The organism is Ruminococcoides sp. (assembly GCF_057037865.1).
Genome location: NZ_DBLZMS010000006.1, coordinates 56,397 through 113,791 on the forward strand (window position 1 = coordinate 56,397; position 57,395 = coordinate 113,791).

General features: G+C 42.4%; 59 protein-coding genes and 1 other annotated feature (2 of these 60 cut by a window edge). Of the genes, 11 read left to right on the forward strand and 48 right to left on the reverse strand.

The window, feature by feature from the left end; genetic code table 11:
• The 5 genes from AC2HW8_RS06615 to AC2HW8_RS06635 form a co-directional block, all read right to left on the reverse strand.
• Positions 1-558 carry the beginning of a sensor histidine kinase gene (locus tag AC2HW8_RS06615; RefSeq protein ID WP_484327323.1) on the reverse strand. The gene continues 1,155 nt to the left of window position 1, outside the view, so the window shows 558 of its 1,713 coding nt (coding positions 1-558); the start codon lies at positions 556-558; its stop codon lies off the left edge, out of view.
• Entirely contained in the window at positions 555-1,235 is a 681-nt protein-coding gene (locus AC2HW8_RS06620; RefSeq protein ID WP_015522697.1) for a response regulator transcription factor, read from the reverse strand. Before AC2HW8_RS06620 ends, AC2HW8_RS06615 begins: the two co-directional genes overlap by 4 nt.
• 132 nt (positions 1,236-1,367) lie before the next feature.
• A complete protein-coding gene (locus tag AC2HW8_RS06625) occupies positions 1,368-1,766 on the reverse strand; it encodes a CBS domain-containing protein (protein ID WP_015522696.1) in 399 nt (132 codons plus the stop codon).
• A gap of 99 nt (positions 1,767-1,865) precedes the next feature.
• Positions 1,866-2,324, reverse strand: coding sequence for a hypothetical protein (locus AC2HW8_RS06630; RefSeq protein ID WP_015522695.1), 459 nt, complete (start codon positions 2,322-2,324; stop codon positions 1,866-1,868).
• Between the two features lie 87 nt (positions 2,325-2,411).
• Positions 2,412-2,870 carry a hypothetical protein gene (locus tag AC2HW8_RS06635; protein WP_484327324.1) on the reverse strand — a complete coding sequence of 153 codons (459 nt, stop codon included), beginning with the start codon at positions 2,868-2,870 and terminating at the stop codon, positions 2,412-2,414.
• Between the two features lie 296 nt (positions 2,871-3,166).
• Between AC2HW8_RS06635 and AC2HW8_RS06640 the strand changes: the two genes are divergently transcribed.
• On the forward strand, positions 3,167-4,315 hold the full coding sequence (locus AC2HW8_RS06640) for a lysylphosphatidylglycerol synthase transmembrane domain-containing protein (protein ID WP_484327325.1): 1,149 nt from the start codon (positions 3,167-3,169) through the stop codon (positions 4,313-4,315).
• Positions 4,316-4,465: 150 nt separating this feature from the next.
• On the opposite strand, the gene hcp is transcribed toward AC2HW8_RS06640, so the two are convergent.
• From hcp to AC2HW8_RS06660, 4 genes are all read right to left on the reverse strand, one after another.
• Positions 4,466-6,139, reverse strand: a complete 1,674-nt coding sequence (gene hcp, locus AC2HW8_RS06645; RefSeq protein ID WP_484327326.1) for a hydroxylamine reductase — start codon at positions 6,137-6,139, stop codon at positions 4,466-4,468.
• 71 nt (positions 6,140-6,210) lie between these two features.
• The gene (locus AC2HW8_RS06650; protein WP_118101856.1) at positions 6,211-6,783 is read right to left on the reverse strand and encodes a hypothetical protein; all 573 of its coding nucleotides are present in this window, start codon (positions 6,781-6,783) and stop codon (positions 6,211-6,213) included.
• A gap of 164 nt (positions 6,784-6,947) precedes the next feature.
• Positions 6,948-8,552 carry a hypothetical protein gene (locus tag AC2HW8_RS06655; RefSeq protein ID WP_303667229.1) on the reverse strand — a complete coding sequence of 535 codons (1,605 nt, stop codon included), beginning with the start codon at positions 8,550-8,552 and terminating at the stop codon, positions 6,948-6,950.
• Positions 8,545-9,258, reverse strand: coding sequence for an ABC transporter ATP-binding protein (locus AC2HW8_RS06660; RefSeq protein ID WP_021883573.1), 714 nt, complete (start codon positions 9,256-9,258; stop codon positions 8,545-8,547). Before AC2HW8_RS06660 ends, AC2HW8_RS06655 begins: the two co-directional genes overlap by 8 nt.
• A 243-nt stretch (positions 9,259-9,501) precedes the next feature.
• On the opposite strand from AC2HW8_RS06660, the gene trhA reads away from it, so the two are divergent.
• The gene (gene trhA / locus AC2HW8_RS06665) at positions 9,502-10,149 is read left to right on the forward strand and encodes a PAQR family membrane homeostasis protein TrhA (RefSeq protein WP_101070735.1); all 648 of its coding nucleotides are present in this window, start codon (positions 9,502-9,504) and stop codon (positions 10,147-10,149) included.
• A gap of 115 nt (positions 10,150-10,264) precedes the next feature.
• Here trhA and AC2HW8_RS06670 read toward each other — a convergent pair whose 3' ends face one another.
• From AC2HW8_RS06670 to AC2HW8_RS06705, 8 genes are all read right to left on the reverse strand, one after another.
• Positions 10,265-12,061 carry a Na/Pi cotransporter family protein gene (locus AC2HW8_RS06670; protein WP_484327327.1) on the reverse strand — a complete coding sequence of 599 codons (1,797 nt, stop codon included), beginning with the start codon at positions 12,059-12,061 and terminating at the stop codon, positions 10,265-10,267.
• A 249-nt stretch (positions 12,062-12,310) separates the two neighbouring features.
• Complete coding sequence (locus tag AC2HW8_RS06675) at positions 12,311-13,966, reverse strand: ATP-binding protein (RefSeq protein ID WP_337806493.1); 1,656 nt, start codon at positions 13,964-13,966, stop codon at positions 12,311-12,313.
• A gap of 1 nt (position 13,967) precedes the next feature.
• The gene (locus AC2HW8_RS06680; protein ID WP_015522689.1) at positions 13,968-14,639 is read right to left on the reverse strand and encodes a response regulator transcription factor; all 672 of its coding nucleotides are present in this window, start codon (positions 14,637-14,639) and stop codon (positions 13,968-13,970) included.
• Positions 14,640-14,813: 174 nt separating this feature from the next.
• Entirely contained in the window at positions 14,814-15,461 is a 648-nt protein-coding gene (gene phoU / locus AC2HW8_RS06685) for a phosphate signaling complex protein PhoU (RefSeq protein WP_101070738.1), read from the reverse strand.
• Positions 15,461-16,210 carry a phosphate ABC transporter ATP-binding protein PstB gene (pstB, locus tag AC2HW8_RS06690; protein ID WP_015522687.1) on the reverse strand — a complete coding sequence of 250 codons (750 nt, stop codon included), beginning with the start codon at positions 16,208-16,210 and terminating at the stop codon, positions 15,461-15,463. The genes phoU and pstB overlap by 1 nt, the downstream gene beginning before the upstream one ends.
• Positions 16,211-16,233: 23 nt before the next feature.
• A complete protein-coding gene (pstA, locus tag AC2HW8_RS06695) occupies positions 16,234-17,070 on the reverse strand; it encodes a phosphate ABC transporter permease PstA (protein ID WP_101028832.1) in 837 nt (278 codons plus the stop codon).
• An 82-nt stretch (positions 17,071-17,152) separates the two neighbouring features.
• Positions 17,153-18,022 (reverse strand): phosphate ABC transporter permease subunit PstC, encoded by an 870-nt coding sequence (pstC, locus tag AC2HW8_RS06700; RefSeq protein ID WP_296167571.1) that lies wholly within the window; start codon positions 18,020-18,022, stop codon positions 17,153-17,155.
• Entirely contained in the window at positions 18,019-18,936 is a 918-nt protein-coding gene (locus AC2HW8_RS06705; RefSeq protein ID WP_484320754.1) for a substrate-binding domain-containing protein, read from the reverse strand. Before AC2HW8_RS06705 ends, pstC begins: the two co-directional genes overlap by 4 nt.
• A 282-nt stretch (positions 18,937-19,218) precedes the next feature.
• Between AC2HW8_RS06705 and AC2HW8_RS06710 the strand changes: the two genes are divergently transcribed.
• Entirely contained in the window at positions 19,219-20,592 is a 1,374-nt protein-coding gene (locus AC2HW8_RS06710) for a TrpB-like pyridoxal phosphate-dependent enzyme (RefSeq protein WP_484327328.1), read from the forward strand.
• 536 nt (positions 20,593-21,128) lie between these two features.
• Here AC2HW8_RS06710 and AC2HW8_RS06715 read toward each other — a convergent pair.
• The 8 genes from AC2HW8_RS06715 to AC2HW8_RS06750 all read right to left on the reverse strand — a co-directional run bounded on the left by AC2HW8_RS06715 (position 21,129) and on the right by AC2HW8_RS06750 (position 31,610).
• Positions 21,129-21,551 (reverse strand): hypothetical protein, encoded by a 423-nt coding sequence (locus tag AC2HW8_RS06715; RefSeq protein WP_021883562.1) that lies wholly within the window; start codon positions 21,549-21,551, stop codon positions 21,129-21,131.
• A 29-nt stretch (positions 21,552-21,580) separates the two neighbouring features.
• Complete coding sequence (gene gatB / locus AC2HW8_RS06720) at positions 21,581-22,993, reverse strand: Asp-tRNA(Asn)/Glu-tRNA(Gln) amidotransferase subunit GatB (protein ID WP_046431881.1); 1,413 nt, start codon at positions 22,991-22,993, stop codon at positions 21,581-21,583.
• Positions 22,990-24,444: an Asp-tRNA(Asn)/Glu-tRNA(Gln) amidotransferase subunit GatA gene (gatA, locus tag AC2HW8_RS06725; protein WP_015522683.1), complete on the reverse strand. Its 1,455-nt coding sequence runs from the start codon at positions 24,442-24,444 to the stop codon at positions 22,990-22,992. Before gatA ends, gatB begins: the two co-directional genes overlap by 4 nt.
• Before the next feature lie 12 nt (positions 24,445-24,456).
• Complete coding sequence (gatC, locus tag AC2HW8_RS06730) at positions 24,457-24,735, reverse strand: Asp-tRNA(Asn)/Glu-tRNA(Gln) amidotransferase subunit GatC (protein ID WP_015522682.1); 279 nt, start codon at positions 24,733-24,735, stop codon at positions 24,457-24,459.
• Between the two features lie 89 nt (positions 24,736-24,824).
• On the reverse strand, positions 24,825-26,573 hold the full coding sequence (aspS, locus tag AC2HW8_RS06735) for an aspartate--tRNA ligase (protein ID WP_021883559.1): 1,749 nt from the start codon (positions 26,571-26,573) through the stop codon (positions 24,825-24,827).
• A 135-nt stretch (positions 26,574-26,708) separates the two neighbouring features.
• Positions 26,709-30,128, reverse strand: coding sequence for an FtsX-like permease family protein (locus tag AC2HW8_RS06740; RefSeq protein WP_484327329.1), 3,420 nt, complete (start codon positions 30,126-30,128; stop codon positions 26,709-26,711).
• A 22-nt stretch (positions 30,129-30,150) separates the two neighbouring features.
• Positions 30,151-30,852, reverse strand: a complete 702-nt coding sequence (locus tag AC2HW8_RS06745) for an ABC transporter ATP-binding protein (protein ID WP_015522679.1) — start codon at positions 30,850-30,852, stop codon at positions 30,151-30,153.
• Between the two features lie 182 nt (positions 30,853-31,034).
• Entirely contained in the window at positions 31,035-31,610 is a 576-nt protein-coding gene (locus AC2HW8_RS06750; protein WP_296642134.1) for a uracil-DNA glycosylase, read from the reverse strand.
• Positions 31,611-31,728: 118 nt separating this feature from the next.
• Here AC2HW8_RS06750 and AC2HW8_RS06755 point away from each other — a divergent pair, with 118 nt between their 5' ends.
• Positions 31,729-32,298, forward strand: coding sequence for a PduL/EutD family phosphate acyltransferase (locus AC2HW8_RS06755; protein ID WP_484327330.1), 570 nt, complete (start codon positions 31,729-31,731; stop codon positions 32,296-32,298).
• A gap of 66 nt (positions 32,299-32,364) precedes the next feature.
• Here the strand turns inward: AC2HW8_RS06755 and AC2HW8_RS06760 are convergent, their stop codons facing one another.
• Both AC2HW8_RS06760 and AC2HW8_RS06765 read right to left on the reverse strand, forming a co-directional pair.
• Positions 32,365-32,889: a GNAT family N-acetyltransferase gene (locus AC2HW8_RS06760; RefSeq protein ID WP_484327331.1), complete on the reverse strand. Its 525-nt coding sequence runs from the start codon at positions 32,887-32,889 to the stop codon at positions 32,365-32,367.
• Positions 32,890-32,893: 4 nt separating this feature from the next.
• Entirely contained in the window at positions 32,894-33,676 is a 783-nt protein-coding gene (locus AC2HW8_RS06765; protein WP_303667221.1) for an alpha/beta hydrolase, read from the reverse strand.
• A gap of 126 nt (positions 33,677-33,802) precedes the next feature.
• On the opposite strand from AC2HW8_RS06765, the gene AC2HW8_RS06770 reads away from it, so the two are divergent.
• Positions 33,803-34,231, forward strand: coding sequence for a DUF305 domain-containing protein (locus tag AC2HW8_RS06770; protein WP_046431894.1), 429 nt, complete (start codon positions 33,803-33,805; stop codon positions 34,229-34,231).
• Between the two features lie 112 nt (positions 34,232-34,343).
• Here the strand turns inward: AC2HW8_RS06770 and pckA are convergent, their stop codons facing one another.
• The 9 genes from pckA to AC2HW8_RS06815 all read right to left on the reverse strand — a co-directional run bounded on the left by pckA (position 34,344) and on the right by AC2HW8_RS06815 (position 40,725).
• Complete coding sequence (gene pckA / locus AC2HW8_RS06775) at positions 34,344-35,948, reverse strand: phosphoenolpyruvate carboxykinase (ATP) (RefSeq protein WP_298763757.1); 1,605 nt, start codon at positions 35,946-35,948, stop codon at positions 34,344-34,346.
• A gap of 306 nt (positions 35,949-36,254) precedes the next feature.
• A complete protein-coding gene (gene rplL / locus AC2HW8_RS06780) occupies positions 36,255-36,632 on the reverse strand; it encodes a 50S ribosomal protein L7/L12 (RefSeq protein ID WP_015522672.1) in 378 nt (125 codons plus the stop codon).
• Between the two features lie 53 nt (positions 36,633-36,685).
• Entirely contained in the window at positions 36,686-37,246 is a 561-nt protein-coding gene (gene rplJ, locus AC2HW8_RS06785; protein WP_021883551.1) for a 50S ribosomal protein L10, read from the reverse strand.
• Between the two features lie 29 nt (positions 37,247-37,275).
• Positions 37,276-37,416 (reverse strand) — a sequence feature (ribosomal protein L10 leader region).
• 27 nt (positions 37,417-37,443) lie between these two features.
• Entirely contained in the window at positions 37,444-38,139 is a 696-nt protein-coding gene (rplA, locus tag AC2HW8_RS06790) for a 50S ribosomal protein L1 (RefSeq protein ID WP_015522671.1), read from the reverse strand.
• Between the two features lie 56 nt (positions 38,140-38,195).
• Positions 38,196-38,621 carry a 50S ribosomal protein L11 gene (gene rplK, locus AC2HW8_RS06795; RefSeq protein ID WP_015522670.1) on the reverse strand — a complete coding sequence of 142 codons (426 nt, stop codon included), beginning with the start codon at positions 38,619-38,621 and terminating at the stop codon, positions 38,196-38,198.
• A gap of 113 nt (positions 38,622-38,734) precedes the next feature.
• Entirely contained in the window at positions 38,735-39,262 is a 528-nt protein-coding gene (nusG, locus tag AC2HW8_RS06800; RefSeq protein WP_015522669.1) for a transcription termination/antitermination protein NusG, read from the reverse strand.
• Positions 39,263-39,306: 44 nt separating this feature from the next.
• Positions 39,307-39,564, reverse strand: a complete 258-nt coding sequence (gene secE / locus AC2HW8_RS06805; RefSeq protein WP_015522668.1) for a preprotein translocase subunit SecE — start codon at positions 39,562-39,564, stop codon at positions 39,307-39,309.
• Between the two features lie 12 nt (positions 39,565-39,576).
• The gene (rpmG, locus tag AC2HW8_RS06810; RefSeq protein ID WP_015522667.1) at positions 39,577-39,726 is read right to left on the reverse strand and encodes a 50S ribosomal protein L33; all 150 of its coding nucleotides are present in this window, start codon (positions 39,724-39,726) and stop codon (positions 39,577-39,579) included.
• A gap of 210 nt (positions 39,727-39,936) precedes the next feature.
• Positions 39,937-40,725 carry a DUF7674 family protein gene (locus tag AC2HW8_RS06815; RefSeq protein ID WP_046431899.1) on the reverse strand — a complete coding sequence of 263 codons (789 nt, stop codon included), beginning with the start codon at positions 40,723-40,725 and terminating at the stop codon, positions 39,937-39,939.
• 138 nt (positions 40,726-40,863) lie between these two features.
• Between AC2HW8_RS06815 and murI the strand changes: the two genes are divergently transcribed.
• Genes murI through argS form a run of 3 tightly spaced genes read left to right on the forward strand, consistent with a single transcriptional unit; the run spans position 40,864 to position 43,896 of the window.
• Positions 40,864-41,682: a glutamate racemase gene (gene murI, locus AC2HW8_RS06820; RefSeq protein ID WP_046431900.1), complete on the forward strand. Its 819-nt coding sequence runs from the start codon at positions 40,864-40,866 to the stop codon at positions 41,680-41,682.
• A gap of 11 nt (positions 41,683-41,693) precedes the next feature.
• Positions 41,694-42,158 carry a YwiB family protein gene (locus tag AC2HW8_RS06825; protein WP_021883548.1) on the forward strand — a complete coding sequence of 155 codons (465 nt, stop codon included), beginning with the start codon at positions 41,694-41,696 and terminating at the stop codon, positions 42,156-42,158.
• 1 nt (position 42,159) lies between these two features.
• Positions 42,160-43,896 (forward strand): arginine--tRNA ligase, encoded by a 1,737-nt coding sequence (gene argS / locus AC2HW8_RS06830; protein WP_484327332.1) that lies wholly within the window; start codon positions 42,160-42,162, stop codon positions 43,894-43,896.
• A gap of 487 nt (positions 43,897-44,383) precedes the next feature.
• On the opposite strand, the gene AC2HW8_RS06835 is transcribed toward argS, so the two are convergent.
• Positions 44,384-44,704 (reverse strand): dockerin type I repeat-containing protein, encoded by a 321-nt coding sequence (locus AC2HW8_RS06835; RefSeq protein WP_303786857.1) that lies wholly within the window; start codon positions 44,702-44,704, stop codon positions 44,384-44,386.
• A gap of 465 nt (positions 44,705-45,169) precedes the next feature.
• Between AC2HW8_RS06835 and AC2HW8_RS06840 the strand changes: the two genes are divergently transcribed.
• Positions 45,170-45,379 (forward strand): helix-turn-helix domain-containing protein, encoded by a 210-nt coding sequence (locus tag AC2HW8_RS06840; protein WP_021883545.1) that lies wholly within the window; start codon positions 45,170-45,172, stop codon positions 45,377-45,379.
• A 76-nt stretch (positions 45,380-45,455) separates the two neighbouring features.
• On the opposite strand, the gene AC2HW8_RS06845 is transcribed toward AC2HW8_RS06840, so the two are convergent.
• Positions 45,456-47,207: a dockerin type I repeat-containing protein gene (locus AC2HW8_RS06845; RefSeq protein ID WP_303786887.1), complete on the reverse strand. Its 1,752-nt coding sequence runs from the start codon at positions 47,205-47,207 to the stop codon at positions 45,456-45,458.
• A 248-nt stretch (positions 47,208-47,455) separates the two neighbouring features.
• Here AC2HW8_RS06845 and AC2HW8_RS06850 point away from each other — a divergent pair, with 248 nt between their 5' ends.
• Positions 47,456-47,707 carry a hypothetical protein gene (locus AC2HW8_RS06850; RefSeq protein WP_046431906.1) on the forward strand — a complete coding sequence of 84 codons (252 nt, stop codon included), beginning with the start codon at positions 47,456-47,458 and terminating at the stop codon, positions 47,705-47,707.
• On the opposite strand, the gene AC2HW8_RS06855 is transcribed toward AC2HW8_RS06850, so the two are convergent.
• Entirely contained in the window at positions 47,652-48,422 is a 771-nt protein-coding gene (locus AC2HW8_RS06855; protein ID WP_303786889.1) for a YdcF family protein, read from the reverse strand. The genes AC2HW8_RS06850 and AC2HW8_RS06855 overlap by 56 nt on opposite strands.
• 22 nt (positions 48,423-48,444) lie before the next feature.
• Entirely contained in the window at positions 48,445-49,986 is a 1,542-nt protein-coding gene (locus AC2HW8_RS06860) for a 4Fe-4S dicluster domain-containing protein (RefSeq protein WP_484327333.1), read from the reverse strand.
• Positions 49,987-50,338: 352 nt separating this feature from the next.
• On the opposite strand from AC2HW8_RS06860, the gene AC2HW8_RS06865 reads away from it, so the two are divergent.
• Positions 50,339-50,776, forward strand: coding sequence for a hypothetical protein (locus tag AC2HW8_RS06865; RefSeq protein ID WP_303786893.1), 438 nt, complete (start codon positions 50,339-50,341; stop codon positions 50,774-50,776).
• An 86-nt stretch (positions 50,777-50,862) separates the two neighbouring features.
• Here AC2HW8_RS06865 and AC2HW8_RS06870 read toward each other — a convergent pair whose 3' ends face one another.
• The 8 genes from AC2HW8_RS06870 to fabD all read right to left on the reverse strand — a co-directional run.
• Positions 50,863-51,645, reverse strand: coding sequence for an acetyl-CoA carboxylase carboxyltransferase subunit alpha (locus tag AC2HW8_RS06870; protein WP_117847491.1), 783 nt, complete (start codon positions 51,643-51,645; stop codon positions 50,863-50,865).
• A gap of 2 nt (positions 51,646-51,647) precedes the next feature.
• The gene (gene accD / locus AC2HW8_RS06875) at positions 51,648-52,511 is read right to left on the reverse strand and encodes an acetyl-CoA carboxylase, carboxyltransferase subunit beta (protein WP_021883540.1); all 864 of its coding nucleotides are present in this window, start codon (positions 52,509-52,511) and stop codon (positions 51,648-51,650) included.
• A gap of 5 nt (positions 52,512-52,516) precedes the next feature.
• Positions 52,517-53,875: an acetyl-CoA carboxylase biotin carboxylase subunit gene (gene accC, locus AC2HW8_RS06880; RefSeq protein ID WP_046431914.1), complete on the reverse strand. Its 1,359-nt coding sequence runs from the start codon at positions 53,873-53,875 to the stop codon at positions 52,517-52,519.
• A 69-nt stretch (positions 53,876-53,944) separates the two neighbouring features.
• Positions 53,945-54,364, reverse strand: a complete 420-nt coding sequence (locus AC2HW8_RS06885) for a 3-hydroxyacyl-ACP dehydratase FabZ family protein (protein WP_015522656.1) — start codon at positions 54,362-54,364, stop codon at positions 53,945-53,947.
• 12 nt (positions 54,365-54,376) lie between these two features.
• Complete coding sequence (gene accB / locus AC2HW8_RS06890; protein WP_021883538.1) at positions 54,377-54,850, reverse strand: acetyl-CoA carboxylase biotin carboxyl carrier protein; 474 nt, start codon at positions 54,848-54,850, stop codon at positions 54,377-54,379.
• Between the two features lie 14 nt (positions 54,851-54,864).
• Complete coding sequence (gene fabF / locus AC2HW8_RS06895) at positions 54,865-56,094, reverse strand: beta-ketoacyl-ACP synthase II (protein WP_021883537.1); 1,230 nt, start codon at positions 56,092-56,094, stop codon at positions 54,865-54,867.
• Positions 56,095-56,111: 17 nt separating this feature from the next.
• Positions 56,112-56,855 carry a 3-oxoacyl-[acyl-carrier-protein] reductase gene (gene fabG, locus AC2HW8_RS06900; RefSeq protein ID WP_015522653.1) on the reverse strand — a complete coding sequence of 248 codons (744 nt, stop codon included), beginning with the start codon at positions 56,853-56,855 and terminating at the stop codon, positions 56,112-56,114.
• Between the two features lie 22 nt (positions 56,856-56,877).
• A protein-coding gene (gene fabD / locus AC2HW8_RS06905) for an ACP S-malonyltransferase (RefSeq protein ID WP_484327334.1) crosses the window boundary here: on the reverse strand, positions 56,878-57,395 show its 3' portion. 385 nt of this gene lie beyond the right edge of the window; the window shows 518 of its 903 coding nt (coding positions 386-903); its start codon lies off the right edge, out of view; its stop codon occupies positions 56,878-56,880.

The window sequence follows — 57,395 nt, forward strand, 5'->3', positions numbered from 1 at the left end:
ATCATTCACTTTGTTGGTCTTTAGAACCTCAAGCTGACAAGGGACATAGCCGTATTTTTCGCTTTCATAAAACTTTTTGCAAATCAAGATATAGTAATTTCCGTCATTATCAGTCGGAGTGTTGAGATATCCGCAAATTTCTTTATACTCATTATCACTGAGCAAATTTTTAAGTACATCAAACCTAATATAATTTTCTGTACCCATATCCAATATTCCGCCGTTGATATCATTATAATGGACAGTCAGTACATTGTCTGTCGTAATCGTCATATCGTTATCATAGGTTAATTGAAAGTATGTATTGCCCTTGTCAACATTTTCATTAATCAGCGCCACATACTCATTGTAGGAATTATTCGGACTTGTTACGATGCCGTTTTTAATATAGTCCATCTTTGTATTCAGTTCATTTACTGCGTTGGCTATGAGTAAATCCCTTGAACTGTCGAGTATTGCAAAAGAGGTAAAAACCGTTCCCAGCAGACACACAATTATTGTTACGGAAATTATAATGTAATGAAACTTTTTTCGCCGTTTGATATATCTTGATTTCATTTTTTATCCTCCGCCTTATACCCTCGCCGTATTACCGTTTTCAAAACAGACGCATTTTCGCCCAATGCTTTTCGGATATTTTTGATATGCGTGTCAAGCACTCTTTCATCAATCATTGTGTCATAGTGCCAAACGGCTGTGATGATTTTTTCACGGGACACAACGCTGTTTTTATTCTCTAACAGAATTTTAAGAATAGCATATTCCTTTGCGGTAAGGGTTACTTCTTCACCGTCGGACACAACAACACCGTTGTTCGGATTGAGCGAAACATTCCCCACCGTAAGCAAATTGTGCCGTACAAGTCCTTTTGAACGCTTGATAAGGGCTTTCACCTTTTCATAAAATACGGGCAGAGCAATCGGCTTTACAATGTAATCGTCACAGCCGAGAGCGTAGCCGTTGAGCATATCCGCCTCGCTTGTTCTTGCCGTGATGAACATAATCGGCACATCGCTGTATCTGCGGATTTCTTTGCAAAGCGTAAAACCGTCCATTTCGGGGAGCATTACATCAAGGAGCAAAAGGTCATAGCTGTTCTCATATGCCTTATCAAGTCCCTTTAAGCCGTTTTCCGCAAGGGTGATATTAAATTTTTCTTTATCTCTTTTTGAAAAATATTCGACAAGCATTTCACGAATATTTTTATCGTCCTCAACCAAAAGAATGTTGTACATTTTCCTCACCGTACTTTGATTGTAATACATTAATCTGAAGTTGATATGTAGATTTCTGTATATTTAAAATTCAGTTTCTGTCATAACTAAAACGGCGGATGCAATTTTCAGCATCCACCGTTTTTATGTATCTTATTTATTGACAAAATATCTGATGATATCCTGACGGGTTACGATACCGATAAAAGTACCGAGGTCATCGGTTACGGGGATAAAGTTCTGATTCATTGCCCGTGCAAGAAGCTCGTCCATACCTACCGAAATTTTAACCGCCGGATTAAAGTCGGGACGGAGTATGTCACGGATACGAAATTCTTCCTGTTCTTCAATATCGCCCGAAGTCTTTTTGTCAATTATATGCCACAAAAAGTCACCCTCGCTCACCGTGCCGACATATTTTCCGTCACGGGTTATAACAGGGATAGCGGTGTAGCTGTGAGCACGCATTTTTTCAAGTCCCTGTCTTAGGGTATTGTCCTCATAAATATATTTTAAAGAATCTTTATGCTTTAAAAGCATAATAACATTCATCTTTTCACCTCCAGTCAAAAAACAAATATTTGTCAGCCAAAGGTCATTATAGTACCAAACAAACAATATTGCAATATCTTTTTACAATATTTTACACAATTATTGCATTTTTGATTTTACATACTTATTTGTAACATAAAGCTGCCCGATAAGGTACACCACGCCTGCCGTGAGCAAAAGCGTTTTAACCTGCAAAAGTCCGCTCATCATAAAAATTACTGCGGTTACGGCTGTAAGAAGATATGCCCATAATTTTGAAAATCTGTTAAAGCATAAAAGCCACAAAATAAGTGCAACGACCGTCAGAACACAGGTTGAGATTATCCAAAAGGTTTCCATAATCGGCTTTGTAAAACCGCCCTCAAGCACGCCGATGTTAATTCCCATAAGGAAAATACTGCAATATTTTCCGATTCTTTCTATGTAAAGCATAGCCCTGTTATCAAAAATTGTTCTGTCTATTCTGTTGCTTTTTATATAGACGATGTCGGGTACAAGCAAAGCAATTGCAAAAGCAAGTCCGTACCAGTTAAAAAGATTTGTACTGAAAAAGTCCATAAGTTCACTCCGTTATTTATTGTTTTCGTGGTATTCACAAAATTCCTTCGTTTTGCTCCAATACTTTATTCCCCAGTTTTCTAAATTCTACTCTTCCATATAATCGTTACATTCGTAGTCGATATACCACAAAAGTCCGTTGTTTAAAATGAAATTTGTCGGAAAATAATCTATGTTAATTCCTTTTGAATTCAACAGTCTGCACATTTCACGAATCTGCTCAATATATTCGGGTTTCATCTCATTCTGCAAAACAAGCTCATATGCGGTTTTGCCGTCAATGTAATCTTTAAGAATCCTCTCGTTTTCCACATCGCAGTCAATAAGCTTCGGCAGTCTGAGCCCGGCATTTTTCAGCCGTTTGTAATCGTTAAGCTCACTTTGAATTTTGTTACCGAAGGTATAGTATGAACACGGCTCGTGGTGAATCTGCTTTAAAATGTAATTGTGTTCTCCATCTGAAACAAGGTAGGAATAACCGCCCTTACCTTTTCCGAGAAGCTTAATGACGGTAAAATCTTTTCCGTTCACACACATAGTATCCATGAGAACACCTCCGCACATATTACCGTATTATTTTATCACAGCTAAAGTTTGGGTGCAAGTTTTAAATTCTTTATGTGTAATGAACAAATGCTAAAATAAGTACATTCGATAAAATAAAAAAGCGTGAATTTATAAATTTATTTTCTCAGGCGGCAATTTATTACAAATTTGTTGTTGATTTTCTTATTAAAAAAAAGTATGATTAGGATATATAATTCTGCGCAAATGCCACAGATGTGACATTTGCTGCCCACTACAATTGAATAATAACTTTTAACACACAGGAGAAGATTTATTTGGAAAAGAAAAAATTCAGAATCAGCGGAAAGCTGATATTTAATCTCGCTGTTGTGGCAATCTCGATTTATCTGATCATCTACTTCTTTGTTTCGGAGGACGGTCTGATCGACTTGCTCAAAAAGCCTGACGGCTGCAATATGCTGATTATCCTTGCGGCTTTGCTGATTTATGATTTGAACATCCTTGTTGACGCTGTTGTCACGCTGATATATGTGCGGTCAAAGTATGAGAATTTCAGCTTTATTGAGGCTTTGAAGGTCGCATTTGTCGGAGTATTCTTCAGTGCGATTACACCGTCAAGCACAGGCGGACAGCCTATGCAGCTTTACCTTATGTCAAAAAAGAACATAAGCGTAGGCTTCGGTTCGGCTTGTATGACGCAAAAGTTCATTGTGTATCAGATAGTAATGACCGCTGTCAGCGTTATTGCCGTTATCACAAGGTTCAACTATTTCAGCGATGCTTTTACAAACATCTGGTCAACACTTTTCATTATTTTCGGATTTACCGTTCAGCTTGCAATGACGGCTTTGTTCCTGCTTGTTTCATTCAGCCACAAGGTTACAAACAAGCTCATCAATCTTATTTATAAGATTATGAAAAAGTTCAAGTTCATTAAAAATCCCGAAAAAAAGGTTGAAAGACTTCACAAAGAAGTTGATATGTTTCACGACACAAACAAACAGCTTTTTTCAAGCGCAAAACGGCTTGTTGTAATTTATGCACTTGTATTCATTCAGGTAATTTTAATTCTTTCAATCCCCTACCTCATCTATGTTTCATTTGGTATGGCTCCGATTGCAAGAGCGGCAGGTCAGCCGACACTTTCATTCTATGATTCAATCTGCATTCAGTCATTCGTGCTGTTCACGGCAAACCTTATCCCGCTCCCCGGTGCGTCGGGCGGTGCGGAACTTGCATTCACAATGTACTTCGGTTCGTTCTTCAAAATCGGTGCAATAAGCAAAATCAAACCGGCAATCCTTATGTGGAGATTCATTACATACTACGGAGCAATGCTGATCTCTGCCCCGTTCTCCTACTTTACAAAGGGTAAAAGGCGTGACGATGAAATAAAACAAATTGAAGAAGAACTTGAATCGGAAATGGAAAATAAAAAATCAGAAGAAAAAGTAACTCAGTAGTATTTTCATAAATATCTCTTTCAAAAACGGAGCAGACACAATTCAGTCTGCTCCGTTTTTTGTTGTATGACAAACCGTTAGCCATTTTTTACGGTCAATTGTTGGAAACAATTTGTAGTGGCGAACCTTGTTCGCCGCTACAGTATATCATCAAACATTCTGTTTAAGGCAGGTTTTCAGGTCATCTTCTGCGTTGCTGATTGGACGCAAGCCGAATGTTTCTGACAAATACTGCAACACATTCGGGCTTAAAAATGCAGGGAGTGTCGGGCCGAGGTAGATATTCTTTATTCCGAGGCTTAAAAGTGCCAGCAAATCGGCAACCGCCTTTTGCTCATACCACGAAACAATCAGCGACAACGGCAATCCGTTTACATCTGTATCAAACGCATCGGCAAGTGCTACGGCAATACAGATTGCGGAGTAAACATCGTTGCACTGACCGATGTCGAGTAATCTCGGCAAGCCGTCGATGTCACCGAATTCGAGCTTGTTAAAGCGGTATTTTCCGCAAGCGAGCGTCATAATTATGCAGTCTTTCGGCACATTTTCAGCAAACTCCGTGTAGTAATTTCTGCCCGGTCTTGCACCGTCACAACCACCAATAAGGAAAAAGTGTCTGACTTTTCCGCTTTTGACGGCCTCGACAATTTTATCGGCATATGAAAGCGTAGCGTGATGACCGAATCCAACAAGAATTTCGTGCGGTTCAACATCTTCTTTAAAACCGCCGAGTTCAATTGCTTGCTGAATAATTTCGCTGAAATCTTTGTCGCCGTTTTCCTTTTTGACGATATGCTTAACACCCTCCCAGCCGACAACATTTGTACTGTAAATTCTGTCTTTGTATGAATCTCTCGGCCGCATAAGGCAGTTTGTCGTCATAAGAATACAACCGGGGATATTGTCAAACTGCTTTTGCTGATCTTGCCATGCACCGCCGAAATTGCCGATAAGATGCGGATATTTTTTTAAACCGTCATAGCCGTGACACGGTAGCATTTCGCCGTGAGTATAAACATTTATGCCCTTGCCCTTTGACTGTTCAAGGAGCATTTCAAGGTCTTTCAAATCGTGACCCGACACAATAATAAACGGACCTTTTTTGATGTGAACATCAACCTTGTGCGGTGACGGATTGCCGTAGGTTTCAGTGTTTGCTTCATCAAGTTTTTTCATAACTTCAAGAGCATTTTCACCCGTTCTCATCGTCATTCTGATAAGCTCCTCAACCGTGAGCAAATCATCCGTTGTCGCCTCAAGTGCAGTGATGTAAAAATCGTCAACCTGATCGCTGAAATAGCCGAGTTCACGAGCCTGATGACCGTAGGCGCTTATGCCTTTGAGGCCGTAAACAATTGTCTGTCTTAAAGAGCGGATGTCGGGGTCAAGCGACTTTTCGTACATAATTCCCGCAAGAGGTGCGTCTTTGAGCATTTCCGACTTTGTTTCGGGAAGATTGTAGGTTGCGTGCAGAGTATGATTTTTGATTTCGCCCACAACTTCACGAAGTTTTTCCTTGATTTGCTGAGATTCACGCAAAAGCGACACATGCACATTGGCATCAAAGTTTACATTCGTCAGCGTTGTAAAAAGGCAGTTTTCCACAAAGCGAACAATGTCCTTGTCAATGTGCTGACCTTTTTCAATAAGCACCTTGCCGTAACAGCTTATACCCTTCAGCTGAAAGATAAGTAAATCCTGAAGATTTGCAATTTCGGGAGTTTTTCCGCAAACACCGAGCCGTGTGCAACCCTTTCCGTTCGCAGTCTGCTCACACTGATAGCAAAACATCTCATAACCCAAGTCCATATTATTACTCATAAAAATTACCTCCGAAACATTCTGCAAATATTATCTGCAAATTTTCGGAGGTTTATTCTTAATTTGGATTTTTAATAAACACTGAATGAAGTGCTCTCACTCTGACCGCCGCCTGAAACGGTTATCGGATAAGTTCCCGATTTTGTTCTTGTGCCGACTTTCCAAGACCACGATGCGTTGCCATTGCTGTCGGAAGTAACATCTTCAAGTCCGCTTGCCGTTGATATTCCGCTGTTATACACAACTGTGATTGAATATGTTGTGTTTGGAGCGCCGTGAATACTAACGCTCGCAAACGAACCTGCACTTACGCTTGATGTAACATTTGTAAATTCGAGCGTTGTTTCAGCCTGTGACGACTTATCCTCATGCTTTTCTACAACCTTTTTTACAGGTTTTTTAGTGGGTTTCTGAGTAGGTTTTTCTGTAGGCTTTTCAGTCGGTTTCTCGGTGGTCAGCTCTTCCGTTGTAGGTTCTTCGGTTGTCGGCTCTTCCGTAGTCACTTCGGCAGTTGTTTCGTCTTCAAAAACAGACGAAACAATGTCATCAACAGTATTGCTTGACTCTGATGCTTGGGAACATCCCGAAAATGTAAGGAACAATCCCAGTGTTACCGCAACAGCTAATGTTCTAAATTTTCTCATCTATTGTCACCTCATACAATTATTTTATTTAATAATAGTACAATTTGTTTTATTTGTAAAGAGCTTTTTGTGCAAATAATCAATAATTGTTATTTTTTAGAACATAACTGTGTAAAAAAAGAACAGCCAAAAGGCTGTTCTAAAAAATGTATTAGATTTTTATTTTAAAGATTTGCGAAAACCTTTGTGCCTTTATTCTTAATCCAAAACCAAACCGGAAGGCTGATGAGGATAAAATAAAATGCTGTGCAGGTGAGGAAAATTTCAGTCGAAATTTCAATTTCAAAGCTGAGAAGAACCGGATACGCAATAGCAGGTACGCATACGGCAAGGACTGAAATCAACAATGAAAGCATAACGCTTGCACTCTGTTTTACTGCCTCAGCGGTTGTATTCCAATCAAGCTTTGGCTTTTTCAGGTCAAACATAAGTCCGAGAAGACCCGAGAACAACGAGAAAATTATCGGAATAAGAATTGTGATAATAATATTAACCGGTTTCATTCCGAGCATTATTGAGAGAACAATTGACGGGACAAGTGAAACAACGCCGTTTACAATAAAGTGAAGTTTCAGCTTTTGCGTAAGCACCTGCAACGGTGATACAGGAAGCGACTGCATAAGCCAAAGGTTTTTAGCTTCCATTGAAATTGATGCCGCAGAAATCGGTCCAATTGAAATCACAAAGGCAATCACAAGTGGAAGATATACTGAAATCATTTCAATCAATGTACTTGGAAATTGCTTCGGCGTATTAAGCTGGAACGCCGCATAAATTGTTCCGCCTACCATAATTAACGCACTGAGTCCGCTGTTAAGCATATAGGTTGCGTTGCCTGTGAACATCATTCTTTCTTTGCGTAAAAGCGCCTTTGATGCAGAACTTACTTTCAGGGTTTTCTCCTTATACACGGCTTTCTTCGCACCCTTTTTCGCTGTTGCAAGCTTTATGAAACTGTGAGAAAGCACCGCATAAACAATTGCAAAGAATGCAATAATTACTACAGCAACACCAAAAAGCGGCAACAAGTCGCCCGATGCGCCAAGTCCTGTGAGATAAAGCGGATATGCACTGTCCATTATATTTGCACCGATGCCAATTGAATTTGCAGCGAGTGTTTTTACAAGGTCCTCTGCCTGATAATAAAGGTAAAAATACAGTGCAAAGAAAACAAGTGAAAATACGATTGTCACAACATTTTTATGTCTTGTCCTTGATGTTACAAATGCAATCAGCCAGCCGAGAACACACGAAACGCTCAGGCTTAAAAGCGGAACTAAAAGCAGAATCACAATCTGACTTACTACAAGCGAAATCGAAACAGACGCATTTGTTGCATAGGCCGCAAAAGCAGGGACCTGTACAAGTGCACAAAAGAGAAGATTTTGTGCATACAGTGGCAACATTCTACAAAAGAGAATACTGCGAGGCGGTATAGGCATTGAAAGCAAAAGTTCATTATCCTTTGCCTCATAAAGCTGTGAGAGCGAAAGGAAAATACAGCCTATTGTGCTGATTACAAACGACGCACCCATAACATAGAGAAAATACAACCAACTGAATCCCGATGTTGCAAGCATAGGTGCCATCATGCTGAACATATTGTAGAACATAAATGCAAATACAACACCGACAAAAGCGAGAAGAGCAAGATAAACAGCCGGTGAGTTAAACGAACTTTTTTTGCCGTTCTTTTTCTTGTTTGACGAATTTGCGGTGTATCGTGCAAGTGCCTTTTGAAATTGGAGTTTAATTAAGGTTTTAAGCATCTTTCTCCTCCAGTTCAAGGAATACATCTTCAAGCGAATCATCGCCCTTGACCTCATCCATTGTACCCGACTTGACAAGTTTGCCGCTTTTGATGATAGCAACCTTGTCGCAAAGCTTTTCGGCAACTTCAAGCACATGGGTTGAGAAGAAAATCGCACCGCCGTTATCGCACATCTCTCTCATCAAAGCTTTGAGAAGGTGGGATGATTTTGGATCAAGACCTACAAACGGTTCATCCATAATGATAAGCTTGGGGTTATGTATGAGTGCGGAAACAATTGCAAGTTTCTGTTTCATACCGTGAGAATAGCCGTCAATTGTCTGAGCAAGTGCATTTTTAATTTCAAACATTTCAGCATATTTACTGATTCTTGCCTGACGGTCAGACTGGCTGATTCCGAAAATATCGGCAATAAAATTGAGGTACTTAATACCTGTCATAAACTCATACAAATCGGGATTGTCGGGAATGTAAGCAATTTTGCGCTTACATTCGAGAGGTTTTTCTTTTACCGACACACCGTCAACATAGATTTCGCCCTCGTCAAAGTTGAGAATTCCACAGCAGGATTTGATTGTTGTTGTCTTACCTGCACCGTTGTGTCCGATAAAGCCATAAATCTCGCCTTTTTGAATATGAAGTGACAAATCGTCAACAGCCTTTTTGTCACCGTATTTTTTAGTTAAATGTTCTATTCTGAGCATAAGCGCTCCTCCTATAGCCAAATAAATTACGCAAATTATACTACACAAAATATTCTTGTGTCAATATGTTATAAAAATTCAACAAGTTTGAATTACAAACCAATAAATCTGCGAAATTTGGATAACAGAAACCATTTTTGATGAAATGTAAAATCTATTGAAATATTTTGCATTACGAATCATCTTGAATATGCGTAGGAATGATTTATAATATTAGTACAGATTATTTTTTGGAGGTTCATCTTGGCAAAGTTCAAAAGAAAATATACACTCGGGGAAGAAATTTTCAACTCTGTATCACACGGAATCGGTGCAGGTCTGTCGATTGCGGGAACGGTTGTGCTTATCGTTACGGCGGCAATCCACACAAATGCGTGGGGTGTTGTCAGCTCATGCATTTACGGTGCATCGCTCATCATACTCTACACAATGTCAACTCTGTATCATTCTTTCACAAACGAAAAGGTAAAAGCATTTTTCCGAATAATGGATCACAACACAATTTTTCTGCTGATTGCAGGAACATACACACCGATTACTCTTTACTACCTCAACGGTGTGACGGGCTGGATTTTGTTCGGAATTGTGTGGGCATCGGCAATTTTCGGAATAGTTATGAACTCAATCAACCTTGAAAAAGCAAGGATTCCGTCAATATTCTGCTACATAGGAATGGGTTGGGTAATAATCTTTGCAATAAAACCGCTTATGGAACACATGCCGTCAATTTCGGGAATCTTCCTCATCATAGGAGGAGTATTCTACACGGTTGGGATTATATTTTACGCAATTAAAAAGGTAAAATATTTTCACTCGATATGGCACTTATTCACGGTTGCGGGAAGTGTGTTTCACTACTTTGCAATTCTTCTCGGATTTTTCCGTATTTAACGAAAGCGAAAGCTGACCGCATAAAAATCCGCAGGTAAATCTTTCACACACAAAAAATGGGCTACAGAATAACCTTTCGTTTTTCTGTAGCCCTAAATTTTATAAAAAGATTTGTTTAGTTAGCGGGAACGCCTACGGAAACCTCTCTTACAGACAAAGCTTCCTTTGGAAGTGTGTACTTCTGCTTGTAAGCCTTGTAATCTGCGTTGTACTGAATATCGTCTGAATTTTTGAGTTCGTGAAGATATTCGTGTGCGTCGTAGCCGTTGCGATTGATTTCAATAACACCGATTGCAATGTTTGAGCAATGGTCGGAAACTCTCTCAATATTTGTGATAAGGTCAGAGAATACAAAACCGAGTTCGATTGTACAGATACCGTTAGTAAGACGCTTAACATGGGCGTCTTTAAGCTTGTCACGCAAACGGTCGATAACCTGTTCAAGCGGTTCAACCTTTGAGGCAAGTGCAAGGTCATTATCAACAAAAGCAACAGTAGCGTTGTTGATAATTTCACGAAGTGCGTCAACCATAACGGCAAGACCTGCTTTCGCCTCTTTTGAGAACGAAATGTTCTTTTCGTGAATTTCCTGAGCAACCTTTACAATGCTTACCGCATGATCGCTGATACGCTCAAAATCACCGATTGTGTGAAGAATGAGCTGAATAGTTTTACTGTCGTCAGCCGAAAGCTGTTTGGAACTGAGCTTTACAAGATATGTTGAAATAACATCCTCGTAGGAATCAATCATATCTTCGTTTTCATGAATTGTTTCCGCAACCTTTTCGTCATAATGGTCAACAAGCTCAAGTGCGCCGAGGAGCGTACCCTCAGAAAGACGAGCCATTTTTTCAGCAAGTGACTTTGCACGCTCTGTTGCAACAGAGGGAGTGTTGAGAAAACGCTCATCGAGGAACGGAACATCCGAATCCTCTTCCTTGTCCTTGATTGTAAGGCAGGCAAGCTTTTCAAGATACTTGTTGAACGGAAGAAGAATTGCAGTTGCAAGCAGATTGAATGCTGTGTGGATAACCGCAATGTTCTCCGGACCTACGATATCATTAAGGAAACCGTAGTTGATAAAGAGGTTAGAACCGTAGAATAATGCACAAATTACGAGTGTACCGATAATATTGAAGTAAAGATGTACAAATGCGGCACGCTTTGCGTTTTTCTTTGCACCGATACAGGAAATAAGTGCGGTTACGCAAGTGCCTATATTCTGTCCCATAACAATCGGGATTGCCATTGAATAGCTGATTGCGCCTGTTTTGGACAATGCCTGCAAAATACCGACAGAGGCGCTTGAGCTTTGTATAACTGCGGTCAGCAATGCGCCGGCAAGAATACCGAATACAGGGTTGTTAAAGAGTGTGAGGAAACCTGTGAATGTCGGATCATCCGAAAGCGGTTCAACAGCCGCACTCATCTGATCCATACCAACCATAAGAATACCAAATCCGAGGAAAATTGTGCCGAGATGCTTCTTCTTTTCCGAATTGCAGAACATAAGAAGAATAATTCCTACAAAGGCAAACACGGCAGAGAAAGACGACGGCTTTAAAAGCTGCATAACCAAGCTGTCGCCCTCAATACCCGAAAGGCTGAGAATCCAAGAAGTGATTGTTGTGCCGACATTGGCACCCATAATAATACCGATTGCCTGGCGGAGTTTCATAATTCCCGAGTTTACAAAGCCGACAACCATAACGGTTGTTGCCGAAGAGGACTGAATCACCGCAGTAACAGCCGCACCGAGAATGAATCCTTTCATGGTGCTGTTAGTCATTTTTTCCAAAGTTTTTTCAAGCTTACCACCGGAAAGGCTCTCAAGACCGTCGCCCATTGAATTCATACCGAACAAAAATAGCGCCAGACCGCAGAGCAGTTGTAAAACCATAAACAAATCCATAAATACATACTCTCCTTTATCATCAATAATATTAAACTAAAGTCATAGGATTGTCAATGAATTGTAAAGAATTTGTAAAGTCTGAAAGCTTGGTGAATATCTTTGAAATTTGTCAAAACGGAGTATTTTTTATGTGAGATTCGTGAAATGGTATTGTTTAAGCAATAAAAAAGCGGTACTGCACAATATAGTATGCACAGCACTGCTTGAAATTTATTTTCTCTGCAAAGGATTGTAAAAATATTCACATCAGAACATTGCGGTAAATGTTGTTCCCTGTTCACTGCTTTCAAGAGAAATCTCTCCGCCGTGTCTTTCGGTAATGTGCTTGACAATTGCAAGTCCAAGACCCGTGCCGCCTGTTTCCTTTGAACGGCTCTTGTCAACACGGTAAAAGCGTTCAAACACACGCTTGTGGTGCTTTTCGGGGATACCGATTCCCGTGTCGGCAACTTTAACAAACGGATGTTCATTGTCATCACCTGTTATTATTTTTACCGAACCGTTTTCACGATTATAACGGATTGCATTGTCACAAAGATTGTAGATAAGTTCGTAAATCTGATTACGGTTTCCGCTTATGACGGCAGTTTTTGTATCAACAGTGATTGTAATTCCATGCTTTTCGGCATTTGAACGGAGATCCTCGGCAACCTCGGATGCCACCCCTGCAAGGTCAACAGGGGCAAATTCTTCATCGCTGAATTTTTCGTCAAGCTGTGAAAGCTCCATAATATCGCTTATAAGAGAGAGAAGTCTGCCCGATTCCTTGTGAATTTTATTTGCGAAATTCGGAATATCATCGGGCTTTACAAGACCGCTTGCAATGATTTCTGCATAGCCCGAAATTGAAGTCAACGGAGTTTTCAGCTCGTGAGTTACATTTGCCGTGAATTCACGACGCATTTTTTCAGCCTTTTTCTTAGCCGAAACATCAATAATAAGACAGATTGCACCGTTTTTTTCGCCGTTTGAATAAACAGGATTGGTGATAATCTGCAATGCTCTTCCTTTTACGGTTGTGTCGCCGTTTTTACTCTCGCCCGAAAGAGCCTTGTCAACGCAATCGTTAAGAACCTCGTTGCGTGAAAACGCAATCAAAGTTTTGTCGGTAACACCGTCATCATCGGCACCGAGAAGCTTTGACGCCGAATAATTGCTCATAAGCACCTTTTTGTCAACATCAATAAGAATAAATCCCTCCGCCATATTTTCGATAAGCGTTGAAATTTTATCCTTTTCAAACTGCAGTCTGCGCATCTGACGCTTGATTTGTCTTTGCTGGCTTGCAATTTTCTGTGAGAGCGGTAAAAGCTCATCATACGGCGAGCCGTTGCCGTTGTCCGCCATTTCCTTAATCGGTTCAATGATTTTCTTCGTGGAGCGCTTTGCCAGAATTGTGCAGACAACAAATACACCTATCATAATTATAAGAATTGACGGAATAACAAAAAGAAAGATTCCGTAAATGCTGTCAATTGTCTTTGCAACACGGATTACAGAACCGTCTGCGGTTTTTTCTGCATAGTAGTATGTTATTTTATTCAAAGTTTCCGACATTCTGTGGCTTGAACCGTTGCCGTCCTTGATTGCCTGTTCAAATTCGGGGCGGTCGCTGTGATTCGGCATAGAATTAACATCTGTGTCAACGCTGTCGGATACAACCGAACCGTCACTTTTTATGAGAGTAACACGAAAATCGCCTATTCCGTAATATTTTGAAAGGTCGATTTCGCTGTCAGAATTATAAACGCTGATGATTTTATCGGTATATTGCCGAACCTCTGCCTCCTGTTCATCGGAAAACACAAACCAGAAAGTGGCTGTTGAAAAAACAGCCGTCAGAAGAATGGACACCACAGCGATAACCGAAAAGTTTTTTAAAAGCTTTTTACTCAGTTTCACTTTATTCCCCCGCCTTATATCCGACATTTCTCACGGTTTTGATAAGGTTTCCGCAGCTGCCGAGTTTTTGCCTGAGGGTTGTAATGTGCATATCAACCGTTCTGCTCTCGCCCTCAAAATCATATCCCCACACATTGAGAATGATATTTTCACGGGTAAGCGCCATACCTTTATTTTTGAGAAGATACTTTAAAAGTTCGTATTCTTTGAAGGTGAGGTTACATTCCTCACCGCAGCTTGTTACAATGTGCTTGGAATCGTCAAAAACAATCTGACCGAGCTTTATTACATCCTGTCTGTCATCAACAGAACATCTGCGGAGGATTGCACGGACTCTTGAAATAAGCTCAAGGACTGAAAAAGGTTTTGTAATATAGTCATCGGCACCCATGTCAAGGCCTTTGACCTTATCCATTTCACTTCCCTTTGCAGTAACAAGGATAACGGGAACATTTTTTGTCACGGCGTCCCTGCGCATTTTTTCAAGCACGGAAAGTCCGTCAAAATCGGGTAACATAACATCAAGAATTACAAGCTGAGGAATTTCGGCTGTACAAGCCTTAAAAAAGCTCTTGCTTTCGCCAAAGCTCTGAACCTCATATCCGCTGCTTTTCATGGCATAAGATTCAAGCTCTCTGATATCGGTATCATCTTCAACAATGTAAATTAACATCTAATACTCTCCCTCAACAAATGTGTATTTAAATGCACCGCAAAGGGGCGTTTGCACTTAAATTAAAATCGGAACATCCGCCATAATTATAGACTTTTTTTGCAAAAATGTAAAGTTTAATAAAACAAAAATCAGGAGCATACAGCTATGCTCCCGTTTGTTAAGCAAAATATATCAGTCGGACAAATCGCAGCTGCCTGTAATTGAAAAAGCAACCCACTCTGCAACATTAACCGCATGGTCTGCAATTCTTTCAAGATACTTTGCAATCATAACGATATCGAGAGCCTCTGAGCCGAGTTCCTTATTCTTATGAATGAGTTCAACCGTTTCATTCTTTGAACGGTTGAAAAGTTCGTCAACGATATCATCCTGACGGGCTACCTTTTTGGCAACCTCAATATCGCTCTTAACAAAAGCGTCAATAGCCTCCGTTACCATTTTTGAGGCATTGTCTGCCATTTCCAAAATGTGAGTAAGATTGAACACCTGCTTTTTGTCCTTGATGTAAACAGACATTTCAGCAATATCAACTGCCTGATCGCCGATTCTCTCAAGGTCGGTAATCATTTTGAGTGCGGCGGAAACATATCTGAGGTCGTGTGCAACCGGTGCCTGATGAAGAAGAAGGTGCAAACATCTGCTTTGAATGGATTTTTCCGCCTCGTTAATACGATTTTCATGTTCTCTTGCGATATCAAGCAAATCTTCGCCGTCAACAATCATCTTCATTGTATTTTTGATTGCCTGTTCAACAAGACCGCCCATTTCAATAAGGCTGTCGTTAAGCTGTGTAAGCTCTTTATCAAAATATTCTCTCATTAGCCAAACCTTCCCGTAATGTATTCTTCGGTACGCTTATCCTGCGGATTTGAGAAAATTGCGTCGGTTGAATTACATTCAACCATTTCACCGAGTAAAAAGAACGCTGTTTCATCTGAAATACGCAAAGCCTGCTGCATATTATGTGTTACCATAACGATTGTATAATCGTTTTTCAGTTTAAGGCAAAGCTCCTCAATTTTACCCGTTGAAATAGGATCAAGTGCAGAGGTTGCCTCGTCCATAAGCAGAACTTCGGGTTTTACGGCAAGTGCTCTTGCAATACAAAGTCTTTGTTGCTGACCGCCCGAAAGACCGAGAGCGCTCTTTTTGAGTCTGTCTTTAAGCTCATCCCAGATTGCGGCGTCACGCAAAGATTCTTCAACAATCCTGTCAAGTTCTTTCTTGCTTTTGATTCCGTGTGTGCGAGGACCGAAAGCGATGTTATCGTAAATGCTCATCGGGAACGGATTGGCTTTCTGAAACACCATACCAACCCTTTTGCGGAGAATGTTTACATCCATATCTCCGTAAATATCCTCGTTGTCAAGGCGAATGTCGCCTGTTATCTTACAACCCTCAACAAGGTCGTTCATTCGGTTGAGCGACTTTAAAAGAGTTGACTTACCGCAGCCTGACGGACCGATGAAGGCTGTGATTCTGTTTTTCTTCATACGGATATTCACATCCTTTAACGCATGAAATTTTCCGTAGTAAAGATTCATGTTTTCTATGGTAAATTTATCCATTGTAAAATAATTATCCTTTCCTGTTACTTCTTGTTGTTTCCGAGTTTCTTTGCAACAAATGCCGAGAGTGTATTGATTGCAAAAACAAGTACAAGAAGTACAACTGCGGTACCCCATGCCTGATCTGTATGAAGTCCTTCGTTGGTAAGTACATACATATGAACGGCAAGTGACCGTCCCGAATTGAGAGGGCCTGCCGCATAGCCTGTTGCCGAACCGTAAGTATAAATAAGTGCGGCTGTTTCGCCAACTATTCTGCCGACAGCAAGAATGATTCCGGCAAGAATACCGGGCATCGCACTCGGAAGAATAATTCTCATAATTGTTCTGAGCTTGCCCGAACCGAGTCCGTAACTGCCCTCACGGTATGAATCGGGAACTGTGAGAAGTGCCTCCTCGGTTGTACGCATAATTGTGGGAAGTACCATAATTGCAAGCGTAAATGCACCGGCAAGAAGTGAATAACCCCAGTTAAGGGCATACACAAAGAAAAGCATACCGAAAAGGCCGTAAACAATTGACGGAATACCGGCAAGGGTTTCTGCCATTGTTCTGATTACCTTAACAAGCTTGTTGCCACGCTTTGCATACTCGGCAAGATAGATTGCCGCTCCCACACCGAACGGTACGGAAATTATAAGGGTTACAAGCGTAAGAACAATTGTGTTGATAATTGACGGCATACACGATACATTGTCGCTGTTGTACTCAAGCGAGAACAGCTCGGGGGTAAGGTTCGGAACACCCCGCACAAGAACATAGGCAATGATAAATATGAGAGCCGCCGCTGAAAGTGCCGCCGCAAGACCTACAAGAATGAGCAGTACAAGTGAAAGGGGCTTTCTTTTGTAGGCTTTCATTCTCTGTTTAAACGATACTTTGTTGATTGCCTTAATCTGTGACACATCAACCGCAACGGCATCGCTTTTTATGTTATCGCTGTTAGCCACGCTTTTCACTCCTACTCTTTATAGCCTGCATTGAAAGTGTGATGAGCAGAACAAATACGAACAGAACAACACCCGTTGCAATAAGTGCCTGACGGTGCAAGCCTGTTGAATAACCCATTTCAAGAACAATGTTTGCGGTCAGGGTACGAAGTCCGTCCGTAACGCTGTGCGGAATCTGAACCTGATTGCCTGCAATGAGTACAACTGCCATTGTTTCGCCCAACGCTCTGCCTATGCCGAGAACAACTCCTGCAAGAACGCCTGATTTTGATGCCGGAAGAATTGTCTTGAACACACTTCTTTCCTTTGTAGCACCAAGTGCCAGAGCACCTTCATAGTAGCTTTCGGGAACTGCTCTGATTGCCGACTCTGACACACCGATGATTGTCGGAAGAATCATAACTCCGAGTACGATTGACGCCGCAAGCCAGCTTGAACCGTCACCGCCGAAGTTATCACGGATGAACGGCACAACTACCATAAGTCCGAAGAAGCCGTAAACAATTGACGGGATGCCTGCCAAAAGCTCTGTTGCCGGTTTAAGCACCTTGTAAAGCGGTGCAGGACAAAATCTTGCAAGAAATACTGCTGTGAGAATCCCTATCGGAACACCGATTATGATTGCTCCCGCAGTAACATATATGCTTGCGATAATCATATCAAAAATTCCATATGATGCAGGCACATTCGTAGGCGCCCATTTCTGTCCGCCTACGAAATCAAAGAAGCCTATTTCTGCCATTGCAGGAACACCGTTACAGAATAAGAATATACAGATTATGACAACCGCCGCTATACTTGTTACAGCTGTGAGGAAGAAAACTCCCTGCATTGCCTTTTCACGAAATCTGTTTAATCTCATTTAATTATGTCACTCCAAACAGTTGTTTCACCTGTGTAAATTGATTTTACCTGATCAAGTGTGAGGTCATCACATGTGTTTGCATTGTTTACGATTACTGCGATACCGTCTTTTGCGATTGTTTCAACCTTGAGTGCGCTCTTTTCCTCATCTTTAAGGTCACGGGACGCCATACCGATATCACATGTGCCGCCCATAGCTGACTGCATACCTGCCGATGAGTCGGATGTCTGGATTTCAACCTTAGCGTTTGTGTTTACCTTCTGATAAGCCTCGGCAAGCTTTTCCATTACAGGTGATACCGAAGAAGAACCTGCTACGCTGATTTTGCCTGACGGCTTCTTACCGCTGTATGCGGCATTTTCCGAAACTGTTACATAACCGTTGTCCGAAACAATCTTCTGACCGTCTGAGCTCATTATGTAATCAACAAAATCCTGAGCAACATCACTGAGTTCGCCCTTGTAAGCAATGTTGAACGGACGGCTTACTGCATAGTCGCCTGATTTTACATTATCGGCTGTTGCCTCAACACCGCCGATTTTAAGAGCCTTTACCGTATCGTTGAGTGAACCGAGTGAAATGTAACCGATTGCCGCATCGTTATCCTTAACATTTGTAATAACAGCCTCTGTGCTGTTGATTGTTACAGCCGAAGCAGTTGTGTTGTCTGTCTTGTTGTCGCCGTCCTTAACAAGAACGCCTGTAAGCTCTGTGAATGCGTCTCTTGTGCCTGAACCTTCTTCTCTTGTTACAACAGAGATTGTTTTTGATGCGTCAAACTTTGCGGCATCCGAACCTGCATCGGATGAGCCGTTTGATGAAGAGCCTGCACCGCCGCAGCCTGCAAATGCAGAAACTGCAAGAACACCGAATAATGCTGTTGCCGTAATTTTTTTAGTCATAGATTTCATTTGAATTTTCTCCTTAAATTCATATCATTTGTGTACCTCTTTCGTACAACATCAGTCTATGACTGTTTTGTAAAATACGCTGTTTGTCAATTGTAAAAAAAGTGTAAATAAAAATATAGGTTTTGTATGCTGAAATAAATTTTTACAAATTTGCGTGACAAAGCCTTTTATTTGTGGTACAATATTACAGAAGTGTGCAGGATGTAAAATAATTCCTGCAAATTTTCAAAGTGAGATTACATTCTGTTTACAGAGAAATATTATTCCAAGGAGGTCATTTTAGTGGCTGAAAACAAAATCCCATACAAAATATACCTTGACGAAAGCGAAATCCCGACAAAATGGTACAATGTTCGTGCAGATATGAAAAACAAGCCTGCACCGCTTTTAAATCCTGCAACACTCAAGCCTATGACACACGCAGACCTTGCTCCCGTGTTCTGTGATGAGCTTATTGACCAGGAGCTTGACGATACAGACGCATACATTGACATTCCGGAAGAAATTCAGGACTTCTATAAAATGTACCGTCCATCTCCGCTTATAAGAGCATATTTTCTTGAAAAGGCTCTTGACACTCCCGCAAAGATTTACTACAAATTCGAGGGCAACAACACAAGCGGAAGCCACAAGCTCAACAGCGCAATTGCTCAGGCTTACTACGCTAAAAAGCAGGGACTTAAAGGTGTTACAACCGAAACAGGCGCAGGTCAGTGGGGTACTGCCCTTTCAATGGCTTGTTCATATTTCGGCCTTGACTGCAAGGTATTTATGGTAAAGGTTTCATACGAGCAAAAGCCTTTCAGAAGAGAGGTTATGAGAACCTACGGTGCAAGCGTTACTCCGTCACCGTCAACAACAACGGAAGTCGGCAGAAAGATTCTTGAGGCTCACCCCGGTACAACAGGAAGCCTTGGCTGTGCTATTTCTGAGGCTGTTGAGGTTGCAACTCATACAGACGGCTACCGTTATGTACTCGGAAGTGTGCTTAATCAGGTACTTCTTCATCAGTCTGTTATCGGTCTTGAAGCAAAAGCCGCTCTCGAAAAGTACAATGTAAAGCCTGACATTATCATCGGCTGTGCCGGCGGCGGTTCAAACCTCGGCGGTCTTATCTCTCCGTTTATGGGTGAAAAGCTCCGTGGCGAAAATGACTACAAATTTATCGCTGTTGAGCCGGCATCATGCCCAAGCCTTACAAGAGGTAAGTTTGCATATGACTTCTGCGACACAGGTATGATTTGTCCTCTCGCAAAGATGTACACACTCGGCAGCGGATTTATTCCGTCAGCCAACCACGCAGGCGGTCTTCGTTTCCACGGTATGAGTTCAACACTTTCTCAGCTGTATCATGACGGTCTTATGGAGGCAAGAGCAGTTGAGCAGACAAGCGTATTTGCAGCAGCAGAGCAGTTTGCAAGAGTTGAAGGTATTCTTCCTGCTCCCGAAAGCAGTCACGCAATCAGAGTTGCAATTGACGAGGCTCTCAAGTGTAAGGAAACAGGCGAAGAAAAGACAATTCTCTTCGGTCTTACAGGTACAGGCTACTTTGATATGGTTGCTTATCAGAAGTATAATGATGGCGAAATGAGTGACTACATCCCGACAGATGCCGAGCTCCAGCAGGGCTTTGACGGCTTGCCAAAGGTTGACTAATGCGAGTGCCTCGCACCTGGTTCGTGTAGACAGTTTCATTTTTCTAAAACTTATTATGCCCGAGCATTACTCGGCACGCACATAACTTTTCAGAATGCGAGTGCATTTTTAGAATTACATAAAAAAGAGGTCAGCAATGCTGACCTCTTTTCAACTGTATTATTTCGGTAACTGTATCTCATTTATACAGTTTATTTTCATCATAAATTTTCTGTCATTACTTGGCGGGCGTCCAATGAAAGCCCCTACGGAATTGTGCGAACAATTACAATACTACGCTCGGGCATAATATGTTTTTTTACATTACAAACTGTCTTCCCGACATTAATTTTCCATTTTCAATTTTCAATTTTACATTTAATTAAAACTGTCTTCACGAACCGGGAACGGCGACTCGCCGTGTAGGCGGATAATATCCGCCCATACGGTTCTAAAAGAAAAATTACAAAAACAAAAAACGGTTGGATTACTTTTTTCGTAAATCCAACCGTTAATTTTTTATTTGGTAATCTAAAGTCGTAATCTAAAATCCGAACTTATTCTCTGCCGGCACGAACGCTTGCGGAGGCAAGTATATACACAAAACCGAGGAGAATATCGGTTGCTATGTCGAACACTTCAATCACAAAAACAACCTGTCCGTTGACAACATTAAATATGATGTTAAGCACTCCGATAAGCACAAGCACTACTGCGAGTTTGCCCGAAGTTTTCAACATTTTTTGCATATCCGGCGGTGATGTCTTTTTTGAAACGGCTCTCAGTCCCATTGAACCTACTGCGAGCTTCAGCACCATTGAAACGGTGACAGTCACGATTAGCAGATAGTCGAATACCGATGCCGATCCGCCGTCAAATGACGGGATAATCGTATTAACCAGCTTGTATGCAACCAAAATTCCCGAAAATATAACTCCGAGAAACATTACAACTGCCGTTACTTTGATTTTTTCTTTCATAAGACACACCCCCGTGAAGGTTTAAGTTATCAGCCGATAAGTTCCTTGATTTTTGACTCTGCAAGAGCAGGATCTGCCTTACCTCTGCTGTTCTTCATAACATTTCCGACAAGCGACTTAATCGCCTTTTCCTTGCCGTTCTTATAGTCCTCAACAGCCTTTGGATTGCTCTCAACAGCCTGCTTGCACAAATCGTTGAGTGCGTTTTCGTCAAGACCGCCCATATCGCTTTCACTGATAAATTCAAGAGCACCTTTGCCGCTGTCAAGCATTTTTTCAAGTGTTGCCTTTGCAAGGTTGTTGCGGATTTTACCGCTGTCAAGAAGTTTTACAAGCTCGTTAAGCTGTTCCGGAGTAACCGCAACATCAAAGATTTCCTTATCAGCCTCGGTTTCTGTTCTGCGGAAAATCTGACCGATAATGAAGTTTGAAACTGTCTTTGGTGACTTAACGCCCTCGCAAGCCTTGTCAAAATACTCACTGATTTTGCGGTACTTTGTAAGAAGTTGTGCATCCTTTTCGGGAATTGCAAGTTCATCAATATATCTTCTGCACTTATCGGCAGGAAGCTCAGGCATTGCAGCCTTGATTTCCTCAACAACATCTTTCGGAACATGGATAGTAACAAGGTCGGGATCACGAAAATAACGGTAATCGTGAGCGTCCTCTTTACTTCTCATTGAAGATGTTGTGTTGGTTGCGTCGTCATAACGGAGAGTTTCCTGAACAACACTTCCGCCGTTTTCAATAAGGTCAACCTGTCTTTCAAACTCATACTCCATAGCCTTTGCTATGTTGTTAATTGAGTTCATATTTTTAATTTCGGTTCTTGTACCAAGCTTTTCGCTGCCCTTTGGACGAACCGAAATGTTTACATCGCAACGCATTGAGCCTTCCTGCATCTTACAGTCGGAAATTCCGATGTAACGCATAACCTGCTGAAGCTTTTCAACATACTCTCTTGCCTCGTCAATTGAACGAATGTCAGGCTCTGAAACGATTTCTATAAGAGGAACACCGCCACGGTTATAGTCAACATATGTGTCGCCGTGCTGATGAATGAGCTTTCCTGCATCCTCTTCAATGTGAATGTGGTGCAGACGGATTTTTCTGCCGTTTGAAAGCTCAACATAACCGCCTATAATAAGCGGAGCATAAAGCTGGCTGATCTGATAAGCCTTTGAAAGGTCGGGATAGCAGTAATTCTTTCTGTCCATTTTTGAAATCTCTGCGATTTCACCGTGAACTGCAAGACCTGCACGGATTGCATAACGAACTACCTCACGGTTAAGCTTTGGAAGTGTTCCCGGCAGACCGATACACACGGGACAGCAATGGCTGTTTGGCGCACCGCCGAATTTTGTAGTACAGCCGCAGAAGATTTTTGTCTTTGTGGCAAGCTCAATATGGGTTTCAAAACCCGCAACTAATTCGTAACTCACAGCTTAACACCCCACTTTGTATCCTTAAAGTTTTCAGCAGCAGCCTGCTGATATTTGTATGCCGCATTAAGAATTTCAGCCTCGCCAAAGCTCTTGCCGATAAGCTGCATACCAATCGGCATACCCTTTGCGTTGAATCCGCACGGAACCGAAACACCCGGCAGACCTGCAATATTGACAGGTACAGTGCAGATATCCGTAAGATAGGTTTCAATCGGATCGCTTACAGCATGTCCCTTTTCAAATGCTGTCATAGGAACTGTCGGAGCAAGGATTACATCGCACTTTTCAAATGCGTTGTTGAATGCCTTAACGATAGTGCCGCGAAGATTCTGAGCCTTTTTGTAATAAGCGTCATAGTAACCTGCGGAAAGCACATAAGTACCGAGGAGGATTCTGCGTTTAACCTCTTCGCCGAATCCCTCCGAACGGGTACGGCAGACCATATCGTGAGTGCCGTTGTAATGCTCGGTTTTGTAACCGAAACGGATACCGTCATATCTGCCGAGGTTTGAAGATGCCTCGGCACAGGCGATGATATAGTAAACAGGAAGGGCAAATTTGAGTTCGGGCAGGTCAAAGTAAACAATCTCTGCGCCCATTGACTTGTAGATATCGGCAGCCTTTAAGACAGCCTCTTTTACATCGTCACGGACACCCTCAAGATATTCCTTTGCAATACCGATTTTCATACCCTTGATGTCATTGTTGAGTTTTGAATAAGTGTCACCGACAAAGCCCTTTGAGGTTGAATCTTTTTCATCTCTCTTTGAAATTGCATCAAAAACAATTGCAGCGTCCTCAACAGACTTTGTAATCGGTCCAATCTGGTCAAGTGAACTTGCGTATGCGATAAGTCCGTAACGGGAAACCGCACCGTAAGTAGGTTTAAGACCTACAATACCGCAGAATGATGCCGGCTGACGGATTGATCCGCCTGTATCAGAGCCAAGACCGTAAGCGGCAATGTTTGCGCCTACCGCACTTGCAACACCGCCTGATGAACCGCCTGAAACATAGTTTGAATCAAACGGATTCATTGCACCGCCAAAGTATGATGTTTCGCATGAAGAGCCCATTGCGAACTCGTCCATATTCGTCTTGCCGAGCATAACTGCGTTTTCGCCTGCAAGAGTTTCCCAAACGGTTGCGTTATAAATCGGCTTATAGCCTGTGAGAATTTTTGAACAACAGGTTGTTTCAATTCCCTTTGTTGAAATATTGTCCTTGAGCGTCATCGGAACACCCTCGAGCATACCGATTTCCTCGCCGGAGGCAATTTTTCTGTCAACAGCCTCGGCAGTTTTCAGAGCCTCCTCGCCTGTTACGTTAACATATGCGTTAAGCTCGCCGTCAGCCTTTTCGATTTCGTCAAGATAGCTTTTTGTAAGCTCGGTACATGAACACTCTTTTGACACAAGCATTTCATGAATTTTTTCAATAGAACCCATTTTTACACCGCCTTACTCTCTGTTTCTTACAAGGAAGTGATCCTCTGCCTGCTCGGGAGCATTTGAAAGAATCTCCTTTGTATCGTAGGACTCAACAACCTCATCCTCACGAAAAACATTTGACAGATTGTTAATATCGTCAAACTCCTCGCCGTCTGTCGGAGCGTTATTGATTGTGTCGGCAAAATCTATGATTTCCTGCATTGACTTTGTAAGGCCGTCAAGCTCCTCTTCGGGAACAAAAAGCTTTGAAAGCAACGCAATGTTTTCAACATCTTCTCTTGTTACCATAAAAACCGTCCTTTTTAAAGAAAATAGGGCAAGTCATATAATATATAACTCGCCCTTTGAGTTTGAATATATGACTGCAAATGCAGTTTTTATCTTAATTTAATATGAACCTCACGGAGCTGCTGTTCTGTTACCTCACCCGGTGAACCGAGGAGAAGATCCTGAGCATTGGAGTTCATCGGGAATGCAATAACTTCTCTGATGTTCTCTTCCTCTGTAAGGAGCATAATCATACGGTCAACACCCGGAGCCATACCTGCGTGCGGCGGAGCACCGTACTGGAACGCATTGTAGAGTGCGGAGAACTTAGCCTTGAGGTCATCCTCGCTGTAGCCGGCAAGCTCGAACGCTTTCTTCATAATTTCAATATCGTGGTTACGAACAGCGCCTGATGAAAGCTCTACACCGTTGCAAACGATATCGTACTGATAAGCAAGAACCTCTTCGGGATCCTTGTTAAGAAGGCTGTCAAGACCGCCCTGCGGCATTGAGAAAGGATTGTGTGTGAAGATAATTTGATTTGTTTCTTCATCTCTCTCAAACATCGGGAAGTCAACGATAAAGCACATTTCAAAACGGCTTGTATCGATAAGGTCAAGACGCTTTGCAACCTCTGTTCTGATCTGACCCGCAAGCTTTGGAGCTTCCTGAGCAGTATCGGCGATAAAGTAGATTACATCGCCTGCTTTTGAACCGTTACGGCTGATAAGTTCTTCACGGTCGCCCTCTTTAAGGAACTTGTCAATCGGGCCGTCAAATGTGAGGTCATCTCTAACCTTAACATAGCCAAGGCCCTTCATGCCGATTGAAAGAGCGAACTCCTCCATCTTCTTGAACCATTTCTTTGACTGACCTGCGGCATTCGGAACATTGATTGAACGAACTGTCTTTTTGCGGAACGGAGCAAAGTCTGTTTCCTCAAACATATCGCTGATTTCAACAATTACGAGCGGATTGCGAAGGTCAGGCTTGTCTGTACCGTACTTGAGCATACTCTCGGCATACGGAATACGGGCAAACGGAGGCTTTGAAACCTCTTTATTTGAAAACTTCTTGAATGTTTCGTAAAGAACCTCTTCAGCAACAGCAAATACATCTTCCTGTGTTGCAAAAGCCATTTCAAAATCAAGCTGATAGAACTCACCCGGTGAACGATCTGCACGGGCGTCCTCATCACGGAAGCAAGGTGCAATCTGGAAATACCTGTCAAAGCCTGACACCATAAGGAGCTGTTTAAAAATCTGAGGAGCCTGTGGGAGAGCATAGAATCTGCCCTTGTGCTTTCTGCTCGGGATAAGGTAGTCACGAGCGCCCTCCGGAGATGAAGTTGAAAGGATAGGAGTCTGAATCTCCATAAAGCCCATTTCGTTCATCTTGTTGCGCAGAAATGTGATAATCTGCGAACGAATCATAATATTATTGTGAACCTTCGGGTTACGGAGGTCAAGAAAACGATATTTAAGTCTTACTTCTTCATTGGTATTTGTAGAGGTTGCAACCTCAAACGGAAGAACATTCTTACACTTGCCGAGAACCTTGATGTCCTCCGTGTGAACTTCAACGAAACCTGTTGCAATCTTCTTGTTAATTGTTTCTTCGTCACGCTTAACAACAGTACCGCTGAGAGTTACTGTACATTCCTTGTTGATATCCTTAAGAAGTTCATCGTTGTGAACAACAACCTGAAGCACACCGTACTGATCACGGATATCGAGGAACATTACACCGCCGTGGTCACGGATATTTTCAACCCAGCCCGCAACTCTGACCTGCTGTCCGATATTTTCTTCTCTTAACTCACCGCAGGTGACTGTGCGGTATTCATTAGCTTTTATCATTACTGTAACTATCCTTTCACAGATATTTTGCCTGTCAGCCTATTTATTTAGCCTATTCCTCTGTATTATAACACAATTGCTGTATTCAATCAATATTTTACAAAAGATTTTTTAAGCATACGGCAAAATATTCCGTTATTCAACGCTTTTAAGACTTTCAACCATATTAACGGCTTTAATCTTAAAGCTCATAACCGCATTTACAAGAATTGAAAACAGGAATGTCAGCCCTGCCGCATAGAGGTATGAAGTGAAATAAATATCTCTTCCGAACATAACGTTGTCAACCTCAACCGTCTGAATAATAAAGCCCGTCAAAAGGTTTCCGAGGAACAGACCTACGATAATTCCGAGGAGGGTCAGAATTATGTTCTCTTTGTAAATGAATGATGAGGTTTCACGATTGTAGAATCCGAGAACCTTAAAGGTTGCAATTTCACGGACACGCTCGGCAATGTTGATATTTGTCAGGTTGTAGAGTACAACAAAGGCAAGTGCCGCTGCGCAGATTATCATAACCGTAACAACCATATCAAGAGAGTTGAGCATATTTTTAAATTCGTTCAAGCTTGATGCAATGTAGCTTACCGCCGCAATTTTATCATCTGATAAAACCTGTGAGCCGAATTTGTCGCAGGCGGAATCCGAGGTATCTTTGAGTGCGACATCAGCCATATTATAGGTGCAGTCACTGCCGAACAAGCTCTTATAGGTGGTTGGCGTCATGTAGACAAAATTGTAAATGTACTGTTCAAAAATTCCGCTGACCTTGACCTCCGCTTTTTTGCCGTCAACATTCAGTGTGATTTTGTCGCCCGTTTTTATTCCAAGCTCACTGCACATTTTTTCGCTGAGCATTACTCCGCTGTCCGAAAGCTTGAGTTCTTCTTTGCCCTTTCTTGTATGCAGAGAAACAATTTCGTCAAACTTTTCGGAATTCTGCGGTACAACAAGATTTGTGTCGCTGTCCTTAACCTTACTGCCGTGTGTTACCGTGCATTCCTGCTGTGAAACAAGCATTGAGTGTTTGACATTGCTGTTTTTATCAAGTGTATCTGTCAAAAACGAAAGATTGTCGGCACTTCCGCTGTCTTTCGGAACAACAACGGCGTCGTATTTATAGATTGTTTCAAACTGATCGTGCGTCATCGGTTCAAAGCTGTTGAGCAAACCGAATGCGGCAACAATCAGAGCCGTACAGCCTGCCACACCGATAACAGTCATACAAAGTCTTACCTTGTATCTGAACAGATTTCTTGCGGTCAGCTTTGAGTTAAAGCTCATATGTGACCACAACGGTTTTATGCGTTCAAGCAAAATTCTCTTGCCCGCCTTTGGTGCTTTCGGCCGCATAACAGCCGCAGGCTTTTCGTGCAGAGATTTAGCACACACTACAACCGATACAACAACCGTGCAGACAACTGCGGCAACAATTCCGAAAATTATGCTTGTATAGTCTGGTATCAGCGTTATATCGCCGATGTAGTACATAATTTTGTAAGCATCATAAATTACAAACGGCAAGGTGAAAATGCCGATTAAAATACCGATTACACTTCCGATAACAGCCGCAAGCAATGAGTAGATTACAAACTTCATTACAATGCTTGTGTTGCTGTAGCCGAGTGCTTTCAGCGTTCCGATTTCGGTACGCTTTTCCTCAATAAGTCTTGTCATTGTGGTTACGCAGACAAGCACCGCTACGAGCAGGAAGAATACGGGAAATACCGTTGCAACAGCGCCGAGTCTGTCTGCATTTGAAGAAAATGTTGAGTAACCCGGGTTGTCGCTTCTGTCGAAGACATACCACTTTGGTTCTGTAAGAGAATTGATTTCTTCCTCTGCATCTTTGATTTTATCCTCTGCCTTTTTGAATTCTTCATCGGCTTTTTTAACGCCGTCATCGTATTCCGTCTGTGCATCGGAGAGTTTTTTCTCGCCGTTTTTCTTTTCCTCGGCAAGCTTTGCAACACCGCTGTCGTACTCGCTCTGAGCGTCATTCAGCTTGCTTTCTGCCAAATCAAGCTGTGCCTGACCGTCTGCCGACTGTTGTGCAAGTTCTGCTTTTGCGGCATCAAGCTGTGTCCTTCCGCTTGAAATCTGTGAATATGCGTAGTCAAGCTGAGCCTGTCCCTCACTCTTTTTCTGTTCAAAAAGTGCCTTGCTTTCGGAAAGTCGGCTTTCACTTTCTTCAAGCTGTGCCTTTGCGGAATCGTATGTTGCGTTGAGTTCGTCAAGCTTCTGCTGAGCCTGTTCAAGCTGTGCGTTCAAAACAGCAAGCGTTTCTTCATCGGTCGTCTGACTGATTTGATACTGCAAAGCCGAAACAGCTTCCTCAGCCTGACTTATTCCTGCCAAAAGCTGTGGTTCCTGTTCGGTTTGAAATGTATCCTTTGCCGACTGCAACTGATATTCCGCATTTTCTATTTCAGCCTGTGATTTTGAAATTTCTTTATCAAATTCTGCTTTTGAAGAATTATATTGTTTTTCTGCAGAATTAAGCTGACTTTCCTTTTCGGCAATCTGAGCCTGTGCATCGGCAATTTTTGTGTTGTATTCATTGCGTGAATTTTCAAGCTGTGTCTTGCCGTCCTCAATCTGCTGTTTTGCCGAATCAAGTTTTTTCTGTGCATCATCGGTCTTGGTTTTCAGCTCTTTTTTGCCGTCATCAATCGCCGTCTTTGCATCGGCAAGCTTCTTTTCGGTTTTTTCTTTATTGTCCGAATACTCCTGTTTTGCATCTGCAAGGTCGCTCTTAGCCTTATCGATAACCTCAACCGTAAAGCTGTTACTCCTGTTCTCTCCCACCTTTTCAAAATCGGCGGCTTTATTCTCTATGGCATTATCATAATCGTCTGTGTATGCCAAGAATTTATCCGAAATATCGGTTTTTACATAAAGCTCCGTGTAGCGTTCAAAGGCAAAATCTTCGGGGCAAATGTAGAAATAATCCGAGATTTTTCCGTTGCCGACCGTCGTAGTTCCTCGCTGATATGCTATGTAAAGAGGTGACTGCACAAGACCGACCACCGTGTATTCAAGGGTTTTAAGTTCGGTTGAAGTATCTGTATCGCCCGTCTGTTTTGCGAATCTGATTTTGTCGCCGATTTTATAACCCTCTGCCGTGAACGAGGTTGAATCGGCTGCAATTTCACCCGACTTTTCGGGAAGTCTGCCTTCCGTCAAAACAAGCTTGTTCTGAACGGAATTATCACCGTATTTTTCGGGAAGCGCAATGACTCTCATAGTCCTGCCGCCGCTGTCGGCATCGGTCTGAACATCGCAGAAATATGACGGCATAACAGAGGTTACTCCGTCCGTATTTTTTACCGCCTTTATGTCGTCCTCATCAAATCCGACCGTTGACACAAGTCGGTAATCCATAAGCTCCTGCTCGTCCGTGTAGGTTCTTGCAAGATTGTACATTGACGGAACTGTTGCCTTTATTCCGGCGAAAAATCCCACTCCAAGGGCGATAATCGCCATAATTGAGATGAATCTTGCTTTTGTATTTTTAATTTCTCTGAATGTGTTTTTTATCAAGGATTTAGTCATTGTGACACCTCCTTTTTATTTTTTACCACTCAATTTCTTCAACATTTTTCGGATTTTCATTGTAAATATCTTCAACAATTTTTCCGCTTTTCATTCTTATAATGTGATCCGCCATCGGTGTTATTGCTCCGTTGTGAGTGATGAGAACAACGGTCATTTTGTCTTTACGGCAGGTTTCCTGCAACAATTTCAGAATCTGTCTGCCCGTGTTGTAGTCAAGCGCACCTGTCGGTTCGTCACAAAGCAAAAGCTTCGGTCTTTTGGCAAGTGCTCTTGCGATTGAAACTCTCTGCTGTTCACCGCCCGAAAGCTGTGCGGGAAAGTTGTTTGCCCTTTCAAGCAAGCCCACACTATCAAGAGCAGTTTCGCTGTCAAGAGGATTACTGCAAATCTGAGCGGCAAGCTCAACATTTTCCTTTGCCGTTAGGTTATGGACAAGGTTGTAGAACTGGAACACAAAGCCTATGTCGTGCCGTCTGTACTCAATAAGCTGTTTGTCCTTAAATTTGCTTATATCCTTTCCGCCGACAATGATTTCGCCCTCGGAACAGCTGTCCATTCCGCCGAGAATATTCAGAACGGTTGTTTTGCCTGCACCGGACGCACCGACTACAATTGCAAACTCGCCCTCCTCAACCTTGAACGAAATGCCGTCAACCGCATTGATGACAATCTCACCCGTTTTGTATCTTTTGTAAACATTATTAAATTCTACAAGGCTCATAAAATCACCCTTTTCATATGTTTCTTACAGAAAAAAATCACTGTGCTTTGCATACTAATTATACCAAATTAATGCCGCAATATCAACAGAAATCTTACCGTATTCGTCATCTGTATGTACAATATTTTGAAATTATACATATAAAAACAGCAGAGGTCACACTAAACCTCCGCTGCAAAAAATTATTCATATGTATGGTCACAGACCTCGTTGATTTTATCACGGAGCTTTAAGAAATCATCAAATGCGTCGGGCTTTCTGCGTGGATCACGCAAAATTGCCGCAGGGTGAAGCATTGCCATCATAAGCACACCGTTTTTCTCAATCCACTGACCGTGTTCCTTTGTGATTTTGATATCCGATTTAATAAGCCTTGCCGCCGCAATTCTGCCGAGACAGACAATAATTTTCGGCTTAATCATTCTCACCTGTGTTCTGAGCCACTCAATGCACATTTCCTGTTCTTCGGGCTTTGGATCACGGTTCTTCGGCGGACGGCACTTTACCATATTGGCAATGTAAATATTCTTGTTTCTGTCAAGGTCAACAGCCACAAGCATTTTGTCAAGCAGTTTGCCTGCTCTGCCGACAAACGGTTCGCCTTGAAGATCCTCGTTTTCGCCCGGACCTTCACCGATGAACATAACCTCTGCATTTTCGTTGCCGACGCCCACAACAACATTTGTGCGAGTTTCGCAGAGTTCACACCTGTGACAGTTTTCACAAGCCGATTTTAATTCTTCCCAGGTATTATACATAATTTTCTCTCCCAAAATAAAGATTTAAATTTATCAAAAATGTTGAAATTCCAAGAATAAAGTAGTAAAATAAACACGAAGCCGTACGGCGAATTCTAATTGAATGGTGGTACACAAAATGAAAGTAATGGTTGAAACATCAGCGCATCATGTTCATGTTACCAAAGAAACTCTTGAGGCTCTCTTTGGCAAGGGCGCAACTCTTACAAACAAAAAGAATCTTTCACAGCCAGGACAGTTTGCCTGTGTTGAAAAGGTAACTGTTGTAGGTCCGAAAAGTGAAATGAAAATGTCAATTCTCGGTCCCGAAAGAAGTGCAGATCAGGTTGAAATCTCTCTTACAGACGCTCGTAAGCTCGGCATTGCCGCTCCTGTCAGAGAATCTGGCGATATTGCAGGCACACCCGGCTGCAAGCTTGTCGGTCCCGAGGGCGAAGTTGAAATCGAATGCGGTGTAATTGCCGCTAAAAGACACATTCACCTTGATCCGAAAACTGCCAAGGAGTTTGGTCTTAAAGACAAACAGCTCGTTTCGGTTAAGGTTGGCGAAAATACAGGCAGAGCAACAACATTCGGTGATGTTGTAATCAGAGTAAACGCAAACTACGCTCCTGCAATGCACATTGATACAGACGAATCAAATGCCGCAGGTCTTGGCGGTACGGTTGACGGCGAAATCATCGCATAATTTCGATTTAAACCAAATCACATTTTTGGGACAGTCTTAAAGGCTGTCCTTTTGTTTTGCCACAAATCATAAAATTTCCTTTTTCAAAAGGAAATCGGTTTGCATATCGTCACCGATGACAAATGTGTGTTGTGAAAATTTTTCATATCCTTTTGATTTGTAGAATTTCTTTGCAGGCTCGTTATGTTCCCATACACCGAGCCATATTGTTGAAAGTTTTTTCTCACTTGCAAAATTCTCCGCAATCTGCATAAAGGCTGAGCCTATGCCCTGTCCTTTGGCACTTTTCAGAATATAGATGCGTTGAATTTCAAGCGCATTGTCAAGGCATTTTTCAGTCTGCGCATTGCCGATATTCAGTTTTAAATATCCGAGAGGAGTACCGTTTTTGTACGCTATAAAGGTTACACTTTCGGAGTTTGCAAGTTCTGCTGACAGTTTTTCCGCTGAATAGGTTTCTGCAAGAAATTTTCGCATATTCTCCTCATCGGTTGAATCGGAGAAAGTTTCGTAAAAAGTTGTTCTGCAAAGATATTGCAGGTCCGTCAGCATATCAATGGTGCATATTTTTATATCAATTTTGCTGTTCATATTATCAAAGTCTGCTCAAAAATGTGTGAAGAAAATCGGGGAAAATTTCTCGCCAAGATTTTTCATTGTGTGCGTTTTCAAAAAGGATGACCTCGTTCATTCTGTCATACGGGTAGAAGCTTTCTTCCAAAAGTTCGTAGAGCATTTCGGTGCTTTCAAAAATCATCTCTTCAAGCTCGTCACCGTTACCCGTATAGATGTAGAGGTACGGCATATTTTCAACAATTTTTGCCGAAAGATATTTCGCCCAATCCTCTCTTGTGTAACAGAGAAATGCAGGAGAAAACACACCTGCATAGCCGAATTTTTCCGGGTGTTCAAAAGCCGAAAAAAATGACATAAGTCCGCCCGATGAGCTTCCGCAGACGGCAACATTCTGTCTGTCGGTGCATACAGGGAAATTATTTTCAACATACGGAATGACGGTATTCACAAGAAAATTGTCAAAGATTTCGCCCTCTGGTTTGAAATCCTCGCAGAACATTTCAAGGTGCTGAACCTCACCGATTGATTTCGGTGTAAGCTCGCTGTCACGCCAAGCATTACCGTTGTCAATACCTACGATTACAGCGTTGCCTACACCGCTTTTCTGCTCATTTTCAACAGCTTTTACAACCTCCCACGAACCGTGCGGAGTTGAATTATCGTCAAAAAGATTCTGTCCGTCTGTCATATAGACAACGGGCAGTTTTTCATCGTCGGAATGTGACGGAACATAAACCCAAACATTTCTGTCACCCTTGTCGGGATACGGAAGTTTTATTGTATGTAACTTTGCGTCAGCCATAAAATCACCTATTTTTTATTATCTAATAGATATTAAACCATAAAAACGGCTGTGTTGCAACCTAATTTTTTACGGTTGCATAAATACAAAAATTCCCGTAAATAATATCTACAGAGGTGATTTGTTATGACTAACGATATTGAAATGCTCAACTGCGTTTTGCAGAATGCCGAAATGGGCTGTCAGGGAATTACGAGCGTGAGGAAAAGTTTGAAGGACAGCAAGGTTGACGGTGTTTTGTGCGAACATCTTATTAAATACGGAAAACTGTATCATTGCGCAAATAAAATGTTGCAAAATCGAGGTGCAGAGCCACACAGAGTGAGTAATATGACAAAAGCAATGACACGCTATGCCGCACAAAGGGATTTAAAGCGTGACTCATCATCTTCGCACATTGCCGAAATGATGATAAAAGGCAACACAATGGGAGTGAATAAAATGTCACGCAAAATCCGAGAATATAACGGCAATGACCCCCATGTCAGCCTCCTCGCCAAAAGAATGTTAGAAACCGAAGAAGAAAACATAAAAGAAATGTCCGCATTTTTGTAAGTATAATCTCAATAAAAAACACCCGAAAGGAATTTTCAAAAACCTTTCGGGTGAAATTTTTATTTAGATAAAGGTTGCACCAATTATGATGCGTTAAGCGCAGTCGGGCAAATTAAGCCTTAGGACCTGCTTCAACGAGAGCCTTACCGGCTTCGTTGCCTTCGTACTTAGCAAAGTTCTTAACAAAACGGCTTGCAAGATCCTTAGCCTTCTCTTCCCAATCAGCAACATTTGCATATGTGTCACGAGGATCGAGGATGCCTGAATCAACGCCGGGGAGCTCTGTAGGAACTTCAAAGTTGAAGTGTGGAATTGTCTTTGTAGGAGCCTTTGTGATAGAACCGTCAAGGATAGCGTCGATGATACCACGAGTATCCTTAATAGAGATACGCTTGCCTGTGCCGTTCCAACCTGTGTTTACGAGGTATGCCTTAGCACCGCTCATTTCCATCTTCTTAACGAGCTCTTCAGCATACTTTGTAGGATGAAGCTCGAGGAATGCCTGACCGAAGCAAGCTGAGAATGTTGGAGTCGGCTCTGTGATGCCACGCTCTGTACCGGCAAGCTTAGCTGTGAAGCCTGAGAGGAAGTAGTACTTTGTCTGCTCTGGTGTGAGGATTGAAACAGGCGGAAGTACGCCGAAAGCATCAGCTGAAAGGAAGATTACATTCTTTGCAGCAGGAGCTGAAGAAACAGGGCGAACAATGTTGTCGATGTGATCAATCGGATATGATACACGAGTGTTCTCTGTTACAGTCTTGTCGTTAAAGTCAATCTTGCCTTCCTTGTCAACAGTAACATTTTCAAGAAGAGCGTCTCTTCTGATAGCGTTGTAGATGTCAGGCTCTGACTCTTTGTCAAGGTTGATAACCTTAGCATAGCAGCCGCCTTCAAAGTTGAATACGCCGTTGTCGTCCCAGCCGTGCTCGTCATCACCGATGAGGAGTCTCTTAGGATCTGTTGAAAGTGTAGTCTTACCTGTACCTGAAAGACCGAAGAAGATAGCTGTGTTCTCGCCGTTCTTATCTGTGTTGGCTGAGCAGTGCATTGATGCGATGCCCTTGAGCGGGAGGTAGTAGTTCATCATTGAGAACATACCCTTCTTCATCTCACCGCCGTACCATGTGTTGATGATAACCTGCTCACGGCTTGTGATGTTGAATACAACAGCTGTTTCTGAGTTAAGACCGAGCTCCTTGTAGTTTTCAACCTTAGCCTTTGATGCGTTGTAAACAACGAAATCAGGCTCAAAGTTTTCAAGCTCTTCAGCTGAAGGAGTGATGAACATATTTGTTACAAAGTGAGCCTGCCAAGCAACCTCAACGATGAAACGAACAGCCATTCTTGTGTCCTTATTAGCACCGCAGAAAGCATCTACAACATAAAGCTTCTTGTTAGAAAGCTCTTTCTTTGCGATTTCCTTAACTGCCTTCCAAGTTTCCTCAGATGCAGGATGGTTGTCGTTCTTGTACTCGTCAGAAGTCCACCAAACAGTGTCCTTTGAGTTCTCGTCCATAACGATGAACTTGTCCTTAGGTGAACGACCTGTGTAAACGCCGGTCATAACATTAACTGCGCCAAGCTCAGTTTCCTGACCAACTTCATAACCCTCGAGTTCGGGTCTTGTTTCTTCTTTGAAAAGCTCTTCATAAGAAGGATTGTGAACGATTTCAGTGGTACCTGTAATACCGTACTTTGTTAAATCAATCTTTGCCATTTCAGTATCAACCTTTCTATGTTTTCTGAATTCACATAGATAGTGGAATTGTGACAAATACCCCTTGTCAGCGTTAATATCCAACACCCTATGTTCGTTAATAGTTTATCACAAAAGAATCGGCTCGTCAAGCAAAACAGTAATCAAAAGCAGTTAAAACAGACATTGTGATTATATTGTCCATACTCTTTTATTGTAAGATAAAAAATTGAATTTATACAAAATCAAAAATGACAAATTTTAACAATAAACGCAAAAAAGTCCGACAGAAATCTGTCGGACTTAAAATGCAAGCTATAAGTAAAATTACTTAAGTTCTACTTCAGCACCGGCCTCTTCGAGCTTAGTCTTGATAGCTTCAGCGTCTTCCTTAGAAACGCCTTCCTTGAGAGCCTTAGGAGCACCGTCAACGAGTGCCTTTGCTTCCTTAAGACCAAGACCTGTTACTTCACGAACAACCTTGATAACAGCAATCTTGTTGCCGCCTGCAGCCTTAAGAACTACATCAAACTCTGTCTGCTCAGCAGCAGCAGCGCCACCGTCAGCAGCAGGACCTGCAACTGCAACTGCAGCAGCAGCTGATACACCAAACTCATCCTCTACAGCGTGAACGAGCTCTGAAAGCTCAAGAACTGTGAGGCCTTTTAATTCTTCAATAATAGCAGTAATTTTCTCTGATGCCATTGTAATTTACCTCCAATATGATAATTAGTAAAATTTTAATTAATTGCAGCCGATTATTCTGCTGCAGGAGCTTCTGCCTCAGCAGGAGCCTCTTCTGCTGCCTCAGCAGCACAAGCTTCAACGCCGCCCTTGTCAACGATAGCCTGTACGGCACGTGCAAAGGATGCGATAGGTGCCTGGAATGCACCAAGAACATTTGCAAGAAGAACTTCTCTTGTTGGGAGCTTTGAAAGGGCAACGATTGTGTCCATATCAATTACGGCACCGTCAAGATAAGCTGACTTAACCTTAAAGTTGTCATGATCCTTAGCATAGTTGCAAAGGATTCTTGCAGCAGCAGCGTACTCGCTGTCGCTTGTAGCAATAGCTGTTGTACCCTCGAGAACAGGCTTAATGTCATCAAGACCTGCTTCCTCGCAAGCACGGGAAAGAAGTGTGTTCTTAACTACTGTGTACTTAACATCGTTCTCACGAAGCTCTTTTCTGAGCTTTGTATCGTCCTCTGTGTTGATACCCTCGTAGCTGACAACCACACCTGTGATTGAGCTTTTGAGTCTTTCTGAAAGCTCTGCAACAATTGCTTTCTTCTGCTCTAAAACACTTTGACTTGGCAAGATAAATTCACCTCCAAAATATTTGTAACGCAGTTCATAAAAAACAGCCGTCCGTTTTACCTCGGACGGCTGCAAAAACACAAAACAATGTAATTTGCATCTTCCTCGGCAGGCAGGAAAAACCTTTACGCTTACGCACCTGCTGTCTTTAGAACAGCGAATTTTATATATTCACACTATTGTGTAAATAACTGAAATTAAGCACCAAACTTAGCAGGGTTGATGCGAACGCTCGGACCCATTGTCGAAGTAATGGCAACTGAGCGGATGTACTGACCCTTAGCTGCAGCAGGCTTAGCCTTTACGATAGCGCCCATGAGAGTGTCAAGGTTTTCACCGAGCTTCTCAGCGCCAAAGCTTGCCTTACCGATTGGGCAGTGAATGATGTTTGTTTTGTCAAGACGGTACTCAATCTTACCTGCCTTAGCTTCTTTAACAGCCTTGGCAATGTCAGGAGTTACAGTACCTGCCTTTGGGTTTGGCATAAGACCGCGGGGACCGAGGATTCTACCGAGACGACCTACAAGGCCCATGCAATCGGGAGTTGTAATAAGAACATCAAAGTCCATCCAGTTCTCCTGCTGAATCTTCTGTGTCATATCCTCAGCACCGACAAAGTCAGCACCGGCTTCCTTGGCAAGCTCTTCGTTAGCGCCCTTACAAATTGCAAGAACTCTAACCTTTTTACCTGTACCGTTAGGAAGAACAACCGCACCTCTAACCTGCTGGTCAGCATGACGGCTGTCAACGCCGAGCTTTACATGAAGCTCAACTGTTTCGTCAAACTTAGCAACTGCAGTCTTGATAACTGTGTCAAGTGCCTCGTTTGTATCATATAATTTAGTTCTGTCAACGAGCTTAGCAGCGTCAACATATTTCTTACCGTGTTTCATCAGTCTTCCTCCATTGTTAGGTGGTCAATCGGAATTATCCTCCCACCCGGAAATAATTAGTCAACTACTGTAATACCCATGCTTCTTGCTGTACCGGAAATCATGCTGATAGCAGCATCAAGTGAACCTGCGTTGAGGTCAGGCATCTTCTGCTCTGCAATCTTTGTGATCTGCTCACGAGTGATCTGAGCTACCTTTGTCTTGTTAGGTACGCCTGAACCGCTGTCGATACCGCAAGCCTTCTTAAGAAGAACCGCAGCAGGCGGAGTCTTTGTAATGAAAGTGAATGAACGGTCTGCATATACAGTAATTACTACCGGAATGATAAGACCGATATCATTCTTTGTACGCTCATTAAAATCCTTTGTGAACGCAACAATGTTTACACCGTGCTGACCGAGAGCCGGACCAACAGGTGGTGCCGGAGTAGCCTTTCCGGCGGGAATCTGCAGCTTAATTAAGCCTACAACCTTCTGAGCCATTGTGTTTGCACCTCCAAAATTCGTGGTAAATTGCGGGACGACACTGTGTAGGGTCCCTCCCACAGGGAGCGTTACACTCCCAATAAAAAGCCAATCGGCTGATTATTATTTGATTAATCTTCTATCGGTTCAGCCTGAGCAAGCTCAAGTTCAACCGGAGTTTCTCGTCCGAACATAGAAACAACTACACGGACATAATCTTTGTCAGCATCAATTTCTTCAACAACACCGACAAAATCCTCAAGCGGACCGTCTATAATGCGAACTGAATCGCCGACAGAATAGTTAAGCTTAACGCTTCGTGTTTCAACACCCATTCTGTAAACTTCCGCATCTGTAAGTGGTACGGGCTTTGATCCGGGTCCCACAAATCCTGTACAGCCTCTGATGTTGCGCACAACATACCAGGTTTCGTCTGTATAGACCATCTTAACGAAAACATAGCCCGGAAACAGTTTATTTTCAACCTCTTTGGTCTTATCGCCGACTGTTTCGGTTACGATTTCAACAGGAACTTTGACATCAATAATCATATCCTGAAGATTTCTGTTTTCGGCTGTGGTCATAAGATCTGTTGCAACCTTATTTTCATAACCCGAATAGGTATGAACAACATACCATCTTGCTTCTGATTCTGCCATAACAACTTTCTTCCTTTCGTGATTCAAGCAATGTCAGATACGAATCAGGCGGTTGTGTTCATAAAAAGACCAACGAGAGCGTACAAGCCCTGATCAAGGGCAAAGATAAATACGCCTACAATGGCTACCATAGCAATGACAATACCAAAATTCTTTGTTGTCTGCTTCGCTGTTGGCCATGTGATCTTCTTGATTTCACTCTTACAGGAGCCGAGGTACTTTGCGAGCCTTTTGAAAACATTAGGCTTTTTAGCAGTCTTTTTAGCAGCTGCTTTTGCATTTTCAGACTTTTTCTCAGCCATGATGTACCTCCGTTATTTTGTTTCCTTGTGAAGAGTGTGTTTTTTACAGAAACGGCAGTACTTGTTCATTTCAAGTCTGTCAGGACTGTTCTTCTTGTTCTTCATTGTGTTGTAATTACGCTGTTTGCACTCTGTGCAGGCCAATGTGATTTTTACTCTCATAACGGCACCTCCCGGTTTTTTCGGAATATTTTAGCCTCCCTCAATAGGGCACAAAAAAATAAGCCCCTTTCAGAGGTAAGGTTATTCTACCATATATAAAGGCTTTAGTCAAGCCTTTTTTGCAATTTATCCACAGAAATTCTGTGTTTTCTGCGATATTCCGTAAAACCCGCCCGTCAAGACGGGATTTTACGGTGAATTTCAATTAAATCAGTTATTTGTAAGAGTGTTTGCCTTTGCCTTAACTTTCTTAACTTTTTCAGGCTTTACCGTCTTGCCCTTAAAAGCTCTTGCATTTAAAGCGGCAACCTTGAGTTCGTCGTTGAAATGCTCATAAAGTGCATTATACTCAGCATCATCAAGTGAATTGAGCAAAACGATTGTGATGATTGCCCTTGTGTCAACATCACCGTTGTTGTACTGAACATTGAACACATTTGCAAACTTCTCGATTTCATTCTTATTTGCACGCTTAATATACATGGGAATCTTCGGAGCAATATGCTCTTTTGCGAATGTTGCGCCTCTGAACGGGAAGTAGCAATCCTCCTCGTTTTTAATTTCCTCACGAAGCTCGGGGAAATATGTTACAAAACGCTTTGCAAGAAACTTCGGATCGGCGGTTCCGTCGTCATCCTTTTTCTTTTTCTGCTTAACCTGCTTTGCCCTTTTGATTGCAAGTGTACCCGAAACGCCTTCGATAAAGTCATTTGCGATACTGTCGGCGTCCTTCTGTGTGCCGACTGTTTCATCGTAAAGCCATGTTGCAAGTGTTTTCCATTCGTTGTCGGGACCTTCATCGGTCATTGTGCAGGAACGGAGCACCATCTGTTCCTTATCCTTATAATATACTACCGAATATGCAAGTGACGCACTTGTAAAAAGCGAAACAAGCTCGTTGTCATTTTCGGCAACAACCTTCTGCTTTGTATAATTCTGTTTTACAAGTTCTTCTTCAACCTTGCCGACGATATAATCAAAAGCTTTTTTAAATTCCAACTTAATCTTCCTCTCGGATTAGTCTGTCAGAATTCATTATACAATCAAATAACAGATTTGTCAAAGGTTTTGACTTGCAAGACGCACATTATTGTGTTATTATTTAAGCTGTATATTAATGTAAAAGAAGGTTTTATTATGTCTTGTCAAGATGCTATCGGAGTTTTTGACTCCGGATTAGGCGGACTCAGCGCTGTAAAAGAGTTTTTGCATGTGCTGCCAAACGAGAAAATAATATACTTTGGAGATACGGGAAGAGTACCCTACGGCAACAGAAGTCGTGAAACAATTTCAAAGTATGCCCTTCAGGACGCAAATTTTCTGTTGAAACACAATGTCAAAACAGTTGTTGCAGCCTGCGGTACGGTAAGTTCGGTTGCAGGCGATATGCTTGAAGAAAAGCTTTCCGTTCCGTACACGGGTGTTGTAAACCCGACCGCATTCATTGCCGACCGAAAAACAAAGAACGGTAAAATCGGAATTATCGGCACTGCCGCAACCATTTCGAGCCACAGCTACAAGCTCCGTCTTGAAAAGCTTAATCCGAAATACAAGGTTTATGAGCAGGCGTGTCCGCTTTTTGTTCCGCTTGTTGAAAACGGTTTCATCTGTCGTGACGATCAGATTGTACGGCTTGTCATCAGAAGATATCTTTCCGAACTCAAGGAAACAGGCGTTGACACCCTCATTCTCGGTTGCACTCACTATCCGCTTTTGCGTGACGCAATTGCTGACTTTATGGGTGACGGAGTTACGCTTGTTGATTCGGGATATGAAACTGCAATCTATTGCTCAAAAATTCTCAGAGAAAACAATCTGCTCAACACAGACGGTGTGCATCAGACTCCTGAATTTTATGTAAGCGACACTCCCGACGGATTTAAAAGCGTTGCAGGACTGTTTCTCGGCAGAAATATGGAGCATACTGTTACACAAATTGACATTGAACAGTATTAACGAGGGAAGATATGACAGATAAGGAAAAGAAAAAATGCAAATATATGATTTCCATTCTGGGCGAACAGATTCTTGACGATGAAAGCGACAGAATTGAGGTTCTCACAGAGGGAAATTTTCTGATGAAAAAAGACCATTGTTACATAGGCTACAAAGAATATGACGAGGATGCACCGCAGAGCTTTTACGACAATCTCATCAAAGTTCAGGACAATACGGTGACAATTACACGCAAAGGTCCCATGCGTTCACAGCTTATGCTTGAAAAAGGCAGACGGCATCAATGCCTGTATCAGACGCCTGCAGGCGACCTTATGATAGGAGTTTTCACAAAAACAATGAACAACTCCCTCACCAAAAACGGCGGAACGCTTGAGGTCAGTTACACGCTTGATTTCAACAATGACCTTGTGAGCGAAAACAAGTTTAAAATTACGGTTGAAGAAAAAGAAAAGTTTGAAAATGAGGTAGATTGATATGGATACATACGCACTTGCTGTACAACAGCTAAAAAAAGCAATTGAAAACGCTATTGAAAAGGCAATAACAAACGGTGAACTTCCGCAGGCAGAGACCGCTCCGTTCATCATTGAAACACCCGCAGACAGAAGCCACGGCGACTTTGCAACAAATGCGGCAATGGCAGGCGCAAAGGCATTCCGTATGCCGCCTTTCAAAATTGCACAGGCTATCACATCAAACCTTGACCTTGAGGGTACAATGTTTGACCGCTTTGAAACAGCAGGTCCGGGATTCATCAATTTCTTCCTCGGCACTGAATTTTATTCGGCTGTAATCAGAGAAATCCTTGCCAATCCCGAGGCATACGGCAGAAGTGAATACGGCAGAGATGAAAAGGTTATGGTTGAGTTTGTATCAGCCAACCCGACAGGTCCTATGCACATGGGCAACGCAAGAGGAGGCGCTCTCGGTGACTGTCTTGCCGCTGTTCTTGACAAAGCGGGCTACAACGCATGGCGTGAATTTTATGTAAACGACGCCGGCAATCAGATTGAAAAATTCGGCTGTTCACTTGAAGCAAGATATCTTCAGATTTTCAAGGGCGATGAGATAGAGTTTCCCGAGGACGGCTATCAGGGTGAGGACATCAAAGACCTTGCAAAAGAATATGCAGACCTAAACGGCGACAGCCTTGTTAATGTAAGCGCAGAAGAACGCAAAAAGGCTCTTGTTGACTATGCACTTCCTAAGAACATCAAGAAGATGCAGGCTGATATGGAAAAATACAAGATTTTCTATGACAAATGGTTCTTTGAAAGCGAGCTTCACAAGAGCGGTGCTGTTAAGGCTGTTGTTGACCTTCTCACGAAAAAAGGACTTACCTACGAAAAAGATGGTGCCGTTTGGTACAAGAACAAAGAGGTGCTCACACAGAAGCTTCTCAAAGAGGGCAAGTCACAGAAATACATTGACAACCTTGAATTAAAGGACGATGTTCTCATTCGTCAGAACGGCAACCCGACATATTTTACAGCCGACATTGCATACCACAAGAACAAATTTGACCGTGGATTCACAACTCTTATTGATGTTTGGGGAGCAGATCATCACGGTCATGTTATGAGAATGAAAGGCGCAATGGACGCTATCGGCTATGACGGTGACAAGCTAAATGTTGTTCTTATGCAGCTTGTTAAGCTTGTTAAGGACGGTGAGCTTGTAAAAATGAGCAAGCGTACAGGCAAGGCTATTCAGCTTGGCGATTTGCTTGACGAAGTGCCTGTTGACAGCGCAAGGTTCCTCTTTAACACCAAAGAGGCTAACACACAGATGGACTTTGACCTTGACCTTGCAGTAAGTCAGGACAATCAGAACCCTGTTTATTATGTTCAATACGCACACGCAAGAATTTGCAGTATCTTCAAGTCGCTTGCAAAAGAGGGCATTTCTCCGAGAGAATGTACAGACGCAGAGCTTGCACTCCTCACAGCTCCCGAAGAAAAGGAACTCATTAATCATCTTGCGTCATACACCAACGAAATCATCAGTGCGGCAAAGGATTACGATCCGACCAAGGTTACACGCTATGTAACACAGCTTGCAACACTTTTCCACAAATTCTACAATGCTTGCCGTGTTAAGGGCGAAGAAGAAGGTCTTATGCAGGCAAGACTTGCACTTTGCAACTGCGTAAGAGCCGTTATCAAAAATGTTCTTACAATGTTCAACATTTCTTGCCCCGAAAGCATGTAAACCGAGTACCTCGGTGCGTAGTTCGTGTAGATAGTTTTATTAATGCAAAGCTTATATTTCCCGAGCGTTACTATTGTACATCTCGTGTTTTATTCAACCGAGTACCTCGGTGCGTAGTTCGTGTAGATAGTTTTATTAATGCGAAGCTTATATTTCCCGAGCGTTACTATTGTATATCTTGTGCTTTATTCAACCGAGTACCTCGGTGCGTAGTTCGTGTAGATAGTTTTATTAATGCGAAGCTTATATTTCCCGAGCGGAAGTTTACAAATTGAAATTTAAAAATTGAAAATGTAAAATGGATGTCGGGAAGACAGTTTGCATAATGCAAAACAATGTCTTCCCGACTGATTTTTATTTATATCCAATTGTCATGCCTTATGGGGGTTAAGCCCTATTAATAATACAAATTCAATGCATAATAAAGTCCCGAAGTACACACAATACCTCGGGACTTAATTATTATTACTGTGATTATGATTTAAAATCATTCAGTAACAAATTGCTGACCGACTTTTCCGTAACCGTTAAGACCTATAATATACTTTTGAATTGAAGTCGCATCCATAACAGAAATAGCGCCGTCACTATCAACATCTGCAACTGACTTACTGTCTGCTGTAAATTCTTCAAGACCGACAATGTACTTCTGAATATCGGTAGCATCGATTACGGTAATATCGCCGTCAATGTTCACATCACCGTAAACAAGAGCATTTTTTGTTTCATCCTCAACCGCAAAAGCGCTGAATACGCTTACTGCCATAAGAACAAACAATGTCGCAATACTAATAAGTTTTTTTGCCATACAAAAATCTCTCCTTAGAACAGTGCATTTTCAACCAATAATACACCGAAATTGAATTTGATAATCAACATTATATAAACATCGAACGAGAAAACAAGAATATACTTTTACTTCTCTTTGTCGTTTATAACCGTTCGGTTATCTTATAAAGTATTTTATCACAAAGACTACTGTTCTGTCAATAGCAAATAAACAAAAAGATGATAAATTGTTTTATTATAAACAAATATGAGAATTGTATGAAGATAACAATTTAACAAATAACGAATAACAACAATGTATTTTTATTACATTAATATCTTCTATACATACAATAAGGTTCACATCACACTAATTTATGCATCACAAACGCAATAGTAATACTGAATTTTGCCACTGTTATAACCATTTAGTTATCATACGAAAATTTCGTTGCAAAGAATGTTATTCTGTCAGTATAAATAAATAAATAAAAAGGGTGATACAATGCCTTATTATAAAAGGATAAGGGAGTTGCGTGAGGATCACGATATGACGCAGAATGATGTTGCAGAATACCTCGGCATGAAACAGCCGCAGTACTTTAGGTATGAAAACGGAAACCGTGACGTGCCGACCGAGGTGCTTATTTCTCTTGCAAAATTGTACAAAGTTTCAACCGACTACATCCTTGAGTTGAAACACGATACAAATTAAACACGCTCAAAAGTAAAACCCCGAAGTCTGTAAAAACTTCGGGGTTGTTATTTTCATTCGGCTATTCAACTAACACTTATGTAGCTGCAAACTTTTCGCCTGTTTTGCCGTATCCGTCAACATTTACGATATACTTTTGAACAGCTGTTGCATCCTTAATTGTAATCACAGCGTCAACATCAACATCTGCTAACTTCTGATTTACATTATCGAGATGTGCCATATTTACTATGTATTTTTGCACTATTGTTGCGTCAACAACAGTAATTATGCCGTCAATGTTCACATCACCGTAAATCATACCATTAAAAGGATCGGAACATTCAGCAAGAATTTTTTCAACCTTAGGCAAAATTGTAGTCTTATCAAGATAATCGCTGCTGTCAAGAATACTTTCTGCGGCAGTCTTTACATCTTTTGGGCTTACAGCCAATGTATTAAGAAGATTCTGTGTGAAATTTGTTTTATCAGGAGCATTATAATAATCAATAAGGTACTGCGCAAGGAGCGTTTCGTCAGTCACACCCTCGGGTAGTTCAGTTCCGACTACATTGCCCGTTGAAGTAATTCTCTTCTCAGGACCGCAATCATTGTTTTTAGTCCAAACTGCCTCAAGTGCGACTTTTTCAGAATCATCAGGATTTTCAAGCTTATTGCCTGTACAATATAGTGTATCACCAATGCACTTGCCGTCCATAACTACATTATATGTCTGCACACCCGTGTTTGCACTGAAAATTACGCAATAACGCTTTCCGTCTGAAGCAGAAATTGTGTTGCCTGTTTTTGAAAGGTCATATGCGGCAATTCCTGTATCGGGATCATAGACACATTTTTCTGATCTTGTCTGCCACATAGGCCATACACCTGTACCGTCAGCAGCCCATACATGGCAATAAATATTTTTTACATTTTCCCAACCTGATTTTTTAACATCAAATTTGATTTCCTTTACAGCAGGCTCGGGTGTTGTCGGTTCAGGAGTTGTTGTAGGTTCTGACGAAGGCTCATCGGGAGTTGATGTATCATTAAGCTCATAAAGCACTCCGTTTTCCTTTGCCATTTCATAATTAGGAAGTCCGCCGTATTCATACTTGCCTGTTTTCTCGTTCTTGCCGTAGAAGAAATAATATTCTCCATAGTAAAATTTCTTACCTGAAACAAGATTTTCAGCAGCATTGTTAAGGTCAACAATATATACCATATTGTCAAAATTCATTGCGATGCCCCAATCGGGATCTTCATAAAAATTGTCGGCAAAGTTACCTAAGAATGATTTATCATCACCATTTAAAGCAGCTTTTGCCTTTGACCAAAATTCGCCGTCAAGCATATTGTCATAGTAGTCATCGTCGCCCTCTGAATAAGATCCACTTATGATGTCGGCGGTTTGATTTGCAGCCATAAACTGACCCTCACTAAACTCATATGTTACATTTCCGTAATCATCAACTATTCTTTCACCGCCGTTAAGAGCATTGTTGAAAATAACAGCAATTACATCTGTCGGGAGATCAACATAATAAAGATTCGATTCAGCATCAGCAACCTGCATTTTGTAACCCGGCCACGCAAGACGCTCTGTTCCCTCGACAAATCCATCAGCATCAGATCCATTCCACCAAAAAATTCCCGCAGAATCTGCACCGTATTTTGCGCTCTTCCAAGAATTAGGCATTGCAAAATAAATTCTGTGTGTTTCTACGCCCTCACTTGGGACATAACGACCGTCGCTGTCAACTGCCGCAGATACTCCTGAAATGCCGACTACGGCGATAGAAAGCACCATTGCGATTGACAGAATCATACTCATAATTTTTTTCGTCATTTTAAAATCCCCTTTCTGATTACGGTTTAAAAAATATTCAGTATATGTATTGTGAATTGCAAAATTGCACTGCAATGCACTTCTAACCTCATACATATAATACAACTAATACAATATTTTGTCAATATAATTTAAGACAATTCATACATTTTTTTGTAAACTTTTACCATAAAACAAAATTTCCCCTTTGCATATAATTTAAAATTCTGCAAAAAATAAAACCACCTCACAGAAAGGTGGTTTTTATTATGAGTTTTTACGATGTTAATCATAACGAGGGACAGCACGAAAAATATCCGATTGAGTTGCCCTCACGGAACAGCAAAAAGGAGATTTCCCCTATTGTTGATGTTACGGAACACGAGGTTTATCCGCTTGAGTTTGCAAACTGTCACAGGACAAAGCCTCATTTTGACACAAACGGTGACATCACCGAGATTGTGACTACCGAAACAGAAGCTGAAACGGAAGAGCGAACCACTCACGAACAGCATAAGTAGGGACATACAAAAGCCTTGTGTCGGAGCTTACTGCTCCGACATTTCCTTTTATGCCGAGTTGCGAACAGATTATCCTTGCTCTGAGCTGATGAAAGCCGTCCGTCACAATCGTAATATCGGTATTAAGGTTGTTGTCCTCAATTATTTTCATTGAATTTCTTATATTCTCGGTTGTGTTGGTTGACTTGTCCTCCATATAAAGTCTTGAAGAATCAATTTTCGACTCCGTCAGCACACTGTACATACATTGTGCCTCACTCATAATCTCGTCACTTCCCTGTCCTCCGCTGAGAACGGCATTTGCGTTCGGAGAATCGTCAAGATATGATTTTGCGGCGTCAATTCTGCCACGCAAAATTACCGACGGTCCCCACGGCTTAACCTGAGCGCCGAGGACAATTGCAGTTGAGTTTTCGGGCGGAGCCTGACAGGTTGCCCACACCATTGCGGAGGTAACAATCGCACCGTAAACGGCAAAAGCAATAAAGCTGATATTCACTACACGAAAAACTATTTTAGTAAACAAATGCTTAAAGCAAAATGCCTTTATTGCTCCGTGAACGGGCGGAATTAACACGCACAACAGCCACAGACACAAAAAAGTTCCTGCTATATTGCCCGGGTTGATAATTCCGTGAGTCATAGGGATTACGAAAAATCCGAGAAACACAACTGCTGCGACAATGCCGATTATGCGTAAAATTAGCATCACCATTTTCAAAATATCACCCGACCTGTTAAATTTCTTTCATCTTATCAAACTCATTGTACATATTTTCAAGAGTTGACAAACGGTCAATAAACGGAGTGTCAACAGCGCCCTCAAAGCACGATTCTTTCTTGCTTTTGAGAACCTCCATTGCAGATTTGTCGGGATTGTTGATTGTTCCGGCACCTGCAACACAACCGCCGGGGCAAGCCATACCCTCAAGCAGATAGCCGTTGTACTTGCCTGCCTTTGCCATACGCAAAAGCTTTACGCACTCATCAAGTCCCTGTGCATTGGCAACCTTGACCTCTCTTTCGGGATCAAGCTTGTGGATTGCATTGACAACAGCCTTTGCAACACCGCCGCTTACGGCAAAGCCTCTGCCGTCTGCGCTTGAGAATGAAAGCGGTTTTTCGTCAACCTCAACAGCGTTAAAATCAACCTCTTTTGCGGCAAACATTCCAGCAACTTCTTCAAAAGTCAGCACAAAGTCGATATCACTTCGGATACTTCTGCGGCTTGCCTCAAGCTTTTTAGCGGCACATGGCCCGATAAACACAACTCTGCAATCGGGATAATGCTGTTTTGTAAGTCTGCCCGTGAGAACCATAGGAGTGAGTGCCATTGAAATGTACGGAGCGATGTCGGGGAAAGTTTTCTTCGCCATAACGCTCCATGCCGGGCAACAGGAAGTCGCCATAAACGGCTGTTTTTCGGGAACTTCTTCCATAAAATCCTTTGCTTCTTCAACCGTACAAAGGTCGGCACCGACCGCAACCTCGACAACATCGGTAAAGCCGAGAGCCTTAAAGGCATTTCTGATTTTATGTGACGGAAGTCCCTTGAACTGACCTGCAATTGCAGGTGCAACAGCGGCATAAACAGGTGTGCCGCTGTTGATTGCCATAATAGTCTGGAAAATCTGACTTTTGTCAACAATTGCGCTGAACGGACAGCTTACAAGGCACATTCCGCATGAAACGCACTTGTTATAGTCAATATCTGCTCTTCCGTGTTCATCGCTGTGGATAGCTTTCATACCGCATGCGGCGGCACACGGACGCTCCTGCTTTATGATTGCATTGTACGGACACGCACCCTGACATTTTCCGCATTTGATGCACTTTTCATCGTCAATATGCGATTTTCCGTGTACAATCGAGATTGCTCCCTTCGGGCAAACCTCTGTACACGGGTGTTCAAGACAACCCTGACAGCCGTCTGTCACAACCACTCTTTTTTCGGCACACTTATGACAGGCGAATTTTATAATATTGATTAACGGCGGATCGTAAACCTTTTCGTCAATCATACTTTCTTCAACACCTGTTGATATAGGCGCTTGTTTTGAAACGGGCAAAAGCGGAAGTCCCATTGCAAGGCGAAGTCTTTCGCCTACAATAGCTCTTTCGAGAAATATACTTTCACGGTATGTTGAAATTTCACCCGGGATAATTTCATACGGAAGATTTTCAAATTTTGAATAATCTCCGCCCTCGTATGCAAACCTTGCAACCTCGGTGAAAATTTGATTACGGATTTTTGTCTTTGACGAATACAGTCCTCTCAAGGCACTCATCCTTTCACTGTGTGTATTTTATTTTCTATTCAATCATTCACTAAATTTAAATCGCAGCAACGCTCTGCCTTGCTTGCAATCTTGTACATAGGAGCGTTAGCTCCTCAGAGGTTCAATGGAACATTGAATCTCTGAATTGCAACATAATGTTGCAATTCGTACTTAGATTATACACTACACTACCCTTGTTTTCAACAGATACAGGCTTATTTTGCAAAAATTTTGCGATATTATTTACATAATATCAAACTTTATCCCGAGCGATTTTGTCACATTTATTGACTTTAAGTGAATATTGTTATAAAATGGTGTCATACTATCAAAAATTACGAGGTACAAACCTATGAAATGTCCTAATTGCGGTTTTGAAACCGAGTCTGCGTTTTGTCAGATGTGCGGAACGAAAATTTCCGAAGCTTTACATACACAAAGTAATGAAACAACCGAAACTGAGTACACCTCGCCTTTGCCGCAGACAGGCTTTGAACAGGCGGAGGACTTTGCACCGCAGTTTCAAAATGAAATGCCCGAACTTGAAATAAATCAGCCACCTATTCCCTACATTCCGCCGGCAGAACAGCCGATTGATAAAAAGAAAGCTTTTAAAATCGTAAAAATTGTTGCTGCCTGTGTGATTGGTGCGGTCATTATTGCAGGCATTGCAATCAATGTAACTGCGGCGGTATCGGGCAACAGCAAATCAATTTTCGGCAACAACTCCATTAGTGACTGGGTGAATCGTCCTGAAATGCACGACGGAGATTACAGCACATATAATTAAAAAATTAAAAAATAAAACGGCAGGAAAGGCATTGCAGTATTGCAAATTATCTTTCCTGCCGTTTTTGTGTTTAGGTTTAAAATAAACTATTCGGGTCTGCCGATTTTGCGGAAACGCTCATAGCGTGCATTCAAAAGCTCTTCGTCATCAAGGGCAAGATTCTTTTCAAATGTTCTTTTGATGAGCATTTTAAGGCTTTCAAACATAGCCTGATCGCCTGCCTTTGGCTGACGGATGATTCTCTCGATTACACCGAGGTCAAACAAATCCTGTGCGGTAAGCCTGAGAGCCTCTGCCGCATCAGCCGCCTTTGAGCTGTCTTTCCAGAGAATTGACGCACAACCCTCAGGAGAAATTACCGAATAAACGGAATTTTCAAGCATCCATACTTCATCGGAAACTGCAAGTGCAAGCGCACCGCCGCTGCCGCCCTCACCGATAAGAACGGTAAGTACGGGAGTTTTGAGAGTCATCATTTCCATGAGGTTTTCGGCAATAGCCTGTCCCTGACCTCTTTCCTCCGCACCGATTCCTGGATATGCACCGCTTGTATCAACAAGGCAAAGAACAGGTCTTCTGAACTTTTCAGCCTGTTTCATAAGTCTTAAAGCCTTGCGGTAGCCCTCGGGATGAGCCTGACCGAAGTTGCGTTCAACACGCTCTTTTGTATTTCTGCCCTTTTCAATTCCGATTACAGTAACAGGAGTGTCAAAGAGCATTGCAAGTCCTGCAACAACTGCTTTATCATCGGCATATCTGCGGTCACCGTGAAGCTCAATGAAGCTGTCACCGAACATATGGGCAATATAGTCAACCGAGGTCAGCTTGTTAGCATCTCTCGCCGCCATAACCTTTTCGTAAGCTGTCATTTTTAAGCCTCCTCACCGCTGTAACCGTGCAATTTAAGCAGTTTTACAAGTGTAGATTTCAAATTATTTCTGCTGACAACCGAATCGATAAAGCCCTTCTGAAGAACAAATTCCGAGGTTTGGAAGTCCTTGGGGAGTTTTTGACGGATTGTCTGCTCGATTACTCTCGGACCTGCAAAGGCAACAAGGCAATCGGGCTCGGCAAGAATAATGTCGCCCTCCATTGCAAACGATGCCGTAACACCGCCTGTTGTCGGGTCTGTAAGCACGGTGATGTAGAGATTACCTGCGTCGCTGTGTCTTTTTACCGCACCCGAGGTTTTTGCCATTTGCATAAGCGAGAGGATGCCCTCCTGCATTCTTGCACCGCCTGCGGCAGTACAAACAACAATCGGCATTGCATTTTCGGTTGCATATTCAAACGCACGGGTGATTTTTTCACCCGTGATTACGCCCATACTTCCCATCATAAAGGTCGGATCCATAACGCAGAGAACGGTATCAATGCCGTTCATCTTACATTCTCCGCAGATAACAGACTCCTTAGCACCTGTTTTTCTCGCCTTTTCAAGCTTTTCGTCATATCCCGGAAAATCAAGAATATTATGGCTTGAAAGGTCTGCGTCAAACTCAACAAAGGTATCCTTGTCGGCAAGCATTTCAACTCGATCTCTTCCATTCATTCTGAAATGGTGGTTGCACTTTGTGCAGACATGAAGATTTTCCTCCATATCCGTCGTAAGGAGCATAGTGTTGCATTTGGGGCATTTTATCCACATTTCTTCGGGAACGAAGGGTACATTTTTGCTCTCGCCCTCATCGGACTCAAGCTCATTCTTCGGTTTTCTGAAAGCAAACAAATCCATATCTTTTACTTCTTCCTGTCGGCGTGTTTCTCTTCAAACTCTGCCATAAAATCTGTTGTATATTCACCGCTCACAAACTGTTCGTCCGAGAGAATCTCGGCAAGAAGGTCACGGTTAATGTCAATTCCGTCAATGGTAAGCTCGGAAAGAGCCATTTTCATCTTTCTGATCGCCTCGGCACGGCTTCTTGCCTGAACAATCAGCTTGCCGATCATCGAATCATAGTACGGAGGAACAAAATAGTCCTGATAAATCGCCGTATCAAATCTTACAAATGCACCGCCCGGGGTGTGAAGTCTTGTAATTCTTCCGCAGCTCGGTCTGAATCCCTTTTCCGGATTTTCGGCATTGATTCGGCATTCAATTACATTGCCGTGTGTGAAGATGCTGTCCTGAGTGCGGGAAAGCTTTGCACCTGCGGCAATTCTTATCTGCCACTGAACAATGTCAAGACCTGTTACCATTTCCGTAACACCGTGTTCAACCTGCAGACGGGTGTTCATTTCCATAAAGTAGAAGTTGTTGTCCATATCAAGCAAAAATTCAACTGTGCCTGCATTGACATAGTTGACTGCCTTTGCCGCCTTAACAGCCGCAATCATCATCTCTTTACGGGTTTTCTCGTCAAGAGCGGGGCTTGGACTTTCTTCAATCATCTTCTGATTCTTTCTCTGAACAGAGCATTCACGCTCACCAAGACAAACGATATTGCCGTATTTATCACACAAGAGCTGCATTTCAATGTGTTTTACAGGGTGAATGAATTTTTCTATGTAGCAGGCACCGTCACCGAATGCTGACTGCGCCTCGCTTGAAGCTGACAAAAATGCCTCTTCAAACTGCTCTATTGAATCAACACGGCGAATACCCTTTCCGCCGCCGCCCGAACGAGCCTTGATGAGAAGCGGAAAACCGATTTTTTCAGCTTCCTCTTTTGCCTGTTCAACGCTTTCAACAATATCGCAGCCGGGGGTTACGGGAACACCTGCGGCACGCATAGTCTTTCTTGCGTTGTCCTTGTCGCCCAAAAGCTTTATCATTTCGGATGAAGGACCGATAAAGTTGATGTTGCACTGTTCACAGAGCGAAACAAACTTGGCATTTTCGGACAAGAGTCCGTAGCCGGGATGAATAGCCTGAGCACCGCTTTCAACGGCAACGGTGAGAATTGCAGGCATATTGAGGTAGCTGTCGGCAACACGGTTACCGCCTACGCAGTAGCTTTCATCGGCAAGCTGAACATGCAGGGAATCCTTGTCTGCCTCAGAATAAATTGCTACTGTGCTGATGCCCATTTCACGGCAGGCACGGATAATTCTTACTGCAATTTCGCCTCGGTTGGCAATCAGAATTTTTGAGAACATTTTTTCACTTCCAGTTATTTATCGCATTACGGCTGTCTGCACCCAAAACGGCACAGACAGCCTTTAAAATCACTTATTTTCAACAAGTGCAAACGAAAGCTCGGCACTTACACAGAGCTTGCCGTCAACATAACCCTTTGCGTCAATAAAGTAGAATGCACCTCTGCTCTTTGTGAGTGTGCAGACACTTTCAAGAGTGTCGCCCGGTTTCACGGGATTTCTGAACTTAACATTGTTCATCTTTGTAAAGTAAGGTGTGCAGTTCTTAACCTTGTCTGCAAGAAGACAACAACTTGCCTGTCCCATCATTTCGCAGAGAATAACACCCGGAACAACGGGGTTACCTGGGAAATGTCCCTGTAAAAAGAACTCGTCACCTTTGATTGTATATCTGCCCTTTGCCGTGTTTTCGTCAACACTTTCAGCCTCTTCAACAAGAAGCATATTGTCACGATGCGGCAAAATCTTTTTAATTTCTTCCTGATTCATACAGTCCTCCGATTATTTAACCTTGAATAACGGTTGACCGTATTCAACAAGATCTCCGTCCTTAACAAGAACTTCAACGATTTCATAGTCGTCCTCAGCCTGAATTTCGTTCATGCACTTCATAGCCTCGATAATGCAAACGGTTGAGCCCTTGCTTACTTTCTTTCCGACAGGAGCAAAAGGAGCCTTGCCCGGTGCCGATGCGGCATAGAATACGCCGACAATCGGAGCGTTTACAGTCTTGGCGTCTTCCTCGGGAGCGGCAGACTGAGCCGCAGGAGCCTGTGGCTGAACAGGCGCAGGAGCGGGAACATCTGTTGCAGTCGGCTGATATGCACCGATTGGAGATGCATTAAAAATCTGCTGTGCCGGATGTTCTTTTTCAAGATGAATCTTTGTACCGTCCTCTTTTTCAATTTCAAGAACGCTCAAAGAAGAATTTTCAAGAAGGGAAATATATTCCTTGATTTCTTCAATTTTATTCATAGTAATTCCCTCGCTTAATATTTTTTAAATACAAGACAAGCGTCATGTCCGCCAAAGCCGAGGTTGGTTGAAGCGGCAACATTTACATCACGCTTAACTGCTTTGTTAGGTGTATAGTTAAGGTCAAGACCTTCATCGGGTTCGTCAAGGTTGATTGTCGGCGGAATAACACCGTCATTGAGAGCCATAACAGAAGCGATAGCCTCAATTGCACCTGTTGCACCGAGAAGATGACCTGTCATTGATTTTGTTGAGCTGATATTTGCATCATAAGCCTTTTCACCGAGAGCCGTCTTGATAGCCATTGTTTCGGTAAGGTCGTTAAGATGTGTGCTTGTGCCGTGAGCATTGATGTAAAGCTGTGCGTCATCGGCAACATTTGCCTCCTCAAAAGCAATCTTAATTGCTCTTGCAAGACCTGCACCGTTAGGATCGGGAGCTGTAACATGATGTGCATCACAAGTATTGCCGTAGCCTGAAAGCTCTGCATAAATCTTAGCACCTCTTGCAACTGCGTGCTCATACTCTTCAAGAACGAGCATACCTGCGCCCTCGCCCATGATGAAACCGTCACGATTCTTGTCAAACGGACGGGATGCGTGCTTTGGATCATCGTTTGTTGAAAGTGCTTTCATATTCTGGAAACCTGCAATTGTGAGAGGAGCAACAACTGCCTCTGCACCGCCTGCGATGATAGCGTCAGCGTAGCCGTCCTTAATGCAGTGGAAAGCCTCACCGATTGAATTTGTACCTGTTGCACAGGCGCTCATAACCGAAAGAGACACACCTTTTGCGTTAAAACGGATTGCAACATTGCCTGTTGCGATATTACCGATCATCATCGGAATGAAGAAAGGAGAAACCTTTCTCGGGCCTCCGTTTTCCATGCCCACTGTATTCTTAACAAAGGTCTGCAAACCGCCGATACCTGCGCCGATATAAACACCGAAACGGTTCTCGTCAATCTTGCCTATGATACCGCTGTCGTCAACTGCCTGCTGTGCCGCTGCGATTGCGTACTGTGTATATGGATCAAGCTTTCTTACTTCTTTTTTCTCAATATACTGTGTGGGATCAAAATCCTTGACTGTACCTGCGATGTGAACCTTGAGGTCACTTGTATCGAAAGCTGTGATTGTTTCGATACCGCAAACGCCGTCAACCATATTTTTCCACATTGTAGGCACATCGTTACCAATCGGTGAAATTGCGCCCATACCTGTTACAACTACTCTTCTGCTCATTATATCCTCCAAATCAATTACATTGCAAGTCCGCCGTCAACTCTGATAACCTCGCCTGTTACATAAGCGGCATCGTCAGAGCAGAGGAAAGCTACTACATCTGCAACATCATCGGGAGTACCGATACGCTTTGCAGGAATCTGTGCTTTCATTGCGTCCTTTACCTTATCGGGAAGTACACTTGTCATATCTGTTGCAATGTAACCCGGAGCAACTGCATTAGCCGTAACGCCTCTGCCTGCAAGTTCCTTTGCAACCGACTTTGTAAGACCGATAATACCGGCCTTTGACGCAGAATAGTTAGCCTGACCTGCGTTGCCGGTAAGACCGACAATTGACGCTGTGCTGCAGATTCTGCCGTAACGCTTTTTCATAAAGTGCTTGTATGTATGCTTAATCATGTTGAATGTACCCTTGAGGTTTACATTGATTACAGCGTCAAAATCTTTTTCGTCCATATTTAAAACGAGCTTATCTCTTGTGATACCTGCGTTGTTTACAAGAATTTCGATACTGCCGAACTCCTCGATAACCTTATCGACAACCTTCTTTGACTCTTCAAAGTTTGAAACATCGCAGAAATACTGCTCAACCTTTGTGCCGTACTGCGAAAGCTCTTCCTTAGCCTTAATACCCTCGTTTTCGTCACCAACATAGAGAATTGCGATGTTAGCACCCTCTTTTGCAAGCTTTGTTGCGATTGCAAGGCCGATACCTCTTGAGCCACCTGTTACTACGGCTGTTTTATTTTCAAATCTCATTATATTATACCTCCGAACAGCATCAAAGTTCAAGTGCGTCAATATCAGCCGCAGTTTCAACCTTGAATGCCTTTACCTCTCCGTTGATTCTCTTTACAAGACCTGTGAGAGTTTTGCCCACACCAACCTCAATAAAGGTATCAACGCCGTCATTAATCATATTTTCAACAATAGTCTGCCATTTTACGGGATTCTCAACCTGTGCTTTGACAAGCGTTTTGAAATCGCCCGAATACGGCTGAGCCGTGTAATCGGAATAAATCTGAACCTTTGGCTGAGCAAAGTCAACATTTTCCATATACCTTCCGAGTCCCTCTGCGGCATCAGCCATAAAGGGAGAATGGAACGCACCGCTTACTGCAAGAAGTTTTGCCCTTCCGCCCTCTGCTTTAACTGCCTCGCAGAAAGCGTCTGCATTTTCACTTGTTGTTGCAACAACAGTCTGAGCCGGTGAGTTGTAGTTTACGGGATATGTTTTGTCAAACCTTGAGCAGATTTCTTCAACCTTTTCGGGAGTAAGCTTTAATACGGCAGCCATTG

Excerpts from the sequence above, each read along its gene's own strand:
- AC2HW8_RS06670 (WP_484327327.1), bottom strand. The coding sequence starts at position 12,061 with ATGGATTTGTTTATGGTTTTACAACTGCTCTGCGGTCTGGCGCTATTT.
- pckA (WP_298763757.1), bottom strand. The coding sequence starts at position 35,948 with ATGGCAAAGATTGATTTAACAAAGTACGGTATTACAGGTACCACTGAA.
- pstC (WP_296167571.1), bottom strand. The coding sequence starts at position 18,022 with ATGAGATTAAACAGATTTCGTGAAAAGGCAATGCAGGGAGTTTTCTTC.
- AC2HW8_RS06770 (WP_046431894.1), top strand. The coding sequence starts at position 33,803 with ATGACTAACGATATTGAAATGCTCAACTGCGTTTTGCAGAATGCCGAA.
- gatC (WP_015522682.1), bottom strand. The coding sequence starts at position 24,735 with ATGGTAACAAGAGAAGATGTTGAAAACATTGCGTTGCTTTCAAAGCTT.
- rplK (WP_015522670.1), bottom strand. The coding sequence starts at position 38,621 with ATGGCTCAGAAGGTTGTAGGCTTAATTAAGCTGCAGATTCCCGCCGGA.
- accC (WP_046431914.1), bottom strand. The coding sequence starts at position 53,875 with ATGTTCTCAAAAATTCTGATTGCCAACCGAGGCGAAATTGCAGTAAGA.
- rplL (WP_015522672.1), bottom strand. The coding sequence starts at position 36,632 with ATGGCATCAGAGAAAATTACTGCTATTATTGAAGAATTAAAAGGCCTC.
- AC2HW8_RS06655 (WP_303667229.1), bottom strand. The coding sequence starts at position 8,552 with ATGCTTAAAACCTTAATTAAACTCCAATTTCAAAAGGCACTTGCACGA.
- AC2HW8_RS06660 (WP_021883573.1), bottom strand. The coding sequence starts at position 9,258 with ATGCTCAGAATAGAACATTTAACTAAAAAATACGGTGACAAAAAGGCT.
- AC2HW8_RS06755 (WP_484327330.1), top strand. The coding sequence starts at position 31,729 with ATGAAAGTAATGGTTGAAACATCAGCGCATCATGTTCATGTTACCAAA.
- AC2HW8_RS06620 (WP_015522697.1), bottom strand. The coding sequence starts at position 1,235 with ATGTACAACATTCTTTTGGTTGAGGACGATAAAAATATTCGTGAAATG.
- AC2HW8_RS06630 (WP_015522695.1), bottom strand. The coding sequence starts at position 2,324 with ATGGACTTTTTCAGTACAAATCTTTTTAACTGGTACGGACTTGCTTTT.
- AC2HW8_RS06715 (WP_021883562.1), bottom strand. The coding sequence starts at position 21,551 with ATGAAAGAAAAAATCAAAGTAACGGCAGTTGTAATGTTTCTCGGAGTT.
- argS (WP_484327332.1), top strand. The coding sequence starts at position 42,160 with ATGGATACATACGCACTTGCTGTACAACAGCTAAAAAAAGCAATTGAA.
- AC2HW8_RS06760 (WP_484327331.1), bottom strand. The coding sequence starts at position 32,889 with ATGAACAGCAAAATTGATATAAAAATATGCACCATTGATATGCTGACG.
- AC2HW8_RS06825 (WP_021883548.1), top strand. The coding sequence starts at position 41,694 with ATGACAGATAAGGAAAAGAAAAAATGCAAATATATGATTTCCATTCTG.
- nusG (WP_015522669.1), bottom strand. The coding sequence starts at position 39,262 with ATGGCAGAATCAGAAGCAAGATGGTATGTTGTTCATACCTATTCGGGT.
- AC2HW8_RS06865 (WP_303786893.1), top strand. The coding sequence starts at position 50,339 with ATGAAATGTCCTAATTGCGGTTTTGAAACCGAGTCTGCGTTTTGTCAG.
- rplA (WP_015522671.1), bottom strand. The coding sequence starts at position 38,139 with ATGAAACACGGTAAGAAATATGTTGACGCTGCTAAGCTCGTTGACAGA.
- accB (WP_021883538.1), bottom strand. The coding sequence starts at position 54,850 with ATGAATAAAATTGAAGAAATCAAGGAATATATTTCCCTTCTTGAAAAT.
- AC2HW8_RS06885 (WP_015522656.1), bottom strand. The coding sequence starts at position 54,364 with ATGAATCAGGAAGAAATTAAAAAGATTTTGCCGCATCGTGACAATATG.
- AC2HW8_RS06650 (WP_118101856.1), bottom strand. The coding sequence starts at position 6,783 with ATGAGAAAATTTAGAACATTAGCTGTTGCGGTAACACTGGGATTGTTC.
- aspS (WP_021883559.1), bottom strand. The coding sequence starts at position 26,573 with ATGATAAAAGCTAATGAATACCGCACAGTCACCTGCGGTGAGTTAAGA.
- pstB (WP_015522687.1), bottom strand. The coding sequence starts at position 16,210 with ATGGATAAATTTACCATAGAAAACATGAATCTTTACTACGGAAAATTT.
- pstA (WP_101028832.1), bottom strand. The coding sequence starts at position 17,070 with ATGAAAGCCTACAAAAGAAAGCCCCTTTCACTTGTACTGCTCATTCTT.
- AC2HW8_RS06850 (WP_046431906.1), top strand. The coding sequence starts at position 47,456 with ATGAGTTTTTACGATGTTAATCATAACGAGGGACAGCACGAAAAATAT.
- AC2HW8_RS06845 (WP_303786887.1), bottom strand. The coding sequence starts at position 47,207 with ATGACGAAAAAAATTATGAGTATGATTCTGTCAATCGCAATGGTGCTT.
- hcp (WP_484327326.1), bottom strand. The coding sequence starts at position 6,139 with ATGAGTAATAATATGGACTTGGGTTATGAGATGTTTTGCTATCAGTGT.
- secE (WP_015522668.1), bottom strand. The coding sequence starts at position 39,564 with ATGGCTGAGAAAAAGTCTGAAAATGCAAAAGCAGCTGCTAAAAAGACT.
- AC2HW8_RS06745 (WP_015522679.1), bottom strand. The coding sequence starts at position 30,852 with ATGAGCCTTGTAGAATTTAATAATGTTTACAAAAGATACAAAACGGGT.
- AC2HW8_RS06740 (WP_484327329.1), bottom strand. The coding sequence starts at position 30,128 with ATGACTAAATCCTTGATAAAAAACACATTCAGAGAAATTAAAAATACA.
- fabF (WP_021883537.1), bottom strand. The coding sequence starts at position 56,094 with ATGAGCAGAAGAGTAGTTGTAACAGGTATGGGCGCAATTTCACCGATT.
- rpmG (WP_015522667.1), bottom strand. The coding sequence starts at position 39,726 with ATGAGAGTAAAAATCACATTGGCCTGCACAGAGTGCAAACAGCGTAAT.
- AC2HW8_RS06705 (WP_484320754.1), bottom strand. The coding sequence starts at position 18,936 with ATGAAATCTATGACTAAAAAAATTACGGCAACAGCATTATTCGGTGTT.
- AC2HW8_RS06625 (WP_015522696.1), bottom strand. The coding sequence starts at position 1,766 with ATGAATGTTATTATGCTTTTAAAGCATAAAGATTCTTTAAAATATATT.
- AC2HW8_RS06855 (WP_303786889.1), bottom strand. The coding sequence starts at position 48,422 with ATGGTGATGCTAATTTTACGCATAATCGGCATTGTCGCAGCAGTTGTG.
- gatA (WP_015522683.1), bottom strand. The coding sequence starts at position 24,444 with ATGGGTTCTATTGAAAAAATTCATGAAATGCTTGTGTCAAAAGAGTGT.
- AC2HW8_RS06635 (WP_484327324.1), bottom strand. The coding sequence starts at position 2,870 with ATGGATACTATGTGTGTGAACGGAAAAGATTTTACCGTCATTAAGCTT.
- AC2HW8_RS06835 (WP_303786857.1), bottom strand. The coding sequence starts at position 44,704 with ATGGCAAAAAAACTTATTAGTATTGCGACATTGTTTGTTCTTATGGCA.
- AC2HW8_RS06750 (WP_296642134.1), bottom strand. The coding sequence starts at position 31,610 with ATGTATAATACCTGGGAAGAATTAAAATCGGCTTGTGAAAACTGTCAC.
- murI (WP_046431900.1), top strand. The coding sequence starts at position 40,864 with ATGTCTTGTCAAGATGCTATCGGAGTTTTTGACTCCGGATTAGGCGGA.
- accD (WP_021883540.1), bottom strand. The coding sequence starts at position 52,511 with ATGGATTTGTTTGCTTTCAGAAAACCGAAGAATGAGCTTGAGTCCGAT.
- AC2HW8_RS06870 (WP_117847491.1), bottom strand. The coding sequence starts at position 51,645 with ATGACAGCTTACGAAAAGGTTATGGCGGCGAGAGATGCTAACAAGCTG.
- phoU (WP_101070738.1), bottom strand. The coding sequence starts at position 15,461 with ATGAGAGAATATTTTGATAAAGAGCTTACACAGCTTAACGACAGCCTT.
- AC2HW8_RS06840 (WP_021883545.1), top strand. The coding sequence starts at position 45,170 with ATGCCTTATTATAAAAGGATAAGGGAGTTGCGTGAGGATCACGATATG.
- fabG (WP_015522653.1), bottom strand. The coding sequence starts at position 56,855 with ATGAGATTTGAAAATAAAACAGCCGTAGTAACAGGTGGCTCAAGAGGT.
- AC2HW8_RS06680 (WP_015522689.1), bottom strand. The coding sequence starts at position 14,639 with ATGTTAATTTACATTGTTGAAGATGATACCGATATCAGAGAGCTTGAA.
- AC2HW8_RS06765 (WP_303667221.1), bottom strand. The coding sequence starts at position 33,676 with ATGGCTGACGCAAAGTTACATACAATAAAACTTCCGTATCCCGACAAG.